The 57,671-nt window shown below is 58.4% G+C and carries 50 protein-coding genes, 1 tRNA gene and 3 pseudogenes (2 of these 54 running past the window's edge); 17 read left to right on the top strand and 37 right to left on the bottom strand.

The features are described 5' to 3' along the window. The 16 genes from ACZ89R_RS23600 to ACZ89R_RS23525 form a co-directional block, all read right to left on the bottom strand. Positions 1-275 carry the 5' portion of a PA3694 family proteiin gene (locus ACZ89R_RS23600; protein WP_429544422.1) on the bottom strand. The gene continues 55 nt to the left of window position 1, outside the view, so only the first 275 of its 330 coding nucleotides appear in the window; the start codon lies at positions 273-275; its stop codon lies beyond the left edge, outside the window. Further along, the gene (locus tag ACZ89R_RS23595) at positions 272-1,186 is read right to left on the bottom strand and encodes an alpha/beta hydrolase (protein WP_427625692.1); all 915 of its coding nucleotides are present in this window, start codon (positions 1,184-1,186) and stop codon (positions 272-274) included. Before ACZ89R_RS23595 ends, ACZ89R_RS23600 begins: the two co-directional genes overlap by 4 nt. A 151-nt stretch (positions 1,187-1,337) precedes the next feature. Continuing rightward, positions 1,338-2,615 (bottom strand): flavohemoglobin expression-modulating QEGLA motif protein, encoded by a 1,278-nt coding sequence (locus tag ACZ89R_RS23590; protein ID WP_429544423.1) that lies wholly within the window; start codon positions 2,613-2,615, stop codon positions 1,338-1,340. A 36-nt stretch (positions 2,616-2,651) separates the two neighbouring features. Continuing rightward, positions 2,652-3,206 carry a hypothetical protein gene (locus ACZ89R_RS23585; RefSeq protein ID WP_123498103.1) on the bottom strand — a complete coding sequence of 185 codons (555 nt, stop codon included), beginning with the start codon at positions 3,204-3,206 and terminating at the stop codon, positions 2,652-2,654. A gap of 161 nt (positions 3,207-3,367) precedes the next feature. Beyond that, the gene (locus ACZ89R_RS23580; protein WP_223486543.1) at positions 3,368-4,084 is read right to left on the bottom strand and encodes a TetR/AcrR family transcriptional regulator; all 717 of its coding nucleotides are present in this window, start codon (positions 4,082-4,084) and stop codon (positions 3,368-3,370) included. Positions 4,085-4,187: 103 nt separating this feature from the next. Next, positions 4,188-5,690 carry a lysine--tRNA ligase gene (lysS, locus tag ACZ89R_RS23575; RefSeq protein ID WP_123498098.1) on the bottom strand — a complete coding sequence of 501 codons (1,503 nt, stop codon included), beginning with the start codon at positions 5,688-5,690 and terminating at the stop codon, positions 4,188-4,190. Positions 5,691-5,810: 120 nt separating this feature from the next. Continuing rightward, a protein-coding gene (prfB, locus tag ACZ89R_RS23570) for a peptide chain release factor 2 (protein ID WP_095920368.1) occupies positions 5,811-6,906 on the bottom strand; the annotation gives its coding sequence in 2 pieces (ribosomal slippage) (positions 5,811-6,833 and positions 6,835-6,906; 1,095 coding nt in all). A 237-nt stretch (positions 6,907-7,143) separates the two neighbouring features. Further along, positions 7,144-8,145 (bottom strand): diguanylate cyclase domain-containing protein, encoded by a 1,002-nt coding sequence (locus tag ACZ89R_RS23565; RefSeq protein ID WP_429544424.1) that lies wholly within the window; start codon positions 8,143-8,145, stop codon positions 7,144-7,146. A gap of 48 nt (positions 8,146-8,193) precedes the next feature. After that, the gene (gene cheB, locus ACZ89R_RS23560) at positions 8,194-9,204 is read right to left on the bottom strand and encodes a chemotaxis response regulator protein-glutamate methylesterase (protein WP_429544425.1); all 1,011 of its coding nucleotides are present in this window, start codon (positions 9,202-9,204) and stop codon (positions 8,194-8,196) included. Further along, positions 9,201-11,486: a hybrid sensor histidine kinase/response regulator gene (locus ACZ89R_RS23555; protein ID WP_429544426.1), complete on the bottom strand. Its 2,286-nt coding sequence runs from the start codon at positions 11,484-11,486 to the stop codon at positions 9,201-9,203. The genes cheB and ACZ89R_RS23555 overlap by 4 nt, the downstream gene beginning before the upstream one ends. After that, positions 11,483-12,166, bottom strand: a complete 684-nt coding sequence (locus ACZ89R_RS23550) for a chemotaxis protein CheW (RefSeq protein WP_429544427.1) — start codon at positions 12,164-12,166, stop codon at positions 11,483-11,485. Before ACZ89R_RS23550 ends, ACZ89R_RS23555 begins: the two co-directional genes overlap by 4 nt. After that, the gene (locus ACZ89R_RS23545; RefSeq protein ID WP_429544428.1) at positions 12,163-13,437 is read right to left on the bottom strand and encodes a CheR family methyltransferase; all 1,275 of its coding nucleotides are present in this window, start codon (positions 13,435-13,437) and stop codon (positions 12,163-12,165) included. The genes ACZ89R_RS23550 and ACZ89R_RS23545 overlap by 4 nt, the downstream gene beginning before the upstream one ends. Beyond that, complete coding sequence (locus tag ACZ89R_RS23540) at positions 13,434-13,970, bottom strand: chemotaxis protein CheW (RefSeq protein WP_429544429.1); 537 nt, start codon at positions 13,968-13,970, stop codon at positions 13,434-13,436. Before ACZ89R_RS23540 ends, ACZ89R_RS23545 begins: the two co-directional genes overlap by 4 nt. Continuing rightward, entirely contained in the window at positions 13,970-15,592 is a 1,623-nt protein-coding gene (locus tag ACZ89R_RS23535; protein WP_429544430.1) for a methyl-accepting chemotaxis protein, read from the bottom strand. The genes ACZ89R_RS23540 and ACZ89R_RS23535 overlap by 1 nt, the downstream gene beginning before the upstream one ends. Before the next feature lie 281 nt (positions 15,593-15,873). Continuing rightward, a complete protein-coding gene (locus tag ACZ89R_RS23530; protein WP_429544431.1) occupies positions 15,874-16,596 on the bottom strand; it encodes a tellurite resistance TerB family protein in 723 nt (240 codons plus the stop codon). A 436-nt stretch (positions 16,597-17,032) separates the two neighbouring features. Continuing rightward, entirely contained in the window at positions 17,033-19,960 is a 2,928-nt protein-coding gene (locus ACZ89R_RS23525; RefSeq protein ID WP_429544432.1) for an Ig-like domain-containing protein, read from the bottom strand. 449 nt (positions 19,961-20,409) lie between these two features. Between ACZ89R_RS23525 and ydcS the strand changes: the two genes are divergently transcribed. From ydcS to ACZ89R_RS23500, 5 genes are all read left to right on the top strand, one after another. After that, the gene (ydcS, locus tag ACZ89R_RS23520; protein ID WP_429544433.1) at positions 20,410-21,561 is read left to right on the top strand and encodes a putative ABC transporter substrate-binding protein YdcS; all 1,152 of its coding nucleotides are present in this window, start codon (positions 20,410-20,412) and stop codon (positions 21,559-21,561) included. Positions 21,562-21,754: 193 nt separating this feature from the next. Then, positions 21,755-22,792 (top strand): ABC transporter ATP-binding protein, encoded by a 1,038-nt coding sequence (locus ACZ89R_RS23515; protein WP_192344177.1) that lies wholly within the window; start codon positions 21,755-21,757, stop codon positions 22,790-22,792. Position 22,793: 1 nt separating this feature from the next. Further along, entirely contained in the window at positions 22,794-23,741 is a 948-nt protein-coding gene (locus tag ACZ89R_RS23510) for an ABC transporter permease (RefSeq protein ID WP_429544434.1), read from the top strand. Beyond that, a complete protein-coding gene (locus tag ACZ89R_RS23505; protein ID WP_429544435.1) occupies positions 23,731-24,555 on the top strand; it encodes an ABC transporter permease in 825 nt (274 codons plus the stop codon). The genes ACZ89R_RS23510 and ACZ89R_RS23505 overlap by 11 nt, the downstream gene beginning before the upstream one ends. Positions 24,556-24,729: 174 nt before the next feature. Beyond that, positions 24,730-26,154 (top strand): gamma-aminobutyraldehyde dehydrogenase, encoded by a 1,425-nt coding sequence (locus ACZ89R_RS23500; RefSeq protein ID WP_123498069.1) that lies wholly within the window; start codon positions 24,730-24,732, stop codon positions 26,152-26,154. A gap of 197 nt (positions 26,155-26,351) precedes the next feature. Here the strand turns inward: ACZ89R_RS23500 and ACZ89R_RS23495 are convergent. Both ACZ89R_RS23495 and ACZ89R_RS23490 read right to left on the bottom strand, forming a co-directional pair. Next, positions 26,352-26,977 (bottom strand): annotated as a pseudogene (locus ACZ89R_RS23495) (RloB family protein). Positions 26,978-26,980: 3 nt separating this feature from the next. Next, positions 26,981-28,235, bottom strand: a pseudogene (locus ACZ89R_RS23490) (AAA family ATPase). A 436-nt stretch (positions 28,236-28,671) separates the two neighbouring features. Between ACZ89R_RS23490 and ACZ89R_RS23485 the strand changes: the two are divergent. Next, a complete protein-coding gene (locus ACZ89R_RS23485) occupies positions 28,672-29,178 on the top strand; it encodes a BRO-N domain-containing protein (protein WP_429544436.1) in 507 nt (168 codons plus the stop codon). Between the two features lie 71 nt (positions 29,179-29,249). Here ACZ89R_RS23485 and ACZ89R_RS23480 read toward each other — a convergent pair whose 3' ends face one another. Beyond that, positions 29,250-29,435 carry a hypothetical protein gene (locus ACZ89R_RS23480; protein ID WP_429544437.1) on the bottom strand — a complete coding sequence of 62 codons (186 nt, stop codon included), beginning with the start codon at positions 29,433-29,435 and terminating at the stop codon, positions 29,250-29,252. 411 nt (positions 29,436-29,846) lie between these two features. On the opposite strand from ACZ89R_RS23480, the gene ACZ89R_RS23475 reads away from it, so the two are divergent. Continuing rightward, positions 29,847-31,472, top strand: coding sequence for a glucan biosynthesis protein D (locus ACZ89R_RS23475; RefSeq protein ID WP_429544438.1), 1,626 nt, complete (start codon positions 29,847-29,849; stop codon positions 31,470-31,472). A gap of 146 nt (positions 31,473-31,618) precedes the next feature. Here the strand turns inward: ACZ89R_RS23475 and ACZ89R_RS23470 are convergent, their stop codons facing one another. The 3 genes from ACZ89R_RS23470 to ACZ89R_RS23460 form a co-directional block, all read right to left on the bottom strand. Then, on the bottom strand, positions 31,619-32,725 hold the full coding sequence (locus tag ACZ89R_RS23470; RefSeq protein WP_429544439.1) for an NADH:flavin oxidoreductase/NADH oxidase: 1,107 nt from the start codon (positions 32,723-32,725) through the stop codon (positions 31,619-31,621). Positions 32,726-32,991: 266 nt separating this feature from the next. Beyond that, complete coding sequence (gene recJ / locus ACZ89R_RS23465) at positions 32,992-34,701, bottom strand: single-stranded-DNA-specific exonuclease RecJ (RefSeq protein WP_429544440.1); 1,710 nt, start codon at positions 34,699-34,701, stop codon at positions 32,992-32,994. 66 nt (positions 34,702-34,767) lie between these two features. Next, positions 34,768-35,310 (bottom strand): YaeQ family protein, encoded by a 543-nt coding sequence (locus ACZ89R_RS23460; protein WP_008072874.1) that lies wholly within the window; start codon positions 35,308-35,310, stop codon positions 34,768-34,770. Between the two features lie 146 nt (positions 35,311-35,456). Between ACZ89R_RS23460 and ACZ89R_RS23455 the strand changes: the two genes are divergently transcribed. Next, on the top strand, positions 35,457-36,656 hold the full coding sequence (locus ACZ89R_RS23455; protein ID WP_305504693.1) for a CaiB/BaiF CoA transferase family protein: 1,200 nt from the start codon (positions 35,457-35,459) through the stop codon (positions 36,654-36,656). Beyond that, positions 36,637-37,563 carry a TIGR02285 family protein gene (locus ACZ89R_RS23450; protein ID WP_429544441.1) on the top strand — a complete coding sequence of 309 codons (927 nt, stop codon included), beginning with the start codon at positions 36,637-36,639 and terminating at the stop codon, positions 37,561-37,563. The genes ACZ89R_RS23455 and ACZ89R_RS23450 overlap by 20 nt, the downstream gene beginning before the upstream one ends. A 170-nt stretch (positions 37,564-37,733) precedes the next feature. Here ACZ89R_RS23450 and ACZ89R_RS23445 read toward each other — a convergent pair whose 3' ends face one another. The 12 genes from ACZ89R_RS23445 to queA all read right to left on the bottom strand — a co-directional run bounded on the left by ACZ89R_RS23445 (position 37,734) and on the right by queA (position 50,813). Beyond that, on the bottom strand, positions 37,734-38,021 hold the full coding sequence (locus ACZ89R_RS23445; RefSeq protein WP_429544442.1) for a DUF3509 domain-containing protein: 288 nt from the start codon (positions 38,019-38,021) through the stop codon (positions 37,734-37,736). Positions 38,022-38,244: 223 nt separating this feature from the next. Further along, positions 38,245-39,600 (bottom strand): transporter substrate-binding domain-containing protein, encoded by a 1,356-nt coding sequence (locus tag ACZ89R_RS23440; RefSeq protein WP_429544443.1) that lies wholly within the window; start codon positions 39,598-39,600, stop codon positions 38,245-38,247. A 133-nt stretch (positions 39,601-39,733) separates the two neighbouring features. Further along, positions 39,734-41,143, bottom strand: coding sequence for a threonine synthase (gene thrC / locus ACZ89R_RS23435; RefSeq protein ID WP_007897604.1), 1,410 nt, complete (start codon positions 41,141-41,143; stop codon positions 39,734-39,736). 66 nt (positions 41,144-41,209) lie between these two features. Then, on the bottom strand, positions 41,210-42,514 hold the full coding sequence (locus ACZ89R_RS23430; RefSeq protein ID WP_134101880.1) for a homoserine dehydrogenase: 1,305 nt from the start codon (positions 42,512-42,514) through the stop codon (positions 41,210-41,212). A 133-nt stretch (positions 42,515-42,647) separates the two neighbouring features. Next, positions 42,648-43,379 carry a bifunctional protein-disulfide isomerase/oxidoreductase DsbC gene (gene dsbC, locus ACZ89R_RS23425; protein WP_008072863.1) on the bottom strand — a complete coding sequence of 244 codons (732 nt, stop codon included), beginning with the start codon at positions 43,377-43,379 and terminating at the stop codon, positions 42,648-42,650. Positions 43,380-43,680: 301 nt separating this feature from the next. Further along, positions 43,681-44,577, bottom strand: a complete 897-nt coding sequence (xerD, locus tag ACZ89R_RS23420) for a site-specific tyrosine recombinase XerD (protein ID WP_123498045.1) — start codon at positions 44,575-44,577, stop codon at positions 43,681-43,683. 133 nt (positions 44,578-44,710) lie between these two features. Next, positions 44,711-45,262: a glycine zipper 2TM domain-containing protein gene (locus ACZ89R_RS23415; RefSeq protein WP_123498043.1), complete on the bottom strand. Its 552-nt coding sequence runs from the start codon at positions 45,260-45,262 to the stop codon at positions 44,711-44,713. Between the two features lie 121 nt (positions 45,263-45,383). After that, positions 45,384-46,298 carry a protein translocase subunit SecF gene (gene secF, locus ACZ89R_RS23410; protein WP_429544444.1) on the bottom strand — a complete coding sequence of 305 codons (915 nt, stop codon included), beginning with the start codon at positions 46,296-46,298 and terminating at the stop codon, positions 45,384-45,386. A gap of 9 nt (positions 46,299-46,307) precedes the next feature. Further along, positions 46,308-48,176, bottom strand: coding sequence for a protein translocase subunit SecD (gene secD / locus ACZ89R_RS23405; RefSeq protein ID WP_429544445.1), 1,869 nt, complete (start codon positions 48,174-48,176; stop codon positions 46,308-46,310). A 63-nt stretch (positions 48,177-48,239) separates the two neighbouring features. Further along, positions 48,240-48,575, bottom strand: coding sequence for a preprotein translocase subunit YajC (yajC, locus tag ACZ89R_RS23400; protein WP_007903559.1), 336 nt, complete (start codon positions 48,573-48,575; stop codon positions 48,240-48,242). Positions 48,576-48,618: 43 nt separating this feature from the next. Continuing rightward, positions 48,619-49,734: a tRNA guanosine(34) transglycosylase Tgt gene (gene tgt, locus ACZ89R_RS23395; RefSeq protein ID WP_429547817.1), complete on the bottom strand. Its 1,116-nt coding sequence runs from the start codon at positions 49,732-49,734 to the stop codon at positions 48,619-48,621. Positions 49,735-49,748: 14 nt separating this feature from the next. After that, complete coding sequence (gene queA / locus ACZ89R_RS23390; protein ID WP_063342597.1) at positions 49,749-50,813, bottom strand: tRNA preQ1(34) S-adenosylmethionine ribosyltransferase-isomerase QueA; 1,065 nt, start codon at positions 50,811-50,813, stop codon at positions 49,749-49,751. Between the two features lie 107 nt (positions 50,814-50,920). On the opposite strand from queA, the gene ACZ89R_RS23385 reads away from it, so the two are divergent. The 4 genes and pseudogenes from ACZ89R_RS23385 to ACZ89R_RS23370 all read left to right on the top strand — a co-directional run. Further along, positions 50,921-51,005 (top strand) — tRNA-Leu (locus tag ACZ89R_RS23385). 163 nt (positions 51,006-51,168) lie between these two features. Beyond that, entirely contained in the window at positions 51,169-51,498 is a 330-nt protein-coding gene (locus tag ACZ89R_RS23380) for a hypothetical protein (RefSeq protein WP_192344164.1), read from the top strand. Between the two features lie 147 nt (positions 51,499-51,645). Beyond that, positions 51,646-52,146 (top strand): DUF3916 domain-containing protein, encoded by a 501-nt coding sequence (locus ACZ89R_RS23375; RefSeq protein ID WP_476241478.1) that lies wholly within the window; start codon positions 51,646-51,648, stop codon positions 52,144-52,146. Between the two features lie 99 nt (positions 52,147-52,245). Continuing rightward, positions 52,246-52,398 (top strand): annotated as a pseudogene (locus ACZ89R_RS23370) (TetR/AcrR family transcriptional regulator); the annotation flags it as partial. A gap of 74 nt (positions 52,399-52,472) precedes the next feature. On the opposite strand, the gene ACZ89R_RS23365 reads toward ACZ89R_RS23370, so the two are convergent. Together ACZ89R_RS23365 and ACZ89R_RS23360 are read right to left on the bottom strand one after the other, a co-directional pair. After that, on the bottom strand, positions 52,473-53,168 hold the full coding sequence (locus tag ACZ89R_RS23365) for a glutathione S-transferase family protein (RefSeq protein WP_429544446.1): 696 nt from the start codon (positions 53,166-53,168) through the stop codon (positions 52,473-52,475). A gap of 147 nt (positions 53,169-53,315) precedes the next feature. Continuing rightward, positions 53,316-54,062 (bottom strand): SDR family oxidoreductase, encoded by a 747-nt coding sequence (locus ACZ89R_RS23360; RefSeq protein WP_429544447.1) that lies wholly within the window; start codon positions 54,060-54,062, stop codon positions 53,316-53,318. Between the two features lie 139 nt (positions 54,063-54,201). Here ACZ89R_RS23360 and ACZ89R_RS23355 point away from each other — a divergent pair, with 139 nt between their 5' ends. After that, positions 54,202-55,104, top strand: coding sequence for a LysR family transcriptional regulator (locus ACZ89R_RS23355; protein ID WP_429544448.1), 903 nt, complete (start codon positions 54,202-54,204; stop codon positions 55,102-55,104). 152 nt (positions 55,105-55,256) lie between these two features. Further along, positions 55,257-55,586 carry a hypothetical protein gene (locus ACZ89R_RS23350; protein ID WP_429544449.1) on the top strand — a complete coding sequence of 110 codons (330 nt, stop codon included), beginning with the start codon at positions 55,257-55,259 and terminating at the stop codon, positions 55,584-55,586. Between the two features lie 156 nt (positions 55,587-55,742). On the opposite strand, the gene ACZ89R_RS23345 is transcribed toward ACZ89R_RS23350, so the two are convergent. Further along, positions 55,743-56,084, bottom strand: coding sequence for a potassium channel family protein (locus ACZ89R_RS23345; RefSeq protein ID WP_429544450.1), 342 nt, complete (start codon positions 56,082-56,084; stop codon positions 55,743-55,745). 414 nt (positions 56,085-56,498) lie between these two features. On the opposite strand from ACZ89R_RS23345, the gene ACZ89R_RS23340 reads away from it, so the two are divergent. Together ACZ89R_RS23340 and ACZ89R_RS23335 are read left to right on the top strand one after the other, a co-directional pair. After that, positions 56,499-56,975, top strand: coding sequence for a formate dehydrogenase subunit gamma (locus ACZ89R_RS23340; protein ID WP_123498024.1), 477 nt, complete (start codon positions 56,499-56,501; stop codon positions 56,973-56,975). Continuing rightward, a protein-coding gene (locus tag ACZ89R_RS23335; protein WP_429544451.1) for a formate dehydrogenase beta subunit crosses the window boundary here: on the top strand, positions 56,972-57,671 show its start. The gene runs 863 nt beyond the window's last position; the window shows 700 of its 1,563 coding nt (coding positions 1-700); it begins with the start codon at positions 56,972-56,974; the stop codon falls past the right edge of the window. Before ACZ89R_RS23340 ends, ACZ89R_RS23335 begins: the two co-directional genes overlap by 4 nt.

Raw genomic sequence — 57,671 nt, 5'->3', positions numbered from 1 at the left:
TTGTTGTTGATCAGCACGCCGGTCAGGCCTTTCTGTTCCGTGTCGAACAGCACCAGCACGCCATCGATGCACTGGGCCACTTGCGGGGCCGGTTCCAGGGAGACCTTGTAGTCTTCGCCCGGCACGGTCTTGAGCATGGTGAAGTCGCTGAGCAGTAGCGCATCTTCGGGTTTGGCGAAGTGCAGGTAGCCGTACCACCACAGGGCGCCAACGGTGCCGAGGATGCTGCAAATACCGGTGATGATCAGCGGGATGGCGTTACGTTCTTCACTCATTGCGGACTCTCTGGTGGTTCATCTTCAGAATTCGGGGGCGCCGGGTAATTCGGGATTTCACCCAGGCGGCGCAAGCCGTTGAAATGCTGCGGGTCTTCGAGGTAGCGCAGCATGACCTTTTGCCAGACCGGGTCGGCGAAGGTTTGCACATGACCACCCCGGGTCAGTTGCAGCACTCGCGGCGGCGGCGCAGCTTGATACAGTCGGATGCCGTTGGAAAGGGGCACCAATTGATCATCAATACTGTGATAGATCAGTTTTGGTACCCCGTTGAGCTGTTTCATGGAATGGATCGCGCTGTCGCCGTCCGGCACCAACCAGGACAACGGCACCTGGAACGGCCAGGTCATCCACGACGTACTCAAGGCGAAACGCCCGACATCACGGTAACTGGCAGGCACGCCATCGAGCACGAAAGCCTTGAGTTGCCGCTGACGCTCGGGATGTTGGGCCAGGAAATGCACGGCCATCGAACCGCCAAGGCTCTGACCGAGAAGGATCAGCGGCTTACCCTTGACCTCCGGGGCCTGGTCGAGCCATTTGAAAGCGGCATCGATGTCCTGATAAATCGCCGGCAACGCCGGTTTACCTTCGGACCAACCGTACCCACGATAGTCCACCAGCAACACTTGATAGCCCTGCTCCGGCAACCACCAGCTCCCCCCCAAATGCCACGCCAGGTTGCCGCCGTTGCCGTGCAGATGCAGCACCGTGCCTTTGACCTCGACACCTTTTTTCGCCGGCAGCCACCAGCCATGCAGCTTGAGGCCGTCAGCGGTGACCAAGGTGACATCGCGAAATTCGAGTTTGGCTTTTGCCGGGGTGAACGGCTGGCCGGGCTCGGGATAGAACAGCAGAGAGTCGCAACCGCCGAGGGCCAGGAGCAGGCAAAAGATGCCGAGGATTCTCATCCGGTGAAGCCTCGCGAAAAATGGGGGATTGGAATACACACCCCTTGTGGGAGCGAGCCTGCTCGCGATGGCGGTGTGTCAGACAACATCGATGTTGAATGTTAAGCCGCTATCGCGAGCAGGCTCGCTCCCACAGGGGATTTCATCATCATTAGAGGATATTGGAATAATCCGCTTCGATCCGGTCCAGGCTCAGGTGGTTGAGGAAGTTGGAGAAGCACATCCAGGCCGATAGCGCGTTCATGTCGCGGAATTGGTCGGGCAGGTACTTGGGCGGCACCACCAGGCCTTCGTCCACCAACTGGCGCAAGGTCCGCATGTCTTCCAGCGTGGTCTTGCCGCAAAACAATAGCGGTATCTGCTCCAATTTGCCTTTACGCACGGCCAACTGAATGTAGTTGTAAACCATGATAAAGCCCTTGAGGTAGGACAAGTCTTTGGTAAATGGCAGACCAGTCGGCACCGAGCCGCGGAAAACCCGACTAGCGTTGCCGTAGCTTTCGGCCATTTCGAAACCTTGCTCACAGAAGAATTCGTAAATCTGCAAGAAGTCCGCGCCCTCCTCCACCATATGAATGGCACGGGTGCGGTTGGTCAGTTTGCGCAGGCGGCTCGGGTAGGAGGCGAAGGTGATGATTTCCATCAGGATCGCCAGGCCTTCCTGGGTCACGGTGGACGACGGCGGGCCTTTGGACAGGAAGGTGCAGATCGGCTGATTCAGGCCGTTGAGCGTGGTGCCCACATGCACCAGCCCTTCGTGGACTTCCAGCGCACGCACGTCGCGGTCGTTGAACATCGCGTCGGCGCGGATCTTGATGTAGTCGGCGCCGGCCGCCGCATCGGCGACGATCCCGTCGGACTCGAACACCCGAATGGTTTCTTCGTTCTCGCCAAACACCCGGTTCAGCCGGTGTTGCAGCAGGTCGACGGCTTCCTTGGCGGTGAGAAGTTTCGGTTCGTCCTTGAGGTCGCCACGGCCATCGATGTTGTTCAGGTAATCGGAGAGCATCAGGCCCAGATCGGCCAGGGTCGGGTCGCCGGCGTGAAACGCATCGGACGCCGCGCCATACAACTCCTGGGAAATCAGCCCGAAATCTTCGGTGCCGCGCGCTTCAAGCATGCGCACCACCATCCGGTATTCCTTGCACATGCGGCGCATGATCTGGCCGACCGGGTTGAACTGGCCGAGCTGGCGAGTGATGTCCCGTTCGATGTTCTGGAATTCCAGCTTCACTTTGCTGGAATCAAATGCCAGCGGTCGATTGAGGTAGTAGTCGCGGTCCACGGCCGGCATTTCCTTGCCCTTGCCTTTGAAGAATCCCTTGCGAATGCTGTCGTCCCACTTGACCGCATCCAGAACGCGAATCGGCGTCTGCGCCAGCACTATGCGATCGGACAAAATGCGTATCGTCTGCTGGTATTCGTCCACCCGAAACTCCTGTAGTAAAACCGTTACGTGCTGGGTTTATTTGGTTTTGGCCAGGCGCTGGTAGCGCACCGCTTCGACGAAAACATCGGAATTGGCCGGATCATCGAGGTAGGCAAACACCTGATCCAGGCTGTTGTTGATCAACACCCCGTCGCCGTCATCGGTCCGGAAGCCTTGGCCACTGAGGGCTTCTTGGCCCATCGCCTGTTTGATCTGTTCAAGGTCGAGGTTGTAGACCACCAGTTCGTGCTTATCGTTGAGCTCGAAACCGGTGATGGTGAAGTTTCCACCGAATTGCGCCGGCACCTTCGCCGACAGGTACCAGCGATTGCCATGGCGCGACACGGTGAAGGGATAGGCTTCACGCTCATGGGGCTTGGCCTTGAAGTAGCTGACCGCCTGATAGCGATTGTCGCCGATGCGCGTCAGTTCCAGGTTCATCGGCTCGCCCCAGGCATTGGTGCTGGTCCACTTGCCGAGCAATCCTTTGGGCGCGGGCTCGCTGGCGGGCAGCGGCTCCTTGAAGGTCACCAGACAGCCACTGAGCAGCAGGATCGACAAGGCGATCACAACGACGCGCCAGGCTTTCATTCAACACTCCCTATGAACACAACACCAACCTCAAGTGAACGCCGGCCCCTGTGGGAGCGAGCCTGCTCGCGATGGCGGTGTGTCAGGCAACAGAGATGTTGAATGTCAGACCGTCATCGCGAGCAGGCTCGCTCCCACAGGGGTTAGCCTCCACTCAGGGGTTACACCGACGCCAGCACCAAATGCATGTAGCGGTTGAGGATACCGAGCATTTCCTCTTCGGCCACAGGCTCGGCGTCGTTGAGCAGGCCCTGATATTCCATCCGTCCGATAATCGCCGTCAACACTTTGGCATCCTGTTGTGGCTCACGGGAACCCAATACTTCGAAAAGCTGGCAGGTGCCCTGCAGGAGAATTTGCTGATGGGAGCGTACCAACAACGCCAGACGCGGGTTGAGCAAGGCTTCCTGGCGGAAGGCTTGCTCGGCCATCAAGTGCTCGCGGCGATTGATCAATTGCCGATGAACATAGTCAGCCATCAGCCGGGCGATATCGTCCGCCAGCTGTGAGCGGGACTCGGCGGTGCCATCGCCGCTGACAACCATCTCGCGCAACAGGCCTTCGTTGCTGGCCCATAACCGGGCCATGAACGCCGCGCTGCGTTCCACGTATTGGGCGAAGGTATCGGTGAGCAGGTCATCGATGTCTTTGAAATAGTAGGTCGTGGCCGACAGCGGCACACCCGCTTCAGCGGCCACCGCACGGTGCCGCACGGCCCGCACGCCATCGCGCACAACAATGCGCATCGCTGCGTCGAGAATGTCCTGTCGACGCTGTTCGCTGCCCTGTCGGCTGGCCTTGCGGCCCTGGTACTGAACACTTTCAGCGACCGCAGTGGCGATATCCGCTGCACCTTCTTGAGCCATTGCACGATTCACGACAGGTATTCCTCTCTAAACGTCAAAAGTAACCAATTGATACGTTTGTACCAGACAGGCAATAAAAAGCCGCCTGTTATAGGCGGCTTTTTAATTGAAACACTTACGCTTGTGGCCGCATGTGCGGGAACAGGATCACGTCGCGGATGGACGGTGAGTTGGTCAGCAACATCACCAGACGGTCGATGCCGATCCCTTCACCGGCCGTTGGCGGCATGCCGTACTCCAGCGCGCGAACGAAGTCGGCGTCGTAGTGCATGGCTTCGTCGTCGCCGGCGTCCTTGTCGGCCACCTGCGCCATGAAACGCTCGGCCTGGTCTTCGGCGTCGTTCAACTCGGAGTAGGCGTTGGCGATTTCACGGCCACCGATGAACAGTTCGAAACGGTCGGTGACGTTCGGGTTCTCATCGTTACGACGGGCCAGCGGCGACACTTCGAACGGGTACTGGGTGATGAAGTGCGGCTGTTCCAGCTTGTGCTCGACCAGCTCTTCGAAAATCATCACCTGCAATTTGCCCAGACCTTCGAAGCCCAGCACCTTGGCGCCGGCCTTCTTGGCGATGGCGCGGGCCTTGTCGATGTCATTCAGGTCGTCAGCGGTCAGCTCAGGGTTGTACTTGAGGATCGAGTCGAACACCGACAGACGCACGAACGGCTCGCCGAAGTGGAACACCTTGTCGCCGTAAGGCACGTCGGTGCTGCCCAGAACCAGCTGAGCCAGTTCGCGGAACAGCTCTTCGGTCAGGTCCATGTTGTCTTCGTAGTCGGCGTAAGCCTGGTAGAACTCCAACATGGTGAATTCAGGGTTGTGACGCGTCGAAACGCCTTCGTTACGGAAGTTGCGGTTGATTTCGAAGACTTTCTCGAAACCACCGACGACCAAGCGCTTGAGGTACAGCTCAGGCGCGATACGCAGGAACATTTCCATGTCCAGCGCGTTGTGGTGAGTCTCGAACGGCTTGGCCGCCGCGCCGCCTGGAATGGTTTGCAGCATCGGCGTTTCCACTTCCAGGAAGTCACGCTTCATCAGGAAGCTGCGAATGTGCGCAATCACTTGCGAACGAACACGGAAAGTCTGGCGCACCTCTTCGTTGACGATCAGGTCAACGTAACGCTGACGGTAGCGCTGTTCGGTGTCGGTCAGGCCGTGATGCTTGTCCGGCAGCGGACGCAGGGATTTGGTCAGCAGGCGCACGCTGGTCATTTCGACGTACAGGTCGCCCTTGCCGGAACGCGCCAGGGTGCCTTCGGCGGCAATGATGTCGCCCATGTCCCAGGTTTTCACCGCGGCCAGGGTGTCTTCGGACAGGGTTTTACGGTTGACGTAAACCTGAATCCGCCCGGTCATGTCCTGAATCACCATGAACGAGCCACGGTTGAGCATGATGCGACCCGCCACCTTGACCGGGATTGCAGCCTCTGCCAGTTCTTCCTTGGTCTTGTCCGCGTACTGTTTCTGCAAATCTTCGCAGTAATTGTCGCGGCGGAAGTCGTTGGGGAAGGCATTGCCCTTGGCGCGCTCGGCAGCAAGCTTTTCCTTGCGCAGGGCGATCAGGGAGTTTTCTTCCTGTTGCAGGGCTTGCGGGTCGAGTTGTAGGTCGCTCATGTCTTTAAATATTCCATCACAGGTTCGTTGCCCCCGGCATTCGCCGGGGTTCGCGGGCAAGTCGGGTCGCCGCATCGCTCGCTCCTACAAGGGGTGTATTGCCCCCTGTAGCGCGTGCCTTTACAGCCCTTGTTTCAAGCTGGCCACTAGGTATTCGTCGATGTCGCCGTCGAGCACCTTGTCGCAGTCGCTGCGTTCGATGTTGGTACGCAGATCCTTGATCCGCGAGGCATCGAGCACGTACGAACGGATCTGGTGACCCCAGCCGATATCCGACTTGGTGTCTTCCAGAGCCTGGGAAGCGGCGTTGCGCTTCTGCACTTCCTGCTCATACAAACGCGCCCGCAACATTTTCATCGCGGTGTCTTTGTTCGCATGCTGGGAACGTTCGTTCTGGCAGCTGACCACGGTGTTGGTCGGTACGTGGGTAATCCGTACGGCCGAGTCGGTGGTGTTAACGTGCTGACCACCGGCACCGGAGGAGCGGTAGGTGTCGATGCGCAGGTCCGACGGGTTGATGTCGATTTCGATGTTGTCATCGATTTCCGGCGACACGAACACGGCCGAGAACGAGGTGTGACGACGGTTGCCGGAGTCGAACGGGCTCTTGCGCACCAGACGGTGCACGCCGATTTCGGTTCGCAGCCAGCCAAAGGCGTATTCGCCCTTGATGTGCACGGTAGCGCCTTTGATACCGGCGACTTCACCGGCCGACAGTTCCATGATGGTGGCATCGAAACCGCGTTTATCCGCCCAGCGCAGGTACATGCGCAGCAGGATGTTGGCCCAGTCCTGGGCCTCGGTACCGCCGGAGCCGGCCTGAATGTCCAGGTAGGCGTTGTTGGCGTCCATCTCACCGCTGAACATGCGACGGAATTCGAGTTTTTCCAGGGATTCGCGCAGGCGTTCGACTTCGGCAGCGACGTCATCGACGGCGGCCTGGTCTTCTTCTTCGGCGGACATCAGCAGCAGGTCTTTGGCATCGGCCAGACCACTGTGCATTTCGTCGAGGGTTTCGACGATCTGAGCCAGCAGCGACCGCTCGCGGCCCAGCTCCTGAGCGTACGACGGGTTGTTCCAGACACTCGGATCTTCAAGCTCGCGATTGACTTCAGTCAGACGCTCATGCTTTTGATCGTAGTCAAAGATACCCCCGAATAGTTTCGGAGCGCTCGGACAGGTCCTTGATACTGTTAAGGATCGGGTTGATTTCCATGGCGGGCAGCACTCGTTGGCGAACTTTTGAAAGCCGGCGAGTATAACGTAATCAAGCTGTCAAGGCAGCCCGCCTGGCGGCTTTAGCGGCGAATGGTTTTGGGCTGAACACCGTGCAGACGTTGCGCTGCGAACCGTAGGAGCTGCCGAAGGCTGCGATCTTTTGATCTTCGCCTTTAAAGCAACATCAAAAGATCGCAGCCTGCGGCAGCTCCTACGGGGCGTCGTGTTCAACGCTTTACTCGATCCCCACCTGATTACGCCCATTGTTCTTCGCCAGGTACAGCCCCTTGTCTGCCGCCGAGATCAATTGCCGGCAATCGCTGCCCGGCTGCGGAATCATGGTCGACAGGCCGATGCTGATGGTCAGGCTTGAACCCCCGGTCGGGAAAATGTGCGGGATCTTCAACCCGGCCACGGTCTGGCGCAGTTTTTCCGCCACCATTCGCGCACCGCCCGGCGAGGTGTTGGGCAGGACCAGCACGAACTCTTCGCCGCCGTAACGGGCCGGCAAGTCCGAAGGTCTGGAGCTGGCGTCGCGAATCGCCGTAGCCACTTTGCGCAGGGCTTCATCGCCTTCGAGGTGGCCAAAGCTGTCGTTGAAGGACTTGAAGTAGTCGACATCGATCATCAGTAGCGACAATTGAGTCTGGTCCCGCAGCGAACGCCGCCACTCCAGCTCCAGGTATTCGTCGAAATGCCGGCGGTTCGACAGCCCGGTCAGGCCGTCGGAGTTCATCAGGCGTTGCAGCACCAGGTTGGTGTCGAGCAATTGCTGCTGGCTGACCCGCAGCGCGCGGTACGCCGCATCACGTTGCAGCAGGGTCATGTAGGAGCGCGAGTGATAGCGGATACGCGCCACCAGTTCGATGTTGTCCGGCAGTTTGACCAGGTAATCGTTAGCGCCGGCAGCAAACGCCGCGCTCTTGATCAGCGGGTCTTCCTTGGTCGACAGGACAATGATCGGAATGTCCTTGGTCGCCGGATGATTACGGTATTCGCGCACCAGGCTCAGGCCGTCGAGGCCGGGCATGACCAGGTCCTGAAGGATTACGGTCGGCTTGATGCGAATCGCCTGGGCGATGGCCTGGTGCGGGTCGGCACAGAAATGGAAGTCGATGTTTTCTTCGTTCGACAAACCACGCCGCACTGCCTCGCCGATCATCGCCTGATCGTCCACCAACAACACCATGGCGGCGTTTTCATCGGTTTTGAAGTCGTCGAGCTGTAATTCATTCATGTGCGGTCACCTGAGTACTGCCTTGGCCACGATTGCTGCTAATGATAGTCATTTTGAAAAGATCTCCAGCAATCGTGGCGCTATCTTGTCCAGTGGGCGAACTTCCACAGCCGCGTCGATGGCCGCGGCCGCCTTCGGCATGCCATACACCGCACTGCTTTGTTGATCCTGAGCGATGGTCAGGTAGCCCTGTTGGCGCATGAGTTTAAGCCCCTGCGCGCCGTCACGCCCCATACCGGTCAGCAGAACACCCACAGCGTCACCGCTCCAGTAACTGGCCACACTTTCGAAAAACACATCGATCGACGGCCGATAGATCTCGTTGACCGGTTCGGCGGTGTAGGCGAGTGTGCCGTTTTTCAGCAATCGAATGTGATGGTTGGTGCCGGCCAGCAGGACCACGCCGCTTTGCGGCCGTTCGCCTTCCAGGGCCAGGCGCACATCCAGGCCACTGGCGCTGGCAAGCCATTCGGCCATGCCGGCGGCGAACACCTGATCCACATGTTGGACCAACACGATGGCCGCCGAGAAATCTCGTGGCAGGCCCTTGAGCAGCACTTCCAGCGCCGCCGGCCCGCCAGCGGATGAACCGATGGCCACCAAATGCTGGCGCGAAGACGAGTGGCGGTGCTGGCTCGGTGCCGATCGCACCCGATTGCTGTGGTCACCAATCAGCCAGCCAATGTTCATGATTTTGCGCAGCAGCGGTGCGGCGGCTTCCTGAGGATTGTCGCCGCCGATAGCCGGGGTATCGACCACATCCAGCGCGCCATAGCCCATGGCTTCGAACACCCGGTGCACGTTCTGCTCGCGGTCGACAGTGACAATGACAATCGCGCACGGGGTTTCGGCCATGATCCGCCGGGTCGCTTCCACACCGTCCATCAACGGCATGATCAAATCCATCAGGATCAGATCCGGGGTGTATTCAGTGCACCGTTGCACCGCCTCGGCCCCATTGCCGGCGACCCAGACCACCTCGTGCGCCGGTTCGAACGCCAAAGCGCGGCGCAAAGCCTCTACCGCCATGGGCATGTCGTTGACGATAGCGATTTTCATGCCCGCGCGCCTCCAATGAGCTCAACCACTGCATCCAGCAAAGCGTCATCATGAAAACTCGCTTTGGCTAGATAATAGTCGGCTCCGGCGTCCAGTCCACGGCGACGGTCTTCTTCACGGTCCTTGTAGGACACCACCATCACCGGCAGGGATTGCAGACGGTTGTCGCGGCGTACCAAAGACACCAGCTCGATGCCATCCATGCGCGGCATGTCGATGTCGGTGATCAACAGATCGAAGTCCTCTGAGCGCAGGGCGTTCCAGCCATCCATGCCGTCCACCGCCACCGCCACGTCATAGCCGCGATTGAGCAGCAGCTTGCGCTGCAACTCACGAACCGTCAGCGAGTCGTCCACCACCAGAATCCGTTTACGCGCCGCTTCGACGGCCTGATTGGCATGCCGGGCAATGCGCTCCAGACGCCCGGTATTGAGCAGTTTGTCCACCGAACGCAGCATGTCTTCGACGTCGACGATCAGCACCACCGAGCCGTCGTCGAGCAAGGCCCCGGCGGAAATATCCTGCACCTTGCCCAAGCGCTCATCCAGCGGCAGCACCACCAGCGTTCGCTCGCCGACGAAGCGCTCGACTGCCACCCCGTAGATTGACTCGCGCTCGCGGATGACCACGACTTTGAGGGTTTGCGCGTTGTTCTGGCTCGCCGGGCGATGCAACAGCTGACTGGCGGCAACCAGCCCGACATGCCGGCCTTCGTACCAGAAGTGCTGCCGGCCTTCGACCTGCACGATATCTTCCGGCGCCAGATCGCACATGCGCTCGATGTGCGCCAGCGGGAAGGCATACGCCTCATCACCGACTTCCACCACCAGGCTGCGCACCACCGACAGGGTCAGCGGCACTTCCAGATGAAAGCGACTGCCCTCGCCCGCTGTCTGCTCCAGCACCACGGCACCGCGCAATTGGCGAACCATGTGCTGAACCGCATCCAGCCCGACGCCGCGCCCGGAGACTTCAGTGACGGAGTCGCGCAGGCTGAAACCCGGCAGAAACAGGAACGTCAGCAGCTCTTCTTCGCTCAACTGGGCGGCGGTTTCGGCTGGGGATAACTGCCGCTCGACGATGTTGCGCCGAAGCTTTTCCAGGTCGACGCCGTTGCCGTCATCGCTCAATTCCAACACCAGCAGACCGGCCTGATGGGATGCTCGCAAACGGATCACGCCTTCTTCCGGTTTGCCGGCCAATAGCCGTTGTTCCCGGGTTTCGATGCCGTGATCCACCGCATTACGCAGCAGGTGCGTCAGCGGCGCTTCGAGCTTTTCCAGAACGTCGCGATCGACTTGAGTCTTGTCGCCCTCAATCTCCAGCCGCACCTGTTTTCCAAGGTCGCGGCCGAGATCACGGACCATGCGCACTTGCCCGCTCAGCACGTCGGCGAATGGCCGCATGCGACAGGCCAGCGCCGTGTCGTACAACACCTGCGCACGCTGGCTGGCGTGCCAGGCGAACTCGTCCAGCTCGGCGTTTTTTTCCACCAGCAATTGCTGAGACTCGGCCAACAATCGGCGGGCATCGCCCAAGGCTTCCTGGGCTTCGAGACTCAAGGCATGGTCCTTGAGATGGACGTTGAGGTTTTCCAGCGCCCGCAGGCCGTTGCTCTGCATACGTCTGAGGCGCTGCATGGTGGCCAGGTGCGGCTTGAGCCGCTGGGTTTCCACCAGGGATTTACTCGACAGGTCGAGCAGGCTGTTCAAGCGCTCGGCCGTGACGCGCAATACGCGTTCGCCACTTTCGGTGGTGCGTTTCGTGGGCGCTGGCTCGGCGGGCGCTGCCGGGGAGGCTTCGGCGGTTGCCGGCATGGGCGGCTCAACCTTGGACGTCGGCGGTTCCATCTGAAGCTCTGCCATCGGCGGCGCGATGGGGGCAGTGGCCGCCATGTGATCAAGCAGCCGTCCCATCAAGACGACGTAAGCGTCGATATCCGCAGGCGCCGGAGCGTTGCCCGGCGTCGCAATCCGCATCAGCAGATCGGTGCCTTGCAACAGTGCATCAATGTGTTCGGGCCGCAGGTACAGGCGCCCTTCCTGGGCGCTGACCAGGTAATCTTCCATCACATGGGCAACGCTGACCCCGGCATCGACACCGACAATCCGTGCCGCGCCCTTGAGCGAGTGGGCGGCGCGCATGCACGACTCAAGGTAATCGGCCTGGGTCGGATCGCGCTCAAGCGCCAAAAGACCTGCGCTCAGCACCAGGGTCTGGGCCTCGGCTTCGAGGCTGAACAGTTCCAGCAAAGAGGCGTCACGCATTTGCTCGGGGGTCATGTGAGGCTCCGGGTCACGGCGGACAGCAGCTGTTCTTCATCCAGCCAACGCAGGCTGCGACCTTTGAATTGCAAGACGCCACGGGTGTATCTGGCGCTGGCCTGGGTGCCGGATTGGGACGCCGCCTCGAGAATGCGCTCGTCGATGGCGTGAATCCCGTCCACCTCATCCACCGGTACCACCACCGGTCCGCCGTGGGCGGCGATGATCAGCATCCGCGGCATCACCCGCGCGCCGGACGCCACGCCACTGGTGGCATCGAGCCCCAGCAACTCCACCAGCGACAGGCATGCCACCAAGGCACCGCGCACATTCGCCACGCCGAGCAACGCCCCGGAGCGCTGGTGCGGCAAGGAATGAATCGCTTGCAGCGGCGCCACTTCGACCAGGCTGCGGGTGGCCAGGCCCAACCATTCTTCGCCGAGGCGAAACATCAGCAGCGAGCGGGTTTGCACATCGCTCCCGGCCACGGTGGAGACTTGCTCGCGGTCGTCCTGCTGCAAGGCATAGCGGTCGAGCAAGCGGGTGGCGGCGGCCGAATATACCGCGCAGTTGCGACAATGAATGTGCTCGCTCAGCAGCGGGCAGGACTTGTCGCCGTGGATACCGATGCGGTTCCAGCAGTCGTCGATGGCCTGGGCATCTTCATGGGTGACGCTCAAGGTGTCGGCGGCGTTCATCGTTTACGCTCACTGTCTGCGGCGCGCTCGCTGCGGGCGGCGCGGGCCTGTAATCGTCGGGCTCCCGCCGTGTCGCCCTGGGACTGGAGCAAGGCGGCCAGGTGCATCAGCGCGTCGGGGTGTTGCGGCTCGAGGTACAACGCCTTGCGATAAAAGCCCTGGGCCTCGAGAGCGCTGCCGGCGACATCGCTGAGCAGCCCCAGCCAATAGAACACCTGCGCCACCGGCTCGTGACTGCGCAAAAAACTGTCGCACGCGGCTCGGGCCTCCGCGCTTTTGCCTTCATTGGCCAGCGCGGCAATGTTCGCCAGCAGCGTAGCGGCGTCTGAAGAGGTGGCCGAAGGGGTGGCGGCGACCTGAGGCATCGGCACGACCGTTGCGAAAGGCCGACTGCGCACTGGCGGCGGTGTCACGCTGCGCACCGGTTGTTGAGCCGGCAGCGGCGTCGGCACGAAGGTCGCGAGCGGCTCTTGCGCACTTTGACGACTGAAGGCAAACGACTGCGCAATGCCGATCGAGCGCATGCCGAAACGCCCCAACAGACTGCCCTCCGCCGGGCCGATAAACAGCACGCCGTCGACATGGGTCAGGCGCTTGAGCACTTCGAACACTTGCTGCTGGGTCGGCTGATCGAAATAGATCAGCAAATTGCGGCAGAACACGAAGTCATAAGGTGGCTCACTGGCCAGCAAGGCCGGATCCAGCAGATTGCCAACCTGCAAACGCACCTGCTCAATCACGCGCCCACTGAGGCGATAGTTGTCGTTTTCAGCCGTGAAATGCCGCTCGCGGAAGTCGATGTCCTGGCCACGAAACGAATTCTTGCCGTACAGCGCGAGCCTGGCCTTTTCCACCGACAGCGGACTGACATCCATGCCGTCGACCTTGAACTGGTGCGGCGCCAGCCCGGCATCGAGCAACGCCATGGCGATGGAGTACGGTTCTTCGCCGGTGGAACACGGCAGACTGAGAATCCGCAGGGCGCGCATGTTATTGATCGCCGCCAGACGTTTGGCCGCCAGTTTCGCCAGCGTGGCGAAGGATTCCGGGTAACGGAAAAACCAGGTCTCGGGGACGATTACCGCTTCGATCAGCGCCTGTTGTTCGTCGCGCGAGCCCAGCAGAGTGTGCCAATACTCATCGGCCGTCAGCGCCCGAGCCGCCGTGCAGCGCTGGCGCACCGCGCGTTCGATGATCGCCGGGCCGACCGAGCCCACATCGAGGCCAATACGTTCTTTGAGGAAATCGAAAAACCGTTGATCGCTGCTCATCCCTGCTCCTCAAACTGCGCCAGGTCCAGCGGCGGCGAGGGAAACAACAAGGCGCGGACCTGTTCGTCCAGCAAATCGGCAACCCGCACCCATTGCAGTAAACCCTGGGCATCTTCGCGCACCGGCCCCAGGTATGGCGCCTGGCGATTGTCCAGGCCATAAGGCTGAAAGTCCGCCGGGTTGCAGCGCAACGTGTCGGTGGCCTGCTCCAGAATCAGCCCGAGCAATTGCGCAGGCGTCGCCTCATCCGGGCGATAATGCACCAGCACCAGCCGCGTACTGTTGCGAGCCTGGGCCGGTTGGCCGAACGTCAGGGCGCTGAGGTCGATCACCGGCACCACCGCGCCGCGACAGGCGAATACCCCCGCCACCCAGGCCGGTGCCTGGGGAATCGGTTTCAACGGCAGCTGCGGCAGCACTTCGGCCACCTCGATGGCCTGCAAGGCGTAGCGCTCGTTGCCGATGCGGAACACCAGAAACAACGACTGTTTCACCGGCATTACCGCGCCGCGCTTGACCGCGAGTTCGCTCATCAGACTTTGAATCGCGAAACGCCGCCACGCAGCCCCACGGCCACCTGGCTCAGCTCATCGATGGCGAAACTGGCCTGACGCAGGGACTCGACGGTCTGGCTGCTGGCATCGCCCAACTGCACCAACGCGTGGTTGATCTGCTCGGCGCCGGTGGCCTGGGCCTGCATGCCCTCGTTGACCATCAACACCCGTGGTGCCAGCGCTTGAACCTGATGGATGATCTGCGACAGCTGCTCGCCCACCGACTGCACCTCGGACATGCCACGGCGCACTTCTTCAGAAAACTTGTCCATGCCCATGACCCCGGCCGACACCGCCGACTGAATCTCGCGCACCATCTGCTCGATGTCGTAGGTGGCCACCGCAGTCTGGTCTGCCAGGCGCCGTACTTCGGTAGCGACCACGGAAAACCCGCGACCATATTCACCGGCCTTCTCGGCTTCGATCGCGGCATTCAGGGACAACAGGTTGGTCTGGTCGGCGACTTTGACGATAGTCACCACCACCTGATTGATGTTGCCGGCCTTCTCGTTAAGGATCGCCAGTTTGGCGTTGACCAGATCGGCCGCGCCCATCACCGAGTGCATGGTGTCTTCCATGCGCGCCAGGCCTTGTTGACCGGAACCTGCCAGCACCGATGCCTGATCGGCGGCGGTGGAAACTTCGGTCATGGTGCGTACCAGATCCCGCGAAGTGGCGGCAATTTCCCGCGATGTCGCGCCGATTTCGGTGGTGGTGGCAGCGGTTTCGGTGGCCGTAGCCTGTTGCTGCTTGGATGTCGCAGCGATTTCCGTGACCGACGTGGTGACCTGCACCGAGGAGCGCTGCGCTTGGGACACCAGCGAAGTGAGCTCGGTCATCATGTCGTTGAAGCCGGTTTCCACCGCGCCGAATTCGTCCTTGCGATCAAGGTTCAAACGGCTGCTGAGATCGCCGCTGCGCATGACTTCGAGGATATCCACGATGCGATTCATTGGTGCCATGATCGCGCGCATCAGCAGAAGGCCACACAAGCCAGCGACGATGATCGCCACCAGCAAAGAGACGCCCATACTGATTTTGGCGGCGGTCACCGCTTCGCCGATGGCCAGCGTGGCTCTGTCAGACAGGTCGTGATTCACTTCGATAAGGGTGTTCAACTGCTTGCGCCCATTGACCCAGGCCGGCGTGAGCTTCTGCTCCAGGGCAAGACGCGCTGGCTCGTACTCTTTGCGCTGATAGAGGTCGAGGACGTTGACCAGCTCTTGATTGAAGAGCTGATGACGCGCTTCGAATTCATCGAATGCGGCCTGATCCTGGGGGGTGAAAATAGTCTTGCGGAAATTGACCATCTGCTCGCTCAAGCGCTCTTCGAAGCTCTTGTACATGGCGTGGTCGGCGGGTGATATTTCGCGACGTCCAGAAAGACCGACAATTTGCTGGGTCAGGTTATAACTGTCGACCCACGCACCGCGCATCATCGAACTGAAATACACACCAGGAACCGCATCGAGGCGGACCCTTTCTGCGCTGGCGTCGATCTTCATCAGCCGAGAAAAGGACACCACAACCATCAACAACATGATCGCGATAATCACCGCAAAGCTCGCCAAAATGCGTTGGCGCAACGTCCAGTTCTTCACAGTCAGTCCTCGGTGCGGTTCGAATTGCGGGGGAGTATAGCCGAGGGTCTGTGGGAACGGGCTTGATCACGAAGAACGAAAACGCGGTACTCCTGACGAACCTTTGTGGCGAGGGGGCTCGCCCCCGTTCGGCTGCGCAGCAGTCGCAAACCCGGCCAATGAGTACGCAAAAAGATCGCAGCCTTCGGCAGCTCCTATACGGACAGCGTACACCCGTCCCTAACGGATAAACGCGATCCCGTAGGAGCCGCCGAAGACTGCGATCTTTTAAAAAGCGTCGCTTACACCGAAACCTGCCGCACCTGCTTCTCCAACTCAGCCTTCAACCCCGGCTCCAGCTTCAACTGCCGCGCCAGTTCATCGAGGTAGGACTTTTCCATGAAGTTCTCTTCGTCCACCAGCATCACACTGGCGATGTACATTTCGGCCGCCATTTCCGGGGTGCTGGCGGCGCGGGCGACGTCGGTCGGGTCCAGCGGTTTGTTGAGTTCAGCATGCAGCCACTGCTGCAGTTCCTGATCGCTGTCGAGCTTGGTGAACTCGCCTTCGATCAACGCACGCTCGCGTTCATCCACATGACCATCGGCTTTGGCCGCCGCCACCAGCGCCTTGAGAATCGCCTGGCTGTGCTGCTCGACTTGCGCCGCCGGTACGCGGTCGAGGGTTTGTGGTTCGGTCTTCGACGTGGTGCCTTGCTGGGCCTGCCAATTTCCGTAAGCCTTATAGGCAATGACCCCCAACGCGGCGAGGCCGCCATAAGTCAGGGCCTTGCCGCCCACACTGCGAGCCTTCTTGCTGCCCAGCAACAGACCCATGGCCCCGGCCGCCAAAGCACCACCGCCGGCGCCCGAGAGCAGGCTGCCGAGCCCGCCAGCCCCACCATTACCGCCGAGCAGGCCGCCCAGCCCACCGGCAGCCGATTTGTTCTGCGTCCCGCCAGCCTTGTTCTGCAACAGATCCTGACCGGACTTGAGTAACTGATCGAGCAATCCACGGGTGTTCATTTGCTGCCTCCACGAATTCGGGTTAACCGGATCATTAAGGCCATGAGACTGAACTGAAAGTGCCCGGTGTCGTGGGTGAGAGTGCTTCAGGATGTTGCTTGCTACTGGCAGGCGCTGATTTCCCTTCTCGACCTTGGCGACCCAACAATTGGATCAGTAAAAATTGGCGCCTGTCTTTTAAATAGGTTGCCCCGAGTATATCCAAAATAAAAAACGCCCGAGACATTGCATCAGGCGCTTGGCTAAAATAGATTCAAGCTACTTATTAGCAACAATGGAACAGTAGAAATAGAACAGATTCATTAATTAAATAAATCCATCCCAACTATTTTGCGATTACTTTGAAATGGCTGCCTCACCAGATCTGACAGTAGCGACGATAAACAAATAAAACGAGATGGAATTATTAAACAAATAAATCCACCCCGAATACTCTTCAGTTTCTTATCAGTAAATCGGTTAAGAAGTAGTCATTCCCATTCCCTGTTGCGAGATGAATATATATCGAAAACGTTATTTGAGTTGACTCAGCCATTACGGAACCTGTGTATGTAGACCACGTCTGCGGAGGAATAAACACCCCCCTTATAACAGTGTCATTTGCCCTTAGCGAAATTTGCGCAGGATTATAAGGCCAGGTTCCATTGGCCGCCCGAATACTGAATTCATAAGTTTGCCCTATGTGTAGATCTCTGAAAGTCTTACTTATGTATACACCTTGGGAGTTATTATTAGGTGTATTATTATTTAATGCAGGCGACCCCAGATAGTTGAGAAATCTCATTTCAGTTGCGGCAGGTCCTCGCACCCATCCGTTCATATTGCTGCCAGCAAACGTCGTCAGGTCATACACACGCGCAGCCACAGTAAAAGTCCAGGCTGTCGAAACCTGACCACTGCCATACAGCGCTTTCGCGGTGAAATTGTGCTCCGCCACATTCAGCGCCGAGACCACCTGGGTCCAGATGCCGGTCGCCGCGTCGGCGGTAGGTTCGCCCTTGACGGTGGCGCCATCGAGAATCTGCACCTTCTGGCCTTTGCTGGCCGTGCCGGTGAGCGTCACGCTGGTCTCGACGGTGGAACCGTTGTGAGGGACGTCGACGTTCTTGGGGTCTTTCACCGAGGTAATCCCTGGCTTCGAATCCACCACCGACTTGATGGTATAGGTGCGCTCCGGGAACAACAGCGGCTTGCTCACGTCCTGGCCCAAAGCAGCCTTGAACACCATTTTCAACGTACTTTCGTCTTCCAGGTTTTGCAATTCGGCGAGAGGAATACCGCTATACGCGGCAAAACGGTCGCGGACCCATGCTTGACTGACCTTACTGCCGGGTGGCGCCCACATTGGTTTGATGTAAGGCTCGCCGTCAGCTTTTTTACCCTCCAAATGCATCCACACGAACTGACCTACGGCAATCAGCGGCCAATCGCTCATTCTCATGGTGCCATTGCCCGTCAGTTTGGTAACGTCCAGGTACTCACCTTCACCATTGTTATCGGCTTGCGTGATCGTCGGGCGGTTCAATGCCGACTGCGGTAATGCCTGGACAGCCAACGTAAACGTCTGCGACGGTATTGGATCGCCGTTACCTCGGGTGATGGTATAGGACACCGTCACACTCAAGCCCAGGTTGAACGCCACCACACTGTTGGGGATAGGAAATTCGAAGTTTTGGCCCAACTCTCTTGGCACCGACGTATGCGAACCATCAGCCGGGGTACCGGGCGCCCCGGTCCATTTGACGATCACTCGGTCAGTTGGTAACAAGACAGCATTGGCGGGCACGACCACCGTCAAAACGTCTTTCGCGGCAACTGGATTCAGGGTGGTTGAACCATTGGCCTCTTTGATCGAAGGTTTCTGGAACTCGGCCGGGAGTGCCTGCTCACCGATCTGCAACTTCAGTAACTCGGACACCACCGGTGGCCGGCCCGGATTTGTAATCTCGTATTGAACGATTAACGGGCTATTTGCAAACGGCACGATGTATTTGTTCAATACACCGAAAGTGACGGGTTGGGTCGGGTCTTCTATGGTGCGCCCAAAAACGTATCGATTGACCACACCATCGTTATCGTTGCCGGTGATTTGCCAATACAGTTTCACCTGCGCGCCCCTGACTAACGGCCAGTAGAACGGCACCAACACGTTGGCCAGCGGTGTATCGGCCGGCAGTTCGTCTTCCGTTGCCTGTTCGACACTGGGCGCGCGCAACAGAATTGCCGAGCCACTGATGGTGGCATAGGCAGGTTTCGAGTCCTGGGGTTGGCCAGTACTTTTTCTGGTCAAGACATATCTCACCTCCACCGAACCCCGAATCAATACCTGCACCCGCTCGTTCTCGACATCGAACCACACGGTTCTGGTGGTACCCGCCAGGGTCCTGCTGTAGGAATGCTCGACCCGATCGCCTGCCTGAGTGAAGCCTACCAACGTCAGCACGATCACATCACCGCTCGCGAAAACCCCCGATACCATCACTTCCATGGGCCCGCCACCGAGCTCGTCATGATTGACCACGTTGTCAGCATCCGCGTTGTTGATCACCGGCGCCGGAAGCAGGCTGACATTGGGTTTGGACTGCACCACCACCGAGTCAGACCAACCGCTGCGGTTATGCACGTTGTCGATCAGTTGATAGCGCACTATCACCTTGTCGGTCGCGGGCAGTTGTTTGAGATGCTCGGGGGTTAGTTCGAAAACAATATCTTGTGTGGGGTTTTGGACCTTGAGCACGAACTCAAGCGTTCCAAAGGCGAGATAAACGTCGTCATCCACGGCCTGAAACGGATACGCCCTGACGGTAACGGTCATGCCCTCGGCCATCACGTTCTGGTCGATGATGGTTTCCGACGGTACCGGCAATTTCAACCCTTGGTTGAACGGCTTGCCAAGATCGGTATCGAGCTCGCCGGGGGCATGATTTTTATAGAACAGATTGATGGGAAGCGAGTTTTCCGGATTTCCGCTCAAACGCTCAATGCGACAGATCAGAGGAAGAGTGCCCACACCTGCTTCCGGATAGCTCTCCTCCATGGTTTTGGTGGAAATGTAGAAGGGGACGTTTTGATTGACGTACTTGTCCGTGACCTGGAAAGGTTCGGTCTCCGGACCATTGCCCAGGGATACATGGATCCAATCGTCAGCGGACATGTTGATATACGACAGTATGTAACACAGCAACCCTTTTACATCGCTGTGGACCATGCTGTAGTTGGCTCCGACGCGGTCATCCTCCAGCGGCTTTCCCCCCATGACATAGGGTGGAGATACCGCCAGGACGACAATCTCGCGTTCGGGAGGAAACAGAACACTTTGCCCTACAAGTTCGCCATTGGCGGCAAAAAGTTGCTGACTGGTCATGAGAAAGCTCCTATCCACGAAAAAGAACGACCCTTTGGCAAATGCCTCGGTAGTGAACGGATTGGATACTTGAGGGAAGGTTTTGCCTACTGTCATAAATAACAGGTAGATGAGGGTTTAAGACGAACGGTAAGGGATTTCTGGCTCCGGCATCGACACCGAGGACAGCATTCAAACGACTTGCCGTCCCGCCCCGCACAAACCAATCCATCGAATAAAAAGATCTACACTCGGGCAAATCGATAAAACCGCCCACCCGGTAATTCCCCATGATGCCCCTGCGTCAGAACCGTGCATCGCGTTGTGAGGACTACAGCGTGGTGCGCCACATCATGGCCCGTCACGGACAGCATTTATAAAAGCGCACTACGCTAACAATTAGCCATAACGGCATTGGCTTCACCCCGTTCAGAACTGCCCCGACCATAATTTAAAGAAGAGGGTTCACCATGCTTGTGCACAAGACCGCACTGCTCAGTGCAATCACCACGGCACTGCTGGCCAGCGCCAGCTTGCAGGCCGCCGAGCCGCTGAAAGCCGTCGGTGCCGGCGAAGGTCAGCTGGATATCGTCGCTTGGCCCGGCTATATCGAACGGGGCGAAACCGACAAGACCTACGACTGGGTGACCGGCTTCGAGAAGGAAACCGGCTGCAAGGTCAACGTCAAGACGGCCGGCACGTCCGATGAAATGGTCAGCCTGATGGCCAAGGGCGGTTACGACCTGGTGACGGCGTCCGGCGACGCCTCCCTGCGTCTGATCGCCGGCAAACGTGTGCAACCGATCAATACCGCATTGATTCCCAACTGGAAAAATCTCGATCCGCGCCTCAAGGATGCGCCGTGGTATGTGGTCAACAACCAGACTTACGGCACCCCTTATCAATGGGGCCCGAACGTGTTGATGTACAACACCAAAGTGTTCACGCAGCCACCTACCAGTTGGGGGGTGCTGTTCGAAGAGCAGAAGCTGTCCGACGGCAAATCCAACAAGGGCCGCGTGCAAGCGTATGACGGCCCGATCTACATCGCCGACGCGGCGCTGTACCTGAAAACCGCCAAGCCGGAACTGGGCATCACGGATCCTTACCTGCTCGACGAAAAACAGTACAAGGCCGTTCTCGACCTGCTGCGCGCCCAGCAAAAGTTGATCCATCGCTACTGGCACGACACCACCGTGCAGATGAGTGACTTCAAGAATGAAGGCGTGGTGGCCTCCAGTTCCTGGCCCTATCAGGTCAACGGCCTGATGAACGAGAAACAGCCCGTCGCCTCGACCATCCCCAAAGAAGGCGCCACCGGGTGGGCCGACACCACCATGCTGCACGCCGAGGCCAAGCACCCGAACTGCGCGTACAAGTGGATGGACTGGTCGCTCACGCCGAAGGTCCAGGGCGATGTGTCCGCCTGGTTCGGCTCATTGCCGGCGGTTCCGGCGGCGTGTAAGGCCAGCGAACTGCTGGGCGCCGAGGGTTGCAAGACCAACGGTTTCGACCAGTTCGACAAGATCGCCTTCTGGAAAACTCCGCAGGCTGAAGGCGGCAAGTTTGTGCCTTATAGCCGCTGGACCCAGGATTACATTGCGATTATGGGGGGGCGTTAAGCGCTCTTGAGGTCGACAGAGAGATTAAAAACAAGATCAAAAGATCGCAGCCTTCGGCAGCTCCTACGCCGACGGCATGCACCGCAAATGTGGCGTCTTCTGCAAATCCCGTAGGAGCTGCCGAAGGCTGCGATCTTTTAACGGAACACCCGATTCAATTGATAGAAAACGCGCCTTTTCGGAGCAACGCACCATGACGCTTGCAGTCCAGTTCACCAACGTTTCCCGGCAGTTCGGCGAGGTGAAGGCCGTTGACCGGGTTTCTATCGATATCCAGGACGGCGAGTTCTTTTCCATGCTGGGCCCCTCTGGCTCGGGCAAAACCACCTGCCTGCGCCTGATCGCCGGTTTCGAACAACCAAGCGCGGGTTCCATCCGTATTCACGGCGCCGAAGCTGCGGGGTTACCGCCGTATCAGCGTGACGTGAATACTGTGTTCCAGGACTACGCGTTGTTCCCGCACATGAACGTACTCGACAACGTCGCCTACGGTTTGAAAGTCAAAGGTGTCGGCAAGACCGAACGCCAAAAACGCGCCGAAGAAGCCCTTGATATGGTCGCCCTCGGCGGCTACGGCGAGCGCAAACCGGTACAACTCTCTGGCGGCCAGCGCCAGCGTGTGGCCCTGGCCCGCGCGTTGGTCAATCGCCCGCGTGTGTTGTTGCTCGACGAACCCTTGGGTGCCCTCGATCTGAAGCTGCGCGAGCAAATGCAAGGCGAGCTGAAGAAGCTGCAACGCCAGCTCGGCATCACCTTCATCTTCGTTACCCACGACCAGACCGAAGCGCTGTCGATGTCCGACCGCGTGGCGGTGTTCAACAAGGGCCGCATCGAACAGGTCGACACACCGCGCAATCTGTACATGAAGCCGGCAACCACGTTCGTCGCAGAATTCGTTGGCACTTCCAATGTGATTCGCGGCGATCTGGCCCGTCAGTTGAGCGGCAATCCACAGCCGTTTTCGATCCGCCCGGAACACGTGCGTTTCGCCGAAGGCCCGCTGGCCAGCCATGAAATCGAAGTCAGCGGCCTGCTGCACGACATCCAGTACCAAGGCAGCGCCACCCGCTATGAACTGAAACTGGAAAACGGCCAGACGTTGAACATCAGCCAGGCCAACGTTCAGTGGCTGGATGTCAGCACGCAACACCAGACCGGGCAACGCATCAGCGCTCGTTGGGCGCGCGAAGCGATGATTCCGCTGCACGACAATATTGTGGGCGGGGTATGAGATGAACAGCGTGGCCGCTCCTCAAACCCCTGCCAGCGGCTCGCCGTTGCGCCGGTTTTCGAACGTGCTGTACCGGCGGCCGAACCTGTATCTGTCGCTGCTGCTGGTGCCGCCGCTGCTGTGGTTCGGTGCGATCTACCTCGGTTCGCTGTTGACGTTGTTGTGGCAAGGCTTCTACACATTCGATGACTTCACCATGGCGGTCACGCCCGACCTGACCCTGGCGAACTTCGCAGCGCTGTTCCAGCCGTCGAACTTCGACATCATCCTGCGCACCCTGAGCATGGCCATTGTCGTGTCGATCGCCAGTGCGGTCGTGGCGTTCCCGATCGCCTACTACATGGCGCGCTACACCAGCGGCAAGACCAAGGCGTTTTTCTACATCGCGGTGATGATGCCGATGTGGGCCAGTTACATCGTCAAGGCCTACGCCTGGACCTTGCTGCTGGCCAAGGGCGGCGTGGCCCAGTGGTTCGTTCAGCACTTGGGACTGGAGCCGGTGTTGCAGTTCGTGCTCGGGATTCCGGGCGTCGGCGGCAGCACCTTGTCGACCTCGCATCTGGGGCGGTTCATGGTGTTCGTCTACATCTGGCTGCCGTTCATGATCCTGCCGATCCAGGCCTCACTGGAACGCCTGCCGCCGTCGCTTTTACAAGCTTCGGCCGACCTCGGTGCCAAACCGCGTCAGACCTTCATGCAAGTGATTCTGCCGCTGTCGATTCCGGGCATCGCCGCCGGTTCGATCTTCACCTTTTCGTTGACCCTGGGCGACTTCATCGTGCCGCAGCTGGTAGGCCCGCCGGGCTACTTCATCGGCAGCATGGTCTACGCCCAGCAAGGAGCGATCGGCAATATGCCGATGGCGGCGGCCTTCACGCTGGTGCCGATCGTGCTGATCGCCATTTACCTGTCCATCGTCAAACGTCTGGGGGCTTTCGATGCGCTCTGATACTTCATCTCAAGACCGGGCATCCCTGGGCCTGCGCATCGCTGCCTGGGGCGGGTTGGTGTTCTTGCACTTCCCAATCCTGATCATCTTCCTCTACGCCTTCAACACCGAAGACGCGGCGTTCAGCTTTCCGCCCAAGGGCTTCACCCTGAAGTGGATCGGCGTGGCGTTCTCCCGCCCCGACGTGCTGGAAGCGATCAAGCTGTCGTTACAAATCGCGGCGGTCGCCACATTGATTGCGCTGGTCCTGGGCACTCTTGCGTCGGCGGCGTTGTACCGGCGGGACTTCTTCGGCAAGCAAGGCATCTCGCTGATGCTGATCCTGCCGATTGCCCTGCCCGGGATCATCACCGGGATCGCGCTGCTGGCGACGTTCAAAACGCTAGGGATCGAACCGGGGATGTTCACCATCATCGTCGGCCACGCGACCTTCTGCGTGGTGATCGTCTACAACAACGTCATCGCCCGCTTGCGCCGCACTTCACACAGTTTGATTGAGGCCTCGATGGACCTCGGCGCCGACGGCTGGCAGACCTTCCGCTACATCGTCCTGCCGAACCTTGGCTCGGCGATGCTGGCCGGTGGCATGCTGGCGTTTGCGCTGTCGTTCGACGAAATCATCGTCACCACCTTCACCGCCGGCCATGAACGCACCTTACCGCTGTGGCTGCTCAACCAGCTCAGCCGCCCACGGGACGTGCCGGTCACCAACGTCGTCGCGATGCTGGTGATGATGGTGACCATGCTGCCGATCCTCGGCGCCTATTACCTGACCCGGGGCGGGGAAAGCGTTGCGGGCAGTGGCGGGAAATAATGGACAACGCATTTCCGATGTGGGAACCGGATCCTGTAGGAGCGAGGCCAGCCCGCGAAGGCGGTGTGTCAGTCGACACTAATGTTGAATGTAAAATCGCCTTCGCGGGCTGGCCTCGCTCCTACGGGGGTTCGGTTCCGACAGAAATACAATCGCTTCGATGAGGACATAGCCATGCAAACCAAACTCTTGATCAACGGCCAACTCGTCAATGGCGACGGCCCCGCCCAAGCCGTGTTCAACCCGGCTCTGGGCCGTGTGCTGGTAGAAATCAACGAAGCCAGCGAAGCCCAGGTCGACGCCGCCGTGCGTGCCGCCGACAACGCCTTCCAAGCCTGGTCGCAAACCACGCCGAAAGAACGCTCGTTGCTGCTGCTCAAACTCGCCGACATCATCGAAGCCCATGGCGAAGAGCTGGCCAAACTGGAGTCGGACAATTGCGGCAAACCCTACAGCGCCGCGCTGAACGACGAGATTCCGGCGATTGCCGACGTGTTCCGTTTCTTCGCCGGCGCCAACCGTTGCATGAGCGGCGCGCTGGGAGGGGAATACCTGCCCGGCCACACCTCAATGATCCGCCGCGACCCGGTGGGCGTGATTGCCTCCATCGCGCCGTGGAACTACCCGCTAATGATGCTCGCCTGGAAAATCGCCCCGGCCCTGGCCGCCGGTAATACCGTGGTGCTCAAGCCGTCAGAGCAAACCCCGCTGACCGCCCTGCGCCTGGCAGAACTGGCGTCGGACATCTTCCCGGCTGGTGTGCTTAACCTGGTGTTCGGCCGTGGTCCTACGGTCGGCAGCCCATTGGTCACACATCCGAAAGTGCGCATGGTGTCGCTGACCGGCTCCATCGCCACCGGCTCGAACATCATTTCCAGCACCGCCGCAAACGTCAAACGCCTGCACATGGAACTGGGCGGCAAGGCGCCGGTGATCATCTTCGACGATGCGGACATCGACGCCGCCGTGGAAGGCATTCGCACCTTCGGTTTCTACAACGCTGGTCAGGATTGCACCGCCGCCTGCCGCATTTATGCGCAAGCAGGCATCTACGACCAGTTCGTCGAGAAGCTCGGTGCGGCCGTCAGCAGTATCAAGTACGGCTTGCAGGACGATCCCTCGACGGAGCTTGGCCCGTTGATCAGCGCACAACATCGCGACCGCGTGACCGCGTTGGTCGAACGTGCCATGGCGCAACCACACATCCGGTTGATCACTGGCGGCAAAGCGGTGGAAGGCAATGGCTTCTTCTTTGAGCCAACGGTGCTGGCCGACGTGCAACAGGACGACGAGATCGTGCGCCGCGAAGTGTTCGGGCCGGTAGTGTCGGTCACCAGGTTCACCGATGAAGCGCAGGCGCTGGCCTGGGCCAACGATTCAGACTACGGCCTGGCGTCATCGGTCTGGACCACGGACGTCGGCCGCGCCCATCGCCTGTCTGCACGCTTGCAGTACGGCTGTACGTGGGTGAATACCCACTTCATGCTGGTCAGCGAAATGCCCCATGGCGGTCAGAAACTGTCTGGTTACGGGAAAGACATGTCGATGTATGGGTTGGAGGATTACACCGTTGTGCGGCATGTGATGTTCAAGCATTAAAAGCTTCGCGGGCAAGTATCGCTCCTACAGGATTTGCGCAATCTCTGTGAGAGCGGGCTTGCTCGCGAATGGCGTCACCGCACAATAAAGGAAGACCCCGGCAACGCGCACCGCCAAGTCCCACACCAAAAGCCAAAAAAAATGAACCCATTTAACACCATCAATGCTGGCCACATCTCTTGGCAGGGTTGATGGTGCTAGATCGGCTGAGGCTTGGAGAGGATTTCGAATTCATCCATCAGCAGATGGATTTCGGTACTCGGATTGGGTTCGCCGCTGATGGCGACGTCTTCGAGAATCCTGGGTGCCAAAGCTCTGGCTTTCTGAAAAGGCTCACCCAATAGCTGAGCAAAATAGTTGATGCCTTTGCCCTTTTGGTACGTATCCATGTTCGGTTTTTCTCTGAGGCTCTTGGCTACCAAGTCGCCCGGAGAGTTTTTCCCAACAGCTCTAAATGGCTTTCGATTAAAACCGAAGTGCAAAAGAAGCCAAAACTCAAAACAGGGAAACGGTGCTATGACTTTGATTTTCGGATGAGGTCTCGCCAGATCTATCGCTCTCTCAAAACATTGGTGCGTATCGCGATCCAATGCACAAAACACTTTGTCGAAACGTTTCTGACGGGCAATGGCTCTTTCTACTATTCGCTCGGGTGCGTGACGCCGCAGTGGGCAATTTCTACCTGAGCTTTGGCGCGAAAATGAAACGCAGCCTCCTCCAGATACCGTTTTCCTGACTTGCTATCTTCACAGAGAACCAGCACTTGGGGCTGAGGCTTGAATCTTGATTTCTTCCGATCAAATGATTTTATCGAGTGCACCATTGGTCACCCCTGCCTAATCAGAGGCAAACCGCGGTAACGGCCTTCAAAGTAGCGTTTCTCAACATCCTCCCCCTCTCGCCCTTCAAAATCGTGAACGGAAAAAACACTGGTTGCACCATTGGCATCGCGCTCAGTGATCCAGAACTGATCACGCCGCAGAATTTTTGCATTCATCAGATGAGTGTCGTGTGTCGTAAAGATCAGCTGAGTATCCAATCCGCTATCGAGATGTTTCCCGATCAGATCAGCGACTATTTCTGGATGGAGGCTGCTGTCCAACTCATCGACAGACAGTATCCCGCTTCCATCTGCGCGATTGATCATGAACCAGGGCAACCAAAAGCCAATCAGGTTTTTTGTGCCTCCGGACTCCTCTGAAAAATCAAACTCTGCTGTTCCCAAAAGACTTGTATGTGTCAGGGTCACTTTGTCTTTTTGTGCCGCCGCGAAGAATTCTTTAAGCGTGAGCTTCTTCTTGGTCGGAACAGCATCTGCATCCTCAGTATTGAGTTGAATAGCAGACACCGGAATATCCACTGCCCTTAAGAACTCTTTTAAATCGACTGTGTAGTCCGAGGCAACCTGTAAAAACCTGATGGAGGCGGCAGACAGCCCCATCATATTGTTCTGCTCAATGACAAGAAGCCCGGTTTGAAACCAGGTAAACGGCGCTCGCAACTGAGTCAATTCTTCGCTGCTGTTCGCAACGGCCTGCGAAATAAACAACACCTTAGGGCTCGTCAGACGCCGCCAGGCATTGTGGACATCCTTCCCCCCCCTCAAGACTTGAACCAAAAACATACTGCTCTCCCTCATCACCAAAACGACGTTCATACAGCAGTGTTTCTTTCCCTTTGGGATAGGAGACCAGTTGCTCCTTGATTATCCGTTGCGAAGTAATGCGCAGGACAAACCGATATCGGAGCCCTTTTTGAATGAAGTTGTATTCAAAAAAACTGGGTTCGTCCTTGAGCTGCGGGTCAAAACGAAACGGTGAAACCGGCAGCGGATCATCATTTGAGGAGGGGGTCGTTGCAAGCAGGCGTCCCATGATCCCCATCGCCTGGATAAGAGAAGATTTACCGGACGCGTTAGGCCCGTAAATCGCCGCTACCTTCAACAAGTCCGGTAGTTTTTCGCCACTCACGGAAGGTTTTAATACATTTCGCTTTTTACTCAGACGCGGGGTCGCAACCATGGACAGGGTTTGCGCATCACGGAAGGAGCGATAATTGGAAACCGAAAATTCGATCAACATGTAGAAATCCTGCACTTAATTCCGGAAAGCAGAATAAATATAGGAAAAACCATTCATTTGGCGCTGTCTCTCTGCACCTCGTGCAAAAACAGGAAATTCCTACAGATGGAGCCTTCCGGCAAATACAACAATTCCTACAACAAGCATCGCCAGAGTAGACTTGGCGCCGCGAGCGCCTGAACGATAGGCTTATCCCGTCGCTGCCAAATCAGCGACCCGGGGTCGAAGCCGGTACATCATCAACATGGCGCATCCGCGCCCCCATATGAACTGGGGCAATTTTGCCTTTCAGCTTCGCTTTATGGTGGGCCGTGTGGCGCGGGCCTCTTGGCTTCCATGTTGATCGAGAATGTCCCGACTTCGAACGCCGCACGGTCCGCCACCCCAATCTGTCGAAGGATTAGTGGCGGCTTCCTTTTCAACATGGAGTCGAAAAATGCTTGAGCACACGCTGAATCCCTCTGAAATCCATCCTCATTTCACCCCTACTGTCTTCACCCGCCACAATCGCTTCCTCCACACCTTCATGCAGGACAACCAAGCCTGGTTCTGTGTCCAGGACCTTGGTCGCTTAATGGGCCGACCGCTGGACCAGCGACTCACCCTGAAGCTCGATCCTGATCAACGCCAATATGTCTGGCTGCTGAAGAACGGCAAAACGACCGAATCACTGATGGTCAGCGAATCAGGAATGTATGCCCTGCTCGTTCATCATTTCGTCCCGGAAAACCGAAACCTGCGCCAGTGGCTGAGCAACGAGGTGATCCCAATACTGCGTGATTCGAAAGCGACCCCTGTGGATAACATCCCGAGCCTGAGTTCGTTGCAGTGGGCTGGGATCTCTGTACCACTGCTGCATTGGCAGCATCAGGCCTGGATCAAGTGGCGGGACATGCCTGACTTGATGCAGGCACAGCGGCCATTCACGATTTGTAGCCGTTGAACTGATGCACAAAGGGACGGACTTTTACAGTCCGCCCCTTTGGTTTTCCAACATCACTCAATCTCCTACCGTTAAAACCGCGAAACATTGCGCATCGCATCCACCAGATACCGCATCGCAATCCGGTCATTCTCCGACAGCTCGCGATACCGCTCCACCAACTTCAACTCCTCCGAACTGAGCCGACGCCTTCGCCGACCGGTGGTCAGGCAAGGAAAGAGTCCTAACATTTCAGTGATGCCTTGTACTTTCGACATGGACGATGTCCTTCTATACGTCAGAGAAAACTGCAAAACCGCATCGCCCTATCACTTTCAGCGGCGTCTTGTACGCGCTGAACCCACCGGCCTGAAGGGCCGAAACCGGTCATGCCCATAGAATAGAAATTAAATCGGCGCTGAAAAGCGGTTTTTAGAGTAATTAGTCGAAAAAAGCAGATATGCCCTATAAATCAGAAAGTGCTGTGAGAAACGTTACCTGACATGTCTTGTTTCATTGCCGCGCTGTCGCGGTGCCATCAAACATTTTTGCTCTGCAACTGAACGGTTTAAGCTTATTGGCATCTGCTCTAAAGTCCGTTGCGTTTGGCCGAAGGCATGTCCGAACCGTTATTTCAGATCCAGCACGTGCCAGGAACGGCGCGGGATTGTTCACGACAGGTTGTACTTATGCACCGCAGGAATTTGCTCAAAGCCTCCATGGCCATCGCGGCTTACACTGGTCTTTCGACCACCGGCCTATTGGCTGCACGCGCCTGGGCTGGCAGCAGCACCGCTGATGGCGACGCTGTGGCGTTCGACTTCGAAGCGCTGAAGAGCCAGGCTAAACAGCTCGCCGGCAAGCCTTATCAGGACACCAAACAGGTGCTGCCGCCGACGCTGGCGACCATGACACCGCAGAACTTCAACGCGATCCGCTACGACGGCAATCACTCGCTGTGGAAGGACTTGAAAGGTCAGTTGGACGTGCAGTTTTTCCACGTCGGCATGGGTTTCAAGCAGCCGGTGCGCATGTACAGCGTCGATCCCAAGACTCGACTGGCGCGCGAGGTGCATTTCCGCCCGTCGCTGTTCAACTATGAAAAAACCACCGTTGACACTAAACAGCTCAAGGCCGATCTGGGTTTCTCCGGGTTCAAGCTGTTCAAGGCCCCGGAGCTGGATAAGCACGACGTGTTGTCGTTCCTCGGCGCCAGCTATTTCCGCGCGGTGGATGCCACCGGCCAGTACGGTTTGTCGGCCCGCGGCCTGGCGATCGATACGTACGCCAAGAAGCGTGAAGAGTTTCCGGACTTCACCAAGTTCTGGTTCGAGACACCAGACAAGGACAGCACCCGTTTCGTGGTTTACGCCCTGCTCGATTCGCCGAGCGCCACTGGCGCCTACCGTTTTGACATCGATTGCCAGGCCGAGCGTGTGGTGATGGAAGTCGACGCCCACGTCAATGCCCGCACCGCCATCGAGCAACTGGGCATCGCACCGATGACCAGCATGTTCAGCTGCGGCACTCACGAACGGCGCATGTGCGACACCATTCACCCGCAAATCCACGACTCTGATCGCCTGGCGATGTGGCGCGGCAACGGCGAATGGATCTGCCGCCCGCTGAACAACCCGGCCACCCTGCAATTCAATGCCTTTGCCGACACCGATCCTAAAGGTTTCGGCCTGGTGCAGACCGATCACGAATTCGCCAATTATCAGGACACCGTTGACTGGTACAGCAAGCGCCCGAGTCTGTGGGTAGAACCTACAACCGCGTGGGGCGAAGGCTCTATCGATTTGCTGGAAATTCCTACAACCGGCGAAACCCTGGATAACATCGTTGCGTTCTGGACGCCGAAAAAACCGGTCGCGGCCGGGGACTCCCTCAACTATGGCTACAAGCTCTATTGGAGCGCTCTGCCACCGGTGAGCACACCGCTGGCACGTGTCCACGCGACCCGTTCGGGCATGGGTGGTTTCATTGAAGGCTGGGCGCCGGGCGAGCATTACCCAGAGGTCTGGGCACGACGCTTTGCCGTGGACTTTACCGGCGGCGGTCTGGACCGCTTGCCCGAAGGCGCGGGGATCGAGCCGGTGGTGACCTGCTCGAATGGCCAAGTGAAGGACTTCAACGTGTTGGTGCTCGATGACATCAAGGGCTACCGCATTACCTTCGACTGGTACCCGACCAATGACAGCGTGGCTCCGGTGGAACTGCGGTTGTTCATTCGCACCAATGACCGGACGTTGAGTGAAACCTGGTTGTACCAGTATTTCCCGCCTGCACCTGATAAGCGTAAATACACCTGATATAGCAAAATCAAAAGATCGCAGGCTTCGCCAGCTCCTACAGAATGTTCACAATTGAATGTAGGAGCTGCCGCAGGCTGCGATCTTTTGACGTTAAAAAGCCCCGGTCAATTCGACCGGGGCTTTTTCGGTTTTACAGCCCCCCTTCAGTCACGCAAATCCGATTCATGAATCGGCTGGTCACGATGGGTCGCCCGATGATACTGCGCCGGCCAGACAGCCTTGTGCCCGCCCAGATCGTCATCGGCATGCAGCGGCCAATACGGATCACGCAACAACTCCCGGGCGAGGAAGATGATGTCGGCCTGACAGGTACGCAGAATGTGCTCGGCCTGGGCCGGTTCGGTGATCATTCCTACAGTGCCAGTGGCAATGCCTGACTCCTTGCGTACGCGTTCGGCGAAACGGGTCTGATAACCGGGGCCTGTGGGAATCTCCGCGTTTACCGCCGTACCGCCCGATGAGACATCAATCAGGTCCACGCCCAGATCTTTGAGGCGTCGCGCCAGCTCCACGGTTTCATCGGGGTTCCAGCCATCTTCCACCCAATCGGTGGCCGACACTCGCACAAATACCGGTAACTCCTCAGGCCACACCGCACGCACCGCTTCGGTGACTTGCAGCGCCAGCCGAATCCGATTCTCGAACGAACCGCCGTACTGATCGCGCCGCTGATTGCTCAAGGGCGAAAGAAATTGGTGCAACAGGTAACCGTGGGCGGCGTGTACTTCGACCACTTTGAAACCGGCGGTCAGCGCCCGTTTGGCCGAATCGACGAAAGCTTGAATGATGTCCGCGATCTCGCCCTCATCGAGCTGTTTCGGTGGTGTGTGCTGGGGGTCGAAAGCGATCGGCGAAGGGCCGACCGGGGTCCAGCCGCCGTCTTCCGGCTTGACGCTGCCATGCTTGCCGAGCCACGGCCGATGCGTACTGGCCTTGCGCCCGGCGTGCGCCAACTGGATGCCGGCAACGGCGCCCTGGGCGGCGATGAAGCGCGTAATACGCTGCAAGGATTCGATCTGTTGATCATTCCAGAGACCGAGGTCCTGGGCGGTAATCCGCCCATCAGCGGTGACCGCCGTGGCTTCGGTGAATACCAGACCAGCGCCGCCGATAGCACGGCTGCCGAGGTGGACCAGATGCCAGTCATTGGCCAGCCCATCGACGCTGGAGTATTGGCACATCGGTGACACCGCGATGCGGTTAAGCAGGGTCAATTGACGAAGGGTATAGGGTTCAAGCAGCAGACTCATGGGGCACCTCTCGAATCAGTGGGCAGGCTCCAGGGTTCTGTTTGAATAGTCGACGAGTGACAGGAAAAAGGGTGCAGCACCCGCCCCCGCGGGCAAAAAAATCGACAAGACGTCACAAGGATAATCAAGCAGTGCTTAGAGACTAGTCGACTTCGGAGATCAGTGGAGGGTTCAAGAAAAGATCGCAGCCTTCGGCAGCTCCTACAGGTGTACGGCATGCCTTTGTAGGAGCTGCCGAAGGCTGCGATCTTTTGATCTTTAACGCACTATCGCGGTTCGATGTGGGCAATCATCAACTGAACGGTCTCGTTCCCACGGAACTCGTTGAGGTCGAGTTTGTAGGCCAATTCCACCCATTTGATGGTCGGATTTGGCCAGATATCGCGGTCGATACCGAAGGCGATTCCATCAAGCTTCACCGAACCGCATTCGCTTCTCAGCACCACTTTGAGGTGCCGTTCACCCACAACGCGTTGCTCGACCAACTGGAACACCCCGTGAAACAGCGGCTCCGGGAAGTGCTGCCCCCAAGGCCCGGCGTGGCGCAGGGCGCGGGCCAGTTCCAGGTGAAACTCTTCGACCGCCAAGGTGCCGTCCGACAGCAGGCGCCCGGTCAGGTCTTCTTCGCGCAGTTGCCTACGCACTTCAGCGTCAAAGGCCTCGGCAAATAACGGAAAGTTCGCTTCCGGCAACGTCAGGCCTGCCGCCATGGCGTGGCCGCCGTATTTGCTGATCAGGTTCGGATGTTGCGCCGCCACCACGCTCAAGGCGTCGCGAATATGAAAGCCCTGAACCGAACGCCCCGAGCCCTTGAGCAGGCCATCGCCGGCATCGGCAAAGGCAATGGTCGGACGGAAATAGCGCTCTTTCATACGAGAGGCGAGGATTCCGATGACGCCCTGGTGCCACTCGGGATCGAACAGGCACAGGCCGAATGGCATCGATTCCACCGGCAAATCCTTGAGCTGTGCCAGCGCCTCACGCTGCATGCCCTGCTCGATGGATTTGCGGTCCTGATTCATGCCGTCCAGTTGAGCAGCCATTTCACGGGCAGCACCCGTGTCTTCGGTGAGCAGGCATTCGATGCCCAGGCTCATGTCATCCAGACGCCCTGCCGCGTTCAGACGCGGGCCGAGGATGAAGCCCAGGTCGGTGGAGGTGATGCGCGAATGGTCACGCTTGGCCACTTCAAGGATCGCCTTGATTCCCGGCCGCGCACGTCCGGCGCGAATCCGCTCCAGGCCCTGATGCACCAGAATCCGGTTGTTGGCATCCAGCGGCACCACGTCGGCGACGCTGCCCAGTGCCACCAGGTCCAGCAGTTCGCCAATGTTCGGCTGCGGCGTGCTCTCATACCAACCCAGACTGCGCAGGCGCGCGCGCAGGGCCATCAGTACATAGAAGATCACCCCGACTCCGGCCAGGGCTTTGCTCGGAAACTCGCAACCCGGCTGGTTCGGATTGACGATGGCATCGGCCAAGGGCAGTTCATCGCCGGGCAAGTGGTGATCGGTGACCAGCACCTTGAGCCCGGCCTTTTTCGCCGCCGCCACGCCTTCGACGCTGGAGATACCGTTGTCCACGGTGATCAGCAGGTGCGGCTCGCGGGTCAGCGCCACCTCGACGATCTCCGGCGTCAGGCCATAGCCATACTCGAACCGGTTCGGCACCAGATAGTCGACATGCGCCGCGCCCAACAGACGCAACCCCAGCATGCCCACGGTACTGGCCGTCGCACCGTCGGCGTCGAAGTCGCCGACGATCAGTATCCGCTGACGTTGCTCCAGGGCCGTCACCAGCAAATCCACCGCCGCATCGATACCTTTGAGCTGCTGATACGGAATCAGCCGCGCCAGGCTCTTGTCCAGTTCAGCCTCGGATTGCACGCCCCGCGCCGCGTAAAGGCGGGTCAGCAGCGGTGGAATATCACCGAGGAATGGTAGAGTGTCGGGCAACAGGCGAGGTTCGATGCGCATGGGGTGACAGGTGCTTCTCTTGAATACGTAGGATAAAACCGGGTAACGCGGTTCAGCGGCGAATAATCAGCCGCGTTCACCGCTCAGCCATTGCAACTGGACTTCGTGCTGACCACGGTCGTCGGTGACGAAAATCGTTCCTTCGCTGATCATCACATCCCACTTGATAACGCGCGGCATGTCCTTGGCCAGGGTTTCCAGCACTTCCTGAGGCACAGCGGCGATGTGAACGTTTTTCAGGTTTTTGATCGCCGGGATCACTTTGGTTTCCCAGACACGCAGGCTGCCGTAAGCCAGCAGGCTGGTGCGCTCGGTGCGGCGCGAGCACCAGGTCAGGCGATCGGCGTCTGGCTGGCCGACTTCAATCCAGTGCAGGACACGATCATCCAGGCTCTTTTCCCACAGCGCTGGCTCATCCACGTCTGACAGACCGCGACCGAAGGACAACTGCTCGTTGTACCAGAAGGCGTAGGCCAGCAGCCGCACGGTCATGCGCTCTTCGGTTTCCGAAGGGTGACGGGCGATGGTCTGCTTCACATTCTCGTAGACGCTGCGGTCGAGGTCGGTGAGGTTCAGTTCAAACTTGTAGGTCGTGGACGGCTGGGCCATGAACGGGCTTCTTGATACGAGGAAAGGCGGCAAGTCTAACCGATGCAACAGGCAATCAACGAATTGAAGGCATCAACTTTGGGCGATGGGCGTCGGCCTATGTTAAAACTCTGCATTCGCTCAGCCTTTGTCCTACAGGATTCAGTATGCCGTTCTCCAACAAACCGCTCTCCGGTCTGAAAGTCATCGAATTGGGTACGTTGATTGCCGGGCCGTTTGCCTCGCGTATTTGCGGCGAGTTCGGCGCCGAAGTGATCAAGATCGAATCCCCGGACGGCGGTGATCCGTTGCGCAAATGGCGCAAGTTGTATGAAGGTACTTCGCTGTGGTGGTTCGTTCAGGCGCGTAACAAGAAGTCTTTGACCCTGAACCTGAAACACCCGGATGGCCTGGCGATTCTCAAACAGCTGCTCAGCGAAGCGGACATCCTGATCGAGAACTTTCGCCCCGGAGTGCTGGAAAAGCTTGGCCTGGGCTGGGACGTCTTGCATGCACTGAACCCGAAACTGGTGATGGTGCGGCTTTCGGGCTTTGGTCAGACCGGGCCGATGAAAGATCAGCCAGGCTTCGGCGCGGTCGGTGAGTCCATGGGCGGCCTGCGCTACATCACCGGATTCGAGGACCGGCCGCCAGTGCGCACCGGGATTTCCATCGGTGATTCTATTGCCGCGCTCTGGGGCGTGATCGGCGCACTGATGGCCTTGCGGCATCGCGAGGTCAACGGCGGCTTGGGGCAAGTGGTGGACGTGGCGTTGTACGAAGCGATCTTCGCCATGATGGAAAGCATGGTCCCGGAGTTCGACGTGTTCGGCTTCATCCGCGAACGCACCGGCAACATCATGCCGGGCATCACGCCCTCCTCCATTCACACCAGCGCCGACGGCAAGCACGTGCAGATCGGCGCCAACGGCGATGCGATCTTCAAGCGTTTCATGCTGATCATCGGTCGCGAAGACTTGGCCAACGACCCTGTGCTGGCCAGCAACGACGGACGCGATAGCCGTCGCGACGAGATCTACGGGGTGATCGATCGCTGGGTCAACTCACTGCCACTGGACGCGGTGATCGAGCAACTGAACCAGGCCGACGTTCCTGCCAGCCGGATCTTCAGTGCCGAAGACATGTTCAGTGATCCGCAGTACCTGGCCCGGGAAATGTTCCTGCAAGCCAAGCTGCCCGACGGCAAGGACTTCAAGATGCCCGGCATTGTGCCAAAACTCTCTGAGACACCCGGCAGCTCCGAATGGGTCGGGCCGCAGTTGGGTGAGCACAATGCGCAAGTACTCCACGACCTTGGCTACGACTCGGCACAGATCACGCGGTTGCGTGAAGACGGGGCCATCTAAGCTGAAGCGTCTGCTTTCATCCGCAATCGATTACGCCGGCATCGGGCGTGTGCTGGTGCTGCTCGGGCTGTTGGCGGGGCTGATATCCCCGGCCCTGGCGCAACCTAAGGAACATTTGTTCTGGCTGCTGCGCGACCTGCCGCCACTGACGGTCTTCGAAGGCCCGAAAAAAGGCCAAGGCGTTATCGATCAACTGATGCCGCTGTTGATCGCCGGGATGCCGCAATACGAACACACCCTGATGCGGGTCAATCGCGCCCGTGGCATGCAAATGCTCCATGAGAAATCTTTCACCTGCGACCCCTCGCTGATCTGGAGCGAGGAGCGCGAACACTGGATTGCGTTTTCCATACCGGTCTTCCGGGCAGTCAGCAATGGGCTGGTGATCCGACGTGAAGATCGGTCGGCACTGGAGCCTTTTCTCTTTGGCGATGAAGTCGATCTGGCAGCACTGTTGGTCAGCGGACGAGAGAAAGTCGGTGTAGTGGCCGAGCGCCGTTACGGTCAGTTCCTCGACACGTTGCTGCAACAAGCGCCGCCCGGCGTGCTGACGGCTCACTACGGCAACGACGCCCTCGGCAATCTGTTGCAGATGCAGCGCCTGGGTCGCTTGCAAGTGGTCTTGGGTTACTGGCCGGAAATCCGCTATCAGGCTCGTCAGGAACATATTGCCGATGATCAGTTAGAGTTTTATCCGGTCAAAGGCACGGGCAAATACTTGTCCGGGTACATCGGTTGCTCGAATACGCCCCAGGGGCGACAGGCAATCAGTGAAATCAATCAGCTATTGCGCGCCTTGCCCCGCGAGCGCCTGGCCCCGCTGTACGCCGACTGGCTCGATCCGCAAAGACGCAAGGACTACCTGGAAGAAACCAGGGCTTTTTTCGAGCGTCAGGCCGCGCACTGAAGAATCGCAGGCAAAAAGAAACCCCGAGAAGTGGGGAGACGACTCGGGGTTAAACGTGGCCTACATAAAGACCAGTAGCAACAAGCTACAAGCACCGGAGCACAATGCTTGATCCTGCTGTTACATGGTCTGACTGACCTTGGCGCAGGAAGGTTCCCACAAAAAACAATTCAATTTCGGCTGGCCAGGATCTTGTCCTGAGCAGCATTGCGCAACGCCGCGATGACACAGGGCTCCAGACGTCCTTCAGCGATCAGCACGTCGCGGTGCAGCCCGTCGACGACATCCGTCAGCAGACGTTTATCGGTTAACTGGGCCTGATTGAACGCCCGTTCGACCACGATAGCGCCGCTCGTACTCTTCAGTGTCACCAGGCATTCGCCATGGGCACCCGATGGGGTCAACGTGACCAGATACGGGCTTAGAGCCTCACCGAGCAATAGACTGATACTTTCCATCTCGATCACCACTCAATAGTCCGAAAACAAAGTGCCTGGGGTGTGTCCACAGTAGATGACCACAGGCCCGAGAAGAAAGTTCTGGATTCCAACGGCAGGCGCACCGGCGCCTCTGGTAACTAGAGCATGCACGGTCAAGATGACAGTAAAAAAACAGCTGATTCACGCTTAATACCAAGTGCAGAACCTGTGGGAGCGCGCCTGACTGACAGGTATTGCCGATTCATGCCTGCCTTGTACGCTTGCCGATATCGCTCCATCCGCCCAGCAATCCTCGCAATTGACCATTGGCACTGTAGAACGGCACCGTCCACTGGTAGATATCCCTGACGCCATCCTTGAACATCAACTGACGTTCACTGAAGCGAGTCTTGCGCGTACCTAGCTGAGCCATGAACTCGGTGTGCAGCTGCTCGGCGGTCTCTTTGGGCAAAACATCGACTTCGATCAGTTGTCGACCCTGTACCTGGTCGAAACGGGTCGACAAGTTCTCCTCATAACTTTTGTTGCACATGATCAAACGCCCCTCCAGATCACGCACGAACATCGGATCGGGCATGGCGTCTATCAACGCATGCTGAAATGCGAGCTGGTCATTAAGGTCTTTCTCGGCATCCCGACGTTGTTCGATCAGTGCGGCGAGCCGACGGTTCCACAGCAATGAAAGCAGGCCGAACAGGCTAACGATGAACAGGCTCCAGCAGCCCCACTGGGTTATCCGCTGCCAGGCCGAGGGCGCATGTACCGGTGCAATTCCATTCAGCCATTTCAGCCGTATGGCGCGTAGCTCTGCAGGCGGGAATGCTTCGAGCGCCTTGTTGAGGATGCTCAATAGGTGCGGCTGTCCTTTGCGGACCGCCAAGTGATCAGCTTCCCACTTGCCCTCCACCGCAGGCCCTACCTTGAGCCGGTCCGAGGGATAAAGCTGCGCTCCGATTTCATTTTCTATGGTGGCGTAGGCCTCGCCACTTTCCACCAGCGCCAAGGCTTCACCGTAGGTTTTGACCAGGCGCAGCTCAATCGCCGGGTAATCACGACGAATCACACCCTCCAAGGCGTGCCGGGCCGGCAATACCAGGACTCTTCTGGAAAGTTGTTCCAGGGACTGTAACGCTGGTGTGTCGGCCAGTCCCACGAGTACCCAACCCGCCCCGCCGAATGCATGGCTGAAATCCAGGAACACCTTGCGCTCGTCATTTATTGCCAACGTCGTGCTCATGTCCGCCGCGCCGTTTTCCAGTTGTTCCAGCAGTTGATCGGTAGAAAACGACTCTTCATGGACGAACCGCAGCCCTGTCATGGCGCTGATTCGGTCGAGCACATCGTTGTTCAAACCGCTCCAGTGACCATACTCATCCTTGAACAGGTACAGCGGGTACTGCGCCGACGCGACAACGACCTCGGGATGATCACGAATCCATTGCAGCTCCTGAGCATCCAGCTCAATGCGTGCGACGGCGGTTGACGCCCTGGAATCATGTGCCACCAATTGCGCTGCCTTTACCCACGGCCCGAAGCCCAGGGCGCCCAGCAAAAACATCCAGCACACGGCTGGTCTAAACCCTCTGAAAAACAGCATTGCCACTTCCTTGGTAATCGTCTCGCCCGTCCTTCATGGGCGGCTCTTCTTTTACGAAACCCGGCAAGTGTGGCATGCAGAAATGAGAAAGCCCGTCAGGAGACGGGCTTCAAAATGTGACAGCTTTTACCGGTTACAGCGGCTTGCCGCGGTTGCCATGCTGACTGACAAAGGCCTGTACGGCTTTCAGGTCGTTCGGCAACACGGTGCAACGCTCATCTCGCTCAAACAAATCAGAAAGATGTGCAGGTAGTTCGAGCGCTTTTCCTACACCGGCTTTTTCCACTGCGTCCGGGAATTTGACCGGATGGGCTGTACCGAGGATCACCATCGGGATATCCAGGCTGCGACGGCATTCGCGCGCGGCCTTCACGCCGATGGCAGTGTGCGGGTCCAGCAGTTCGCCGGTTTGCTCAAAGACTTCGGCAATGGTTTCGCACGTTTGGGCGTCGTCCACGGCCAGCGAATCGAACAGTTTGCGTGCCTCGGTCCAGCGCTCCTGTTCGACGCTGAAACCGCCGCCCTGCTTGAAGGTGTCCATCAAGCCGGCTATTGCCGCGCCGTTGCGACCGTGCAGGTCGAACAGCAGGCGTTCGAAGTTCGACGACACCATGATGTCCATGGAGGGCGACAGTGTGGCGTGCAGGGTTTCCTTGACGTACTGATTGCCGCTCATGAAGCGGTGCAGGATGTCGTTGCGGTTGGTGGCGACGATCAACTGATTGATCGGCAGGCCCATGTTGCGCGCCAGGTAACCGGCGAAGATATCGCCGAAGTTGCCGGTTGGCACCGAGAACGACACCGAACGCGCCGGGCCACCCAGCTGCAGGGCTGCGTGGAAGTAGTAAACGATCTGGGCCATGATCCGCGCCCAGTTGATCGAGTTCACCGCCACCAGGCGCGTGCCCTTGAGGAAGCTCTGGTCGGCGAAGCTGGCCTTGACCATTTCCTGGCAGTCATCGAAGTTGCCTTCGATGGCGATGTTATGGATGTTTTCGCCGAAGATGGTGGTCATCTGGCGACGCTGCACTTCGGACACACGGTTGTGCGGGTGCAGGATGAAGATGTCGACGTTTTCGCAGTGCTTGCAGCCTTCGATGGCGGCCGAACCGGTGTCACCGGAGGTGGCGCCAACAATCACCACGCGCTCACCGCGTTTTTCCAGCACGTAGTCGAGCAAGCGACCGAGCAGTTGCAGGGCGAAATCCTTGAACGCCAGGGTCGGGCCGTGGAACAGCTCCAGTACCCATTCGTTGCCATTGAGCTGACGCAACGGGGCCACGGCGTTGTGGGAAAACACGCCGTACGTTTCTTCAAGAATCTTTTTGAAATCGGCATCGGGAATGCTGCCGGTCACGAACGGGCGCATTACCCGGAAGGCCAGCTCGTGATACGGCAGGCCGGCCCAGGAAGCGATCTCTTCCTGGGTGAAACGTGGCAGGTTTTCCGGCACATACAGGCCGCCGTCCGTGGCCAAACCTGCCAGCAGGACGTCTTCAAAATTCAGGGCCGGTGCCTGGCCGCGGGTACTGATATAACGCATGACTGGCTCCAATAGACAGTGTTCGCAATGCCGGGCCCGCGTGCGGGCCCGGTGAACGATAACGGCTTAGTTCAGGTGCTCGACGCGGATTCGTACGACCGGGCCTACCACGCCTTCCAACGCTTCCAGGGCGGTGATTGCGTCGTTCATGTGCTGTTCCAGCACACGGTGCGTCAGCAGGATCATTGGCACCAGACCGTCATGCTCTTCGACTTCTTTCTGCATGATCGATTCGATGTTGATACCGCGCTCCGACAGGATGCTCGCCACCTGAGCCAACACGCCCGGATGGTCCTTGGCCTGAATGCGCAGGTAGTAGGCGCTTTCACAGGCTTCGATCGGCAGGATCGGATGGGCCGACAGCGAATCCGGCTGGAAGGCCAGGTGCGGTACGCGGTTTTCCGGATCGGAGGTCATGGCGCGAACCACGTCCACCAGGTCGGCGATCACCGACGAAGCCGTCGGCTCCATGCCGGCGCCGGCGCCGTAGAACAAGGTCGAACCGGCAGCATCGCCGTTGACCATCACCGCGTTCATCACGCCGTTGACGTTGGCGAGCAAACGATCGGCCGGGATCAGCGTCGGGTGCACACGCAACTCGATACCGGCCGCGGTGCTGCGCGCCACGCCCAGGTGCTTGATGCGATAGCCCAGCGCTTCGGCGTAGTTCACGTCAGCGGTGGTCAGCTTGGTGATGCCTTCGGTGTAAGCCTTGTCGAATTGCAGCGGGATACCGAATGCAATGGACGCCAGGATCGTCAGCTTGTGGGCTGCATCGATGCCTTCGACGTCGAAGGTCGGATCGGCTTCGGCGTAACCCAGGGCTTGCGCCTCGGCGAGTACATCTTCGAAGGTGCGACCCTTTTCACGCATTTCGGTGAGAATGAAGTTGCCAGTGCCGTTGATGATCCCGGCCACCCAGTTGATGCGGTTGGCGGACAAACCTTCGCGGATCGCTTTGATCACGGGAATGCCGCCGGCCACGGCCGCTTCGAACGCCACGATGACGCCCTTCTCGCGAGCCTTGGCGAAAATTTCATTACCGTGAACGGCAATCAGTGCCTTGTTCGCGGTGACCACATGCTTGCCATTCTCGATGGCCTTGAGTACCAGCTCGCGGGCAACGGTGTAGCCGCCCATCAGCTCTATAACGATGTCGATCTCAGGGTTCGTGGCCACTTCGAACACATCGTTGGTAATCGCAATACCGGTCGTCTGGAACTGAGGCTTTGGCGTGCGCATGGCAATTTGTGCCACTTCGATTCCACGCCCGGCACGACGAGCAATTTCCTCGGCGTTGCGCTGAAGTACGTTGAAGGTACCGCCACCGACGGTCCCTAACCCACAGATGCCTACTTTGACCGGTTTCACTGTGAACTCCCCATAAAACGGCCGACTCGAGGCCGGCCGTGAAAACAACCGCATACTCGCGGCTCTCTATTAATGGCCCGACAATATTGCCGCCGAACCATGATCGTCAAAGGCTGACCATGACGATGCGAAATTATTTCGCGCCCAATGCCAGTTTGGCGACTTGTGGCGCAGGCTGGTAGCCCGGAATGACCTGTCCGTCGGCCAAAACGATGGCCGGTGTACCGTTCACGCCGATCGACTGACCGAGGGCGAACTGTTTGGCTACCGGGTTCTCGCACTTGGCGGCCTTGATTTCCTTGCCATCGACCATTTTGTCCATGGCCGCTTTCTTGTCCTTGGAGCACCACACGGCTTGCAGTTGCTCGTCACCCGCCGAGCCCAGGCCCTGGCGCGGGAACGCAACATAACGCACTTCGATACCCAGCTTGTTCAGCGCCGGCACTTCGGCGTGCAGCTTGTGGCAATACGGGCATGTGGTGTCGGTGAACACGGTGATGTGTGATTTGGTTTCGCCGATGGCCGGGTAAACCACGGTTTCAGCCACTGGAATGTTATTGATCAGTTTGGAAATGCCCAGGCGCTCGGTCTTCTCGGTCAGGTTGACCGGTTTGCCGTCCTTGAGCTGGAACAGGTAACCCTGAACGACGTATTGGCCATCGGCGCTGGCATAGAGCACACGGCTGCCCTTGAGCTTGACTTCATACAGGCCTGGCAGCGGGCTGGCGGTGATGCTTTCGACCGGCACGTCGAGTTCGAGGGTTTGCAGGCTTTTACGAATGGCTTTGTCGGCCGTGTCATCGGCGACGGCAAAGGTGCTGACCAACGCAATGGCTGCGGCGGCGAAAATCTGGGTCAGACGCATGAGAACTCCTGAAGGCGGACAAATGGGACGATCAGAACACCCGTGCCGAAACACCGGGTCATAACCGCCCATCGTGCAAACCGGCAAAGCCTACCACATAAGGCCCCCGTGGCCGAATGCGGGTGACGCGAGACACCCATGCCTGACTGACACCCATTATTGTGGCGAGGGAGCTTGCTCCCGCTCGGCTGCGTAGCAGTCGCAAATAGGCCAGTCGGGCTTTCCTGAATAAATGCAGCGCCTGGTTTTGGGGTTGCTACGCAACCCAGCGGGAGCAAGCTCCCTCGCCACAGGGTTGACGCTAGCCTCTGGGGTGATGCTTGGCGTGCAGGTCCTGCAAGCGTGCGCGGGCGACGTGAGTATAGATCTGGGTCGTCGACAGATCGCTGTGGCCGAGCAACATTTGCACCACGCGCAAATCGGCACCGTGATTGAGCAAGTGTGTGGCGAAGGCATGGCGCAGGGTATGTGGAGACAACGACTTGCCGATCCCGGCGACCTTGGCCTGGTGTTTGATGCGATGCCAGAAGGTCTGGCGGGTCATCTGCTCGCCGCGCAGGCTGGGGAACAGCACATCGCTGGGACGCCCGCCCAGCAACTCGCCACGGGCATCGCGCATGTAGCGCTCGACCCAGACAATCGCCTCCTCGCCCATCGGCACCAGTCGTTCCTTGCTGCCCTTGCCCATCACCCGCAGCACGCCTTGGCGCAGGTTGACCTGTTCCAGCGTCAGGCTGATCAGCTCCGTGACCCGCAAGCCACAGGCGTAAAGCACTTCCAGCATGGCGCGGTCTCGCTGACCGATGGCTTCGCTCAGGTCTGGCGCGGCCAGCAGCGACTCTACATCGGCTTCCGACAAGGACTTAGGCAACGGCCTGCCTAGCTGGGGCATATCGACACGCAATGTCGGATCGACCGCGATCAGCTTCTCCCGCAATAAATAGCGATAGAAGCCACGCACACCGGAAAGAAACCGCGCCGTGGAACGGGGTTTGTAGTTTTGCTCCAGGCGCCAGGCCAGGTGATCGAGGATCAACTCGCGACCGGCGTTGATCAACTCCAGGCCCTTTTCCTGCAACCAACCGTTGAACAAGGCCAGGTCGCTGCGATAGGCATCGCGGGTATTATCGGAAAGGCCTTTTTCCAGCCACAGGGCGTCAAGGAACTGGTCTATCAGGGGATGATCAATGGCAGGCATGGGGTCTCGGACAGGCAGGCGTAAGGCTGCGAAAAATGAGGAGTCTTTCATAGCACGTTGGCGGCGAACATAAAATTCAGGCACAAAAAAAGCATCCCTCTCGAGATGCTTCTTTTTGCTTGAGGCGCTCAGCTTATTGTTGTGCCGGTTCGTTCTGCCCCAGGATCAACTTGCCTTCCTTGTCGACCGGAATCTGGTTGCCCGGATCGCGATCCATCCGCACTTTGCCTTCCTTGCCATCCAGCGAATAACGAACGTCGTAGCCTACAACCTTGTCGCTGATGTCATTCACGGTGTTACAGCGGGTTTGAGTGGTGGTGTAGGTATCACGCTCCTGCATGCCTTCCTGCACCTTGTTACCCGCATAACCACCGCCGACCGCACCGGCCACTGTGGCGATTTTCTTGCCTGTACCGCCGCCGATCTGGTTGCCCAACAGGCCACCCGCCAGCGCGCCGACCACCGTACCGGCGATCTGGTGTTGATCTTTCACCGGCGCTTGCCGGGTAACCGTAACGTCCTTGCACACTTCACGTGGAGTCTTGATTTGTGTCTTGACCGGTTCAACGGCCAACACTTGCGCATACTCAGGGCCGCTTTTAACCAGGTTGTAGGTGGCAACAGCACCCCCGGCAGTGACACCGACAGCACCCAATACCGCACCAACCAGCAACGACTTGTTCACATGAACCTCCTGACCATCACAGACGGGACAAACCCGCGCTTCTCCCAGCCTTGGAGCATAAAAAAAGGCGCGAGTTCAATACTCGCGCCTTCTCGGGCTACAGCTGGAAAAGCGATAACCGTTATGGGCGGTCGTCGACTTCCGTCTCGGCCACCGCAGCAGGAATCAGGTCCTCGCTGCTCAGGTTCAGCCAGATCAGCACCACGTTCGCGATGTAGATCGACGAGTAAGTACCCGCCAGAACACCGATGAACAGGGCGATGGAGAAGCCGAACAGGTTGTCGCCACCGAAGAACAACAAGGCCGCGATCGCCAGCAACGTGGAGATCGACGTCGCCATGGTCCGCAGCAGGGTTTGCGTGGTCGAGATGTTGATGTTCTCGATCAGGCTGGCCTTGCGCAGTACCCGGAAGTTCTCACGAACCCGGTCGAATACCACGATGGTGTCGTTGAGCGAGTAGCCGATGATCGCCAGCACCGCCGCCAGTACCGTCAGGTCGAAGGTAATCTGGAAGAACGACAGGATACCGATGGTCACGATCACGTCGTGGATCAGCGAAACGATTGCACCGACTGCAAACTTCCACTGAAAGCGGAAAGCCAGGTAGATCAAAATGCCGCCCAGCGCCATCAGCATGCCGAGGCCGCCCTGGTCGCGCAGTTCTTCACCGACCTGAGGGCCGACGAATTCGACGCGCTTGACCACCGCAGGGTTGTCGCCACCGAGCTTCTGCAAGGCCTCGGCCACCTGGTGACCCAGCTGCGGGTCTTCACCTGGCATACGCACCAGCAAATCGGTAGTCGCACCGAAGCTCTGTACGATCGCCTCGTGATAACCCGACGTCACCAGCTGCTCACGCACCTTGGTGACGTCAGCCGGACGCTCGTAGGTCAGCTCGATGAGCGTACCGCCGGTGAAGTCCAGGCCCCAGTTCATGCCCTTGGTGGCGACACTGAACAATGCCAGTGCGGTAAGGAACAATGTGACGCCGAACGCAATGTTGCGAACGCCCATGAAGTTGATTGTACGTAACATGGCAGCCCCTTAAATCCACAACTTCTTGAAGTCACGACCGCCGAAGATCAGGTTGACCATCGCGCGGGTCACCATGATGGCCGTGAACATCGAGGTAAAGATCCCGAGGGACATGGTCACTGCGAAACCCTTGACCGGGCCGGTGCCCATGGCGAAGAGAATCCCGCCGACCAACAAGGTTGTCAGGTTGGCGTCGAGAATCGCGGTGAATGCCCGGCCGAAGCCTTCGTTGATTGCCCGCTGCACGGTCATGCCGGCCGCAATCTCTTCACGTATCCGCGAGAAGATCAGTACGTTGGCGTCGACCGCCATACCCATAGTCAACACGATACCGGCGATACCTGGCAGGGTCAGCGTCGCACCCAGCAGCGACATCAAGGCCAGCAGCATCACCATGTTCACCGTCAGCGCGACGGTGGCGATGAGGCCGAAGAAGCGGTAGATGGCCATGATGAACAGCGAGACAAACAGCATGCCCCACAGCGAGGCATCGATACCTTTGGTGATGTTGTCGGCACCCAGGCTTGGGCCGATGGTACGTTCTTCCGCGAAGTACATCGGTGCCGCCAGACCACCGGCACGCAGCAGCAGCGCCAGCTCGGACGATTCGCCCTGGCCGTTCAGGCCAGTGATGCGGAACTGGGCACCCAGCGGCGACTGAATGGTCGCCAGGCTGATGATCTTCTTCTCTTCCTTGAACGTCTGCACCGGCACGTCTTTCTCGACACCGTTGACCACTTGCTTGACGTAAGTAGTGACAGGACGTTGCTCGATGAAGATCACCGCCATGCTGCGACCGACGTTGTTACGCGTCGCACGACTCATCAGCTCGCCGCCATGGCCATCCAGACGGATGTTCACTTCTGGCGTGCCTTGCTCGCCGAAGCCAGCCTTGGCGTCAGTCACCTGGTCACCGGTGATGATCAGGCCACGCTCGATCAGCGCCGGAGGACGATTGCCTTCCCGGAACTCGAACGACTCGGAAGTGGCTTTCGAAGCGCCAGGCTCAGCTGCCAGACGGAACTCAAGGTTGGCCGTCTTGCCGAGGATACGCTTGGCTTCTGCAGTGTCTTGCACGCCCGGCAGCTCAACCACGATGCGGTTGGCGCCCTGGCGCTGAACGATAGGTTCGGCAACACCCAGCTCGTTGACGCGGTTACGTACCGTGGTCAAGTTCTGCTTGATGGAGTATTCGCGGATTTCCGCCAGCTTGGCCGGGGTCATCGCCAGACGCAGTACCGGTTGGCCATTGAGGTCGGCCGGAACAATATCGAAATCGTTGAAGTTCTTGCGAATCAGCGCACGCGCCTCTTCACGGGCTGCTTCATCAGTGAAGCCCAGCTGAATGGCACCGCCCAGTTGCGGCAGGCTGCGATAGCGCAGACGCTCTTTACGCAACAGGCTCTTGACGTCGCCTTCGTAGACTTTCAGGCGTGCATCGAGGGCTTTGTCCATGTCCACTTCCAGCAGGAAGTGCACACCACCGGACAAGTCCAGACCCAGCTTCATCGGGTGCGCGCCAAGGCTGCGCAGCCATTGCGGGGTGGTTTGTGCCAGGTTCAGTGCAACAACGTAGTCATCACCCAATGCCTTGCGTACGACGTCTTTGGCTGGCAGCTGATCTTCAGCCTTGGTCAGACGGATCAGACCGCCCTTGCCGCCCGCAGCCAGGGTGGCCGCCTTGACGTTGATCCCGGAATCCTTGAGCGCGGTGCTCACACGATCCAGATCAGCCTGAGTAACCTGCAGTGCAGTGCTTGCACCGCTGACCTGAATGGCCGGGTCATCAGGGTATAGATTGGGAGCGGAATAAATCAGACCGATCGCCAGCACCGCCAGGATCAGAATGTATTTCCACAGAGGGTATTTGTTCAGCATCACGCCGCCCGCTTATGACGCGGGGCGCCTTGCGCGCCCCGTCGATTGAGTAGAAGTTGGAACTTAGATCGCTTTGAGCGTGCCTTTTGGCAGCGTGGCGGCGATGGCGCCTTTCTGGAATTTCATTTCGACGGTGTCGGAGACTTCCAGGACAACGAAGTCGTCGGACACTTTGGTGATCTTGCCGGCGATACCACCGGTGGTCACAACTTCGTCACCTTTTTGCAGGCTGCCCAGCAGGGTTTTCTGCTCTTTGGCGCGCTTGGCCTGTGGACGCCAGATCATCAGGTAGAAGATGACCAGGAAACCGACCAGGAAAATCCACTCGAAGCCGCCGCCCATTGGGCCAGCAGCAGGTGCAGCGGCGTCAGCCATGGCATTAGAGATAAAAAAGCTCATTTAGCACTCCAGTTGCAAATGTTGAATCTTGGGGTCAGTAAACTCAGTCCAAAGGCGGAACAGGTAACCCGCGTTTGGCGTAGAAGGCATCGACAAAGGCGGCCAATGTACCCTGTTGAATAGACTCGCGCAAACCAGCCATAAGCACCTGGTAATGGCGCAAATTGTGGATGGTATTCAACATGCTACCCAGCATTTCGCCGCACTTGTCCAGATGATGCAGATAAGCACGGGAGAAGTTCTGGCAGGTATAGCAATCGCAGGTCGGATCCAGCGGCGAATCATCATGGCGATGGAACGCGTTACGGATCTTCAGCACGCCTGTATCAATGAACAGATGCCCATTGCGGGCATTACGGGTTGGCATCACGCAATCGAACATGTCCACACCGCGGCGCACACCCTCAACCAGATCTTCCGGTTTGCCAACGCCCATAAGGTAACGAGGTTTGTCAGCCGGCATCCGGCCCGGCAGATAATCCAGCACCTTGATCATCTCGTGCTTGGGCTCGCCCACCGACAGACCGCCAATGGCCAGGCCATCGAAGCCGATTTTGTCGAGGCCTTCCAGCGAGCGCATGCGCAAATCCTGGTGCATGCCGCCCTGAACAATGCCGAACAGCGCCGCCGTGTTGTCGCCATGGGCTTCTTTCGAACGCTTGGCCCAGCGCAACGACAGCTCCATCGATACGCGAGCGACGTCTTCGTCAGCCGGGTACGGAGTGCATTCGTCGAAGATCATCACGATGTCCGAGCCCAGATCGCGCTGGACCTGCATCGACTCTTCCGGGCCCATGAACACTTTGGCGCCGTCGACCGGAGAAGCGAAGGTCACGCCCTCCTCCTTGATCTTGCGCATCGCGCCCAGGCTGAACACCTGAAAACCGCCGGAGTCGGTCAGAATCGGGCCTTTCCACTGCATGAAATCGTGCAGGTCGCCGTGCTTCTTGATCACTTCGGTGCCAGGACGCAGCCACAAGTGGAAGGTGTTACCCAGAATGATTTCCGCGCCAGTGGCGACGATATCCCGCGGCAACATGCCCTTGACCGTACCGTACGTGCCCACCGGCATGAAGGCCGGGGTCTCGACGGTACCGCGCGGGAAGGTCAAACGACCGCGACGCGCCTTGCCGTCGGTGGCTAGGAGCTCAAAGGTCATGCGACTGGTGCGACTCATTCTGTTTCCTCTGGGCCTGTTTGTTTAGGGGCAGTAGGTGCGGGATTACGGGTGATAAACATCGCATCACCGTAGCTGAAAAAGCGGTATTCGTTGTCGACGGCGGCTTTATAGGCGGCCATGGTCTCGGGATAACCGGCGAACGCCGAAACCAGCATCAACAGCGTGGACTCGGGCAAATGGAAGTTGGTAACCAGGGCATCGACCACATGAAACGGGCGGCCCGGGTAGATAAAGATGTCGGTATCGCCACTGAACGGCTTGAGCACGCCATCGCGCGCGGCACTTTCCAGAGAACGCACGCTGGTGGTCCCCACAGCCACCACGCGACCACCGCGAGCGCGGCAGGCCGCAACGGCATCGACCACGTCCTGGCCGACTTCCAGCCATTCACTGTGCATGTGGTGATCTTCAATCTTCTCGACGCGCACCGGCTGAAAGGTGCCGGCGCCGACGTGCAAAGTCACGAACGCAGTCTCAATGCCCTTGGCGGCAATCGCCTCCATCAGCGGCTGGTCGAAATGCAGCCCCGCCGTAGGCGCCGCCACCGCACCCAGGCGCTCGGCGTACACCGTCTGATAACGCTCGCGGTCCGAGCCTTCATCCGGGCGGTCTATATAAGGAGGCAACGGCATGTGCCCGACGCGGTCGAGCAGCGGCAACACCTCTTCGGCAAACCCCAGCTCGAACAACGCATCGTGACGCGCCAGCATCTCGGCTTCGCCACCGCCGTCGATCAGGATCTTCGAACCCGGTTTTGGCGACTTGCTGGAACGCACATGGGCCAGCACGCGATGACTGTCGAGCACCCGCTCCACCAGGATTTCCAGCTTGCCGCCGGAAGCCTTCTGGCCAAACAGCCGCGCCGGAATCACCCGGGTATTGTTGAACACCATCAAATCGCCCGGGCGCAAATGCTCAAGCAAATCAGTGAATTGACGGTGTGCCAGGGCGCCGCTGACCCCGTCCAGGGTCAACAGGCGACTACCGCGACGCTCAGCCAAAGGATGGCGAGCAATCAGCGAATCAGGGAGCTCAAAAGTAAAGTCAGCAACGCGCATGATGGGGTTCGTCTAGCAGGGCCGGGAAGTCTAGCGGAAATATCAAAAATTCTCCATGTACCTGATTGACCAACGGTTATCTCATCTCTATACTTCGCCGCCATTGAGCCCTGATGGCGGAATTGGTAGACGCGGCGGATTCAAAATCCGTTTTCGAAAGGAGTGGGAGTTCGAGTCTCCCTCGGGGCACCAAAATTAAGAAAGGTCTTGCTTTGCAAGGCCTTTTTTTTCGCCTATCGAAAAGTGACCTCGCCCCACCACCCCGTAGGAGCTGCCGAAGGCTGCGATCTTTTGATCTTGCTTTTCAACGCCACAACCCGAAACCGCTCGGCTAACGAATCAAGGATTCACACCTATGGAATTGCCACTGGAAACAGTCGCCCTTTTCGCCCTCAAGCTGGCTTATGAGAGGGAGGGGGAAAGCCCGATTCTGCGGGATGATCCGATCATGAGTGATTATGAGCGTGAGGTTTTTGGGTTGTTGGTGCGTAGGGGTGATGTCGAGGGGATTCAGTTTAGAGTGGCGCATTGTGTAGGTTTGGCGCTGGACGCTATAGGCGGGGCTGATACGCCGCTGGGGCGAGAGCTGCAACGGTTGTCAGCTGATTTCAGCAGTGCGCGGACAATGGAGCAGCTTAATGCGCCGCTCATTCCGCTTAAGGATTACTTGAAAGACATTCAGTGAGTGAGCGGGCCAGGGCAAGTTTAGTAACCCTTTACACCGACTAGTAGTGGCTGGGGTCTTGGCTGATATGGAAATATATCTGCCCACTTTTCAATTGCGTCAGCAGACAGCAACGAAAGACTTTTTCGGCATCACAAGGACGTATCAATGCGGCAAATCGCCCTCAGCAACAAGCCACTCAGAGGCATTCCCCGACGCCTTCGCGCTCTGGAACGCTGGGCCTCCAGTTTTCGCGACGAGTTTCACCCGCGATCCATGCACATGGAGTGCTACACACATTGGAAGATCCCGGTACACGCGGCCTTGGTTCAAGGCCCTCAAGCCAGGGTCGAAGTTCAGGCCTTCTGCATTCAGCAACTGCTCGAAGCCGCTAACCACCTGTCCAACGCTGCTGATCACTCACAGGGTTACTATCGCGTCGCTTGCCTACTGGTGTGGCCATGGGTTCATCAAAGCGAGGTCACCGTCTTCTATGACCGGGACTATTATCTGGGTTTTCTCGGTGAAACTAACGCTCTCATGCCAGAGCGGATCAGTCATGCTCTTGCGTTGCACACACCAGCGAATTTCATCGAGCACGGGCATGATGTAACTCAACCTGACGATGAAGTCGCAGTACAGTGGTGGTGCATCGGGGAGCCGGCCTAACGGCTTTGGCGAGCAGGCTCGCTCCCACAGGGATTGTGGTGAGCTGGCAGGCATCACTTGACCCGAGTGCGTGAATAATAAATCTGTCCCCTTTTCCAGTTTGCCGCGCTTTTCAAAGGATCCGATCTCCTGATTATCGCGCGCTTCGATGAGGCGAGAGCAGAGGACGACAACGAAATCGAATCCTATTGCCGGTCGGCCGTCGCCATGTTCATTGCCGCGCACGGCGGCACCGACCACGCTGGCGATTAGGAGCTTAATTGCCCCGGCCAGCCTGGCCAGCGCCCCTGCTGGCCAAGCTAGCGGCGGCGCTATCGCATCGGCATTCAAAGGGGATGCGTTTCCGATGCAGTAGCCAAGAGTGCTCTTGCTTCCTGCAAGTGCTTGCGGAACCGGATGGCATAGTCCTCTGCAACTGCCGCCTGAATGCTGAAACGGCTGGCCAGCGCACGACGCCAATCAGCCACTCGACTCAGTCCATCGAACAACTGATGATTGGGCTCGAATCCAAGTATGTCGAAGTAGCGAAAAACTGGAGCCACGGCGATGTCGACCATGCTGAGCCTCTCGCCGGAGAAATAAGGGCCGTCCGATATTTCACTGTCGAATCGTTCCAGCTTTCCTCTCAATGCTGCAGATTTGCCAAGGGCTGTCTGCTGGTCGGTGGCGTTCAAAAATCCCCATGCATCCGCCAGTGTGGCAGAGGCGAATTCGATCCATGCACGGTGTTGTGCTCGGATCAACGCATTCATTGGATGTAACGCAGGTTCCGGGTACACCTCCTCCAGGTATTCGCAAATGGCGACGCTCTCGAATAGAACGGACTCGCCTTCATTGCCGTCTGGAACCTTGAGCAGCGGAACCTTACCGATTGGCGACATCGCCAGAAACCAGTCTGGCCTGTCGCGAAGGTCGACATCGATACGCTGAAAGGTAATACCTTTTTCGAGTAACACGATGGCCACTCGCTGCACGAATGGGCATAACGGATGGCTGACGAGTGTGAACTGTGACTGTGGCATTGGAATAGACCCATTGAAGAATCAAAGCCCGCCGCCACGAGTGGGAGCGGGCCGTATAGAAGCTACGTCCGTGACTTCAAGAAAGCCTGAGTGGCAATCAGTTTTCCGTAAAAGCGCAGGAGACGTTCCTTCGCGTATCGTTGGCAGCTAAAGCGAGCGGCCACCGTCGACGATGAGTTCCGAGCCAACCGTCCATCGTGACTCGTCTGACACCAGGTACAGCACGGCCTTGGCCACTTCCTCGGGCGTACCAAACCGGCCGAACGGAATGGTCGCTGCGATATCCTGGTTGAGCTGTTCGCGATAGGCATCGGGAATACCGAGCTTGTCGTAAAGCGGCGTATCAATCGGACCAGGGCTGACTGCATTGACGCGAATACCACGCGGGAGCAGTTCGCTAGAAAGCGTCTTCGACATGTTCAGGAACGCGGCCTTGGTCGCGCCATAAACTGATGAACGCGCGGCGCCGAGGTGTGCACTAACCGAGGTATTGAGAACCACCGACGCAGGGTTCGCGAAGACTGGTAGCAATGCCTGGATCAGAAAGTACGGCCCCTTAACGTTGATGTCGAAGGAGCGATCGAACATTTCCTCCGTCCACTCTTCGATCGGCAGCCAAACGGATACGCCTGCATTGAGAAAGGCAACATCGAGTTGGCCATAGTGAGTCTGAACGGCCTGCGCCAGTTCCTTCTGCGCATCGATGCTGGCTGAGTCAGCACGCAGTACCAATACTTCGCTTCCCAGTTCCGCCTGGGCCTTTGCGATGGACTCCGGATTGACTCCGGTAACGATCACGCGCGCGCCTTCGGCGAGGAACTGCTTAGCCGTTTCCAGGCCAATGCCGCTGGTGCCGCCGGTGATGAGAGTGCGTTTGCCTTGCAATCGGGACATGTAAGTTTCCTTTTCGGTTTTTCACGGTCAGTCGATGTACTGACCTGCCAGAGGGAAACTATGTATTCATACCTGTGCATTGATAAGATGGCCTATTCGAATACATTTCATGCTTATATTGCATGAATGAGAGGCCTAGATGGATCGACTACTGCTGATGACCTGCTTTGTTCGCGCTGTTGAGACAGGAAGCTTCTCGGCTGCGGGGCGTGACCTGGGGCTGGGGCAGCCTAACGTCAGCCGCTATGTGGCGGCGCTGGAAGATCATTTGCAAACCAGGCTGCTTCACCGATCCACACGAAAGCTTGCCCTCACCCCCGAAGGAGAACGCTATTACGCAGATGCCCGGCGCATTCTCGATGCCGTGGAAGAATCGGAGTCGTCCTTCAGGGAGAACGTCGCCCCGTCCGGATTGTTGCGAGTCGCCTGCCCGACCGCGCTAGCCCATGCATTCGTGGTGCCGCATGTATCCACATTTCTGGAGCGCTATCCAGAGTTGACGCTCGACCTGCAGATCAATGATCGCTATGTGAATCTGGTCGACGAAGGGGCTGAACTGGCGATCCGCATCGGACATCTGGAAGACAGCGCAATGCGTGCCCGGCCGCTAGGCTGGTTCGAGCGTGTATGCGTTGCCAGCAAGGGATACCTGGCCAAACGCGGAATCCCCACGACGCCCAATGATCTGAGAACGCACGATTGCCTGATCTACACCCTGCTGTCGACAGGCACCACATGGCGCTTTCGGGATATCGATGTTCCCGTTTCTGGCAGGCTTCGGGTCAACTCACCTGAGGCCATACGAGAGTGTGTAAACGAGGGACTGGGGATCGCACAGGGGCCCGAATGGCTTTACGAGGAAGGGCTGAAAAATGGCAATCTGCGGGTGTTGCTTAGGGACTACGCAGCTCCGGCTGTCCCCGTGCAAGTCATTTACGTTGCCGACCGGCTTCTCCCCAAAAGGGCCATTGTATTCATGGATTTCATCGCCGAGGTGTTCGCAAAAAAATCTGCATTTAACGATCAACCCAAACCATCATAATTGCAGTAGTCTGCAAGGCCTTTTTTTTCGTCTGCAAAAAAGTGACCTCGCCCCGCCACCCCGTAGGAGCTGCCGAAGGCTGCGATCTTTTGATCTTGCTCTCCAACGCCAAACCCGAAACCGCTCGGCTAACGAATCAAGGATTCACACCAATGGAATTGCCACTGGAAACCGTTGCCCTTTTCGCCCTCAAGCTGGCTTATGAAACGGACGGTGAAAGCCCGATTCTGCGGGACGATCCGATCATGAGCGATTATGAGCGGGAGGTGTTTGGGTTGTTGGTGCGTAGGGGTGATGTCGAGGGTATCCAGTTTAGAGTGGCGCATTGTATGGACTTGGCGTTGGTGGCCATAGGCGGAGTTAATACAGTCCTCGGTCGCGAACTGCATCGATTGGCGGCAGATTTCAGCGCTGCCCAGACGATCCCACAGCTGGATGTCCCGCTCATCGCTCTTATGGACTACTTGAAAGACATCCAATGAATAAAGGGGGCCTGCCTAAACACGGGTACGCCCGATAGGAGCATCCAGGCGAGAAGCCACGTCTTGTCGAAATCAATCATCTGTCTTTCCCTGTTTTTCAAATGAACAACGTGAGCATGACTTCATAGTGCATTTTCCACTACGCCGCCGCTTCCCCTACTCCGCCTGACCTGTCGCCCGCACCGCAATCTCAATCGCCCGAATACTGATCGCCGCAAATATCGCCGTCATCAGCACCCCGTTAAATCCCAGCAAAATCGCCAATATCCGCGAGACGGCCAGTTTGGGGACGAGTTCTCCATAACCGATGGTCAGGCCGGTCACGAACGCGAAGTAGATACCGTCAAAGGGATCCCATCCTTCCAGAAAGCTGATGATCAGGCCGAACAGCACAATCAAAAACAGCAGGATGGAAAAAATTGGCCAGACAACGTGAAAGTAGAACCTGACTGCTTTGTAGAACTCGCGACGGACGTGCGATGCATGAGTGATGTTCATGTCATGGACCTCTTGGGGTTAACCTGACCGGGAATTGAATACACGGCGTTTCAACATCCTTTCAGCTTGGCACAAGCGGGCACGATGCCTCGCTCATCGCGCTCAAGGATTATCCGAAAGATATTCAGTGAGTGAACGCCTCGGGCTGCGCTCTTCTAGACTTAACAGGGAGTCGTAGACAGAATCGAACACGTCGCTTTGGTGCAGATGAATCAAAGGCAGCATGGCAAGCTGCCTGTTATGCCCTGAAGAGGTGCGGCAAAGACCGCACCGGGCTCAACAAGATGCCCGCTCAGGGTGCCTGGCCAACGGCCTGAAAATGCCACGATACCGTGACGTGGTGTGACTGCCGCAGCCGACACTTTCGGACAACTGACAACCGCCTGGTTTGTCCGTGATCGTGAGGAATGCTGTATGCCTGATGAGATGTTGCACCTGCCTATGGTCAACAGCCTGCTGGAGCGCCATAAACGCTCCCCCGGCGCACTGTTGCCGATCCTTCATGAGATTCAGGAGGGCATCGGTTACATCCCCGATGCCGCCATCCCCGAGATTGCCCACGCCCTCAACCTGAGTCAGGCCGAGGTTCGCGGGGTGATCAGCTTCTACCATGACTTCCGCACCGCGCCTCCGGCCCGACATATTCTGCGTCTGTGTCGGGCCGAGTCGTGCAAGAGTCGCGGTGCCGAGCAGCTTGCGGCGCAATTGCGCGAACGCCTGCAACTGGACGACCACGGCAGCAGCGCCGACGGCAGCATCAGTTTGCGTCCGGTGTATTGCCTCGGCGCTTGCGCCTGCTCGCCCGCCCTGGAATTGGATGGCCGGGTGCATGCGCGGCTTAGTGCCGAGCGTCTGGATGCATTGCTCGATAGTTGCAGGGAGGACGCATGATGCCGGCTTTCTATCTGCCCCGTGATTCGCTGGCCCGTGCCGTGGGTACCGAAGAGGTTGCGGTAGCCCTGATCACCCACGCCCGGGGACGCTTTGTTCCCCGGGAATTGCAACGTACCAGTTCGCGCGGCTTGTATTGGCTGGAACCGCTGTTGGAGGTGGACAGCCCGCAAGGCCGTATCGGCTTTGGTCCGCTGACCGCCGCCGATGTGCCGTCCGTGCTCGATGCGTTGCAAGGCGAGCCGTCCGCGCATCCACTGGCCTTGGGCCTGGTGGAAGAATTGCCGTATCTCAAGACACAACAACGCTTGCTGTTTGCCCGCGCCGGCATCACCCGGCCGCTGTACCTGGACGATTACCTGGATCATGGCGGTTTCGAGGGTTTGAAAAGAGCTGTCACCCTCGGTGGCGAACAGACCGCGACTGAGGTGTTCGATTCAGGCCTGCGTGGCCGTGGCGGCGCAGCCTTTCCGGCCGGGATCAAATGGCGCACGGTGCGCGCCACCCAGGCTGCGCAGAAGTACATTGTGTGTAACGCCGACGAAGGCGACTCCGGCACCTTCGCCGATCGCATGTTGATGGAAGGCGACCCTTTCCTGCTGATCGAAGGCATGGCCATTGCCGGCATCACCGTCGGCGCCACTTACGGCTACATCTATGTGCGCTCGGAATATCCGGATGCCGTGGCCACATTGC

The sequence above is a fragment of the Pseudomonas sp. TE3728 genome (assembly GCF_056279145.1).
This window is presented reverse-complemented; position numbering and strand designations above follow the sequence as displayed.

Coding starts and splice junctions, on each gene's coding strand:
- ACZ89R_RS23595 (WP_427625692.1), bottom strand. CDS start 1,186: ATGAGAATCCTCGGCATCTTTTGCCTGCTCCTGGCCCTCGGCGGTTGC.
- ACZ89R_RS23585 (WP_123498103.1), bottom strand. CDS start 3,206: ATGAAAGCCTGGCGCGTCGTTGTGATCGCCTTGTCGATCCTGCTGCTC.
- lysS (WP_123498098.1), bottom strand. CDS start 5,690: ATGAGCGACCTACAACTCGACCCGCAAGCCCTGCAACAGGAAGAAAAC.
- ACZ89R_RS23565 (WP_429544424.1), bottom strand. CDS start 8,145: ATGAATGAATTACAGCTCGACGACTTCAAAACCGATGAAAACGCCGCC.
- cheB (WP_429544425.1), bottom strand. CDS start 9,204: ATGAAAATCGCTATCGTCAACGACATGCCCATGGCGGTAGAGGCTTTG.
- ACZ89R_RS23555 (WP_429544426.1), bottom strand. CDS start 11,486: ATGACCCCCGAGCAAATGCGTGACGCCTCTTTGCTGGAACTGTTCAGC.
- ACZ89R_RS23550 (WP_429544427.1), bottom strand. CDS start 12,166: ATGAACGCCGCCGACACCTTGAGCGTCACCCATGAAGATGCCCAGGCC.
- ACZ89R_RS23545 (WP_429544428.1), bottom strand. CDS start 13,437: ATGAGCAGCGATCAACGGTTTTTCGATTTCCTCAAAGAACGTATTGGC.
- ACZ89R_RS23540 (WP_429544429.1), bottom strand. CDS start 13,970: ATGAGCGAACTCGCGGTCAAGCGCGGCGCGGTAATGCCGGTGAAACAG.
- ACZ89R_RS23530 (WP_429544431.1), bottom strand. CDS start 16,596: ATGAACACCCGTGGATTGCTCGATCAGTTACTCAAGTCCGGTCAGGAT.
- ACZ89R_RS23525 (WP_429544432.1), bottom strand. CDS start 19,960: ATGACCAGTCAGCAACTTTTTGCCGCCAATGGCGAACTTGTAGGGCAA.
- ydcS (WP_429544433.1), top strand. CDS start 20,410: ATGCTTGTGCACAAGACCGCACTGCTCAGTGCAATCACCACGGCACTG.
- ACZ89R_RS23515 (WP_192344177.1), top strand. CDS start 21,755: ATGACGCTTGCAGTCCAGTTCACCAACGTTTCCCGGCAGTTCGGCGAG.
- ACZ89R_RS23510 (WP_429544434.1), top strand. CDS start 22,794: ATGAACAGCGTGGCCGCTCCTCAAACCCCTGCCAGCGGCTCGCCGTTG.
- ACZ89R_RS23505 (WP_429544435.1), top strand. CDS start 23,731: ATGCGCTCTGATACTTCATCTCAAGACCGGGCATCCCTGGGCCTGCGC.
- ACZ89R_RS23500 (WP_123498069.1), top strand. CDS start 24,730: ATGCAAACCAAACTCTTGATCAACGGCCAACTCGTCAATGGCGACGGC.
- ACZ89R_RS23485 (WP_429544436.1), top strand. CDS start 28,672: ATGCTTGAGCACACGCTGAATCCCTCTGAAATCCATCCTCATTTCACC.
- ACZ89R_RS23480 (WP_429544437.1), bottom strand. CDS start 29,435: ATGTCGAAAGTACAAGGCATCACTGAAATGTTAGGACTCTTTCCTTGC.
- ACZ89R_RS23475 (WP_429544438.1), top strand. CDS start 29,847: ATGCACCGCAGGAATTTGCTCAAAGCCTCCATGGCCATCGCGGCTTAC.
- ACZ89R_RS23470 (WP_429544439.1), bottom strand. CDS start 32,725: ATGAGTCTGCTGCTTGAACCCTATACCCTTCGTCAATTGACCCTGCTT.
- recJ (WP_429544440.1), bottom strand. CDS start 34,701: ATGCGCATCGAACCTCGCCTGTTGCCCGACACTCTACCATTCCTCGGT.
- ACZ89R_RS23460 (WP_008072874.1), bottom strand. CDS start 35,310: ATGGCCCAGCCGTCCACGACCTACAAGTTTGAACTGAACCTCACCGAC.
- ACZ89R_RS23455 (WP_305504693.1), top strand. CDS start 35,457: ATGCCGTTCTCCAACAAACCGCTCTCCGGTCTGAAAGTCATCGAATTG.
- ACZ89R_RS23445 (WP_429544442.1), bottom strand. CDS start 38,021: ATGGAAAGTATCAGTCTATTGCTCGGTGAGGCTCTAAGCCCGTATCTG.
- ACZ89R_RS23440 (WP_429544443.1), bottom strand. CDS start 39,600: ATGCTGTTTTTCAGAGGGTTTAGACCAGCCGTGTGCTGGATGTTTTTG.
- thrC (WP_007897604.1), bottom strand. CDS start 41,143: ATGCGTTATATCAGTACCCGCGGCCAGGCACCGGCCCTGAATTTTGAA.
- dsbC (WP_008072863.1), bottom strand. CDS start 43,379: ATGCGTCTGACCCAGATTTTCGCCGCCGCAGCCATTGCGTTGGTCAGC.
- xerD (WP_123498045.1), bottom strand. CDS start 44,577: ATGCCTGCCATTGATCATCCCCTGATAGACCAGTTCCTTGACGCCCTG.
- secF (WP_429544444.1), bottom strand. CDS start 46,298: ATGTTACGTACAATCAACTTCATGGGCGTTCGCAACATTGCGTTCGGC.
- secD (WP_429544445.1), bottom strand. CDS start 48,176: ATGCTGAACAAATACCCTCTGTGGAAATACATTCTGATCCTGGCGGTG.
- yajC (WP_007903559.1), bottom strand. CDS start 48,575: ATGAGCTTTTTTATCTCTAATGCCATGGCTGACGCCGCTGCACCTGCT.
- tgt (WP_429547817.1), bottom strand. CDS start 49,734: ATGACCTTTGAGCTCCTAGCCACCGACGGCAAGGCGCGTCGCGGTCGT.
- queA (WP_063342597.1), bottom strand. CDS start 50,813: ATGCGCGTTGCTGACTTTACTTTTGAGCTCCCTGATTCGCTGATTGCT.
- ACZ89R_RS23380 (WP_192344164.1), top strand. CDS start 51,169: ATGGAATTGCCACTGGAAACAGTCGCCCTTTTCGCCCTCAAGCTGGCT.
- ACZ89R_RS23375 (WP_476241478.1), top strand. CDS start 51,646: ATGCGGCAAATCGCCCTCAGCAACAAGCCACTCAGAGGCATTCCCCGA.
- ACZ89R_RS23365 (WP_429544446.1), bottom strand. CDS start 53,168: ATGCCACAGTCACAGTTCACACTCGTCAGCCATCCGTTATGCCCATTC.
- ACZ89R_RS23360 (WP_429544447.1), bottom strand. CDS start 54,062: ATGTCCCGATTGCAAGGCAAACGCACTCTCATCACCGGCGGCACCAGC.
- ACZ89R_RS23355 (WP_429544448.1), top strand. CDS start 54,202: ATGGATCGACTACTGCTGATGACCTGCTTTGTTCGCGCTGTTGAGACA.
- ACZ89R_RS23350 (WP_429544449.1), top strand. CDS start 55,257: ATGGAATTGCCACTGGAAACCGTTGCCCTTTTCGCCCTCAAGCTGGCT.
- ACZ89R_RS23345 (WP_429544450.1), bottom strand. CDS start 56,084: ATGAACATCACTCATGCATCGCACGTCCGTCGCGAGTTCTACAAAGCA.
- ACZ89R_RS23340 (WP_123498024.1), top strand. CDS start 56,499: ATGCCTGATGAGATGTTGCACCTGCCTATGGTCAACAGCCTGCTGGAG.